Raw genomic sequence first — 48575 nt, forward strand, 5'->3', positions numbered from 1 at the left:
CATCGGCTCGCAGCTTACGTTCCACGCTTCCTTCCCACACTCGGTCGCCCTTGTGCAGTTGCGCTTCACTTCATTCGCTGTGATCAACTTATGGCGGGACTTGCACCCGCAGGAGTGCGCCCATGCTGGGCGCACAAAAAAGGCGCTTCCGATGGGAAGCGCCTGCAGCATTTATGTGCGGGTCGTGGCGATGTCCGCCACCGATGGTGTCCCGCAAATGAACGGATTGGAAACTAGCGGAACAGCGACTCTACGTAGTCGGCACCAATGCCAACCTTTTCGTAGTGCTCCTTACAGAGCTTGATGTAATCGTGAACATCAAAGTAGCCGTCTGCATTGCCGTCTTCGTCCAGCCAGATCAGCGGTCCTTTTACTACAAAGAAAGTACGCATCGGCTCTTCGTGCTCGTAAGCGACCAGAGTGTGGCCTTCGCCCGGCGTTTCGTAAATGAAGTCACCCGCTGTGGCTGTCCAGTCGTGTTCGAGGTAACCCCACTTGCCCGAGATGGTGTAGGCGAACACCTCATGCGGATGATAGTGACGGTTGACCAGACCGGCCGACTTTGCCATGAGGATGTCGGCCCATTTATTCTGCGAGGGTGAAATCCAGAGTGGTCGGGACGAAACCGTTTCACTGAACGGGACGTAGTAGCGTTCGTCGTCTGTCGGCGCGTTGCCGATATAGGTTTCCTTCTTGGCATCCGCCTTGAAGACGTTGGCAATGGGTTTGAGGTCTCTCCAGAATTCGGTAGTGGGCTTTTCGGCCATGTTGCTCTCCTTTGAATGTCAGAGTGGAACTTTGCTAAAGTCTACTTTGGCCTGTGTGCCAGCTTTTGCCTGAATCGGACATTTTTTTTGTCCATGCCGGACTTGTTTGGTGGTGACGGCTTGTTCCACTTTGGCTGCCATGATTACTTATCCCAGCAACGCTTACACCCGATGGTCGACCGACGATGTCGCTGTTGCTGATCGAATCGACTATTGGAACGATAGAAATACCTCGGTACTGGTGGGGCTGCGCAGCTCGTCATTTGCGGACGACGGCTTGCGTGCGGCACAAACCAACTTTGATCTGGGCGGCTTGCGACTGGCCGACATCAGCGGCAACGGACACGTTATCGAACGCAATAGCGAGATGGTCAGGCGACATCCGAAGCCGGCTGTATTCGCCAGCCTGGTGCTCCAAAGCAAGGGGTTCTTCTACCAGGCGGGTGAGTGCCACCAGCTCGAGCCGGGCGATCTGGTTCTTTACGATATTCAGCGCCCGTACGCCATCGGTTTTCACGATTCGATGCGCCAGGTGCTGTTCGATGTGCCAAGCAATGTCTTCGGACACCAGTTCCCATCGGATGCGTTTGCCAAGCCCATCAAGGTGAATGGCCGCAATGGTTCAGCCAGAGTGCTGGCGATGCGCCTGCGCCAGCGTGCCATCGATTTTATTACCCGTCCCAGTTACGACCGTGCGCCCGAACTGCGAGATGAGGCCTGCGCTGTGCTGCAAACCGTGGTGTGCGACCACCTTGCGGGTCAATCCGGTACCGGGTTAAGTGTTTCTTATCTGGCCGCCGCGCGATCCTATGTGGCGCAAAATGTGCATGATCCCGACTTGAATGCCACCCGTCTGGCCGCTGCATTGGGCATATCGCTGCGTCATCTGACGCGCCTGTTCGCGGCCCAGGGCCAGACGCCGGCATACTATATACGCACGTTAAGGCTGCAAAAGGCGCGGGCCGATCTGGCCGATCCATCACAGGCGCATTTAAGTGTGGCCGCTATCGCGTTCAAATGGGGGTTTGTCAGTCAGGCCCATTTTTCGCGGGTGTTTCGCCAGGAGTTCGGGTTGTCACCCAAACAGTCCCGCGACGAATCCAGGCACGGTTCCGCACCGGCGTAAGTACCTGCCAAGATGGCATCAGGCCTGGCTGACGGCGATCACCGGAGTTCGCTGTGCCAGGACAGCCAAACTGCCTGTGAGCAGCCCGATGCAAACGCAAAAGACAAGCAGTGCCTGGGTCAGGCCGATGTGGTCGGCCAGCCACCCCATGCCCAGAACCGGCAGGATGCTGCCCAGATAGGCGATTATCAGGTAGGTTGAAAGCAGGCTGGAGCGCTGATGGGGCGGAGCCACCTTGTTGACCACAGTGATGCCACCCAGATTGCATAAACCGTGGCCCAACGAGGTGGTCAATACACTCGAGGCAAAGAGCAAGGGTGAGGTCGTGGTGGTGTTGAGCATCAGCAAGACATTGGCCAGCATCAACGACAGCAAACCCCAGATAACAACGCGCTTGGTCGCCCAGGGTCTGGCCGCAAACTGAAAAGCGGCCGACAGGAACAATATGACCCCGATCGACAAACCGCTGACAGCGGGACCATGCCAGGGGACCATCTTATCCATGAAGCTGGGCGCCAGCGATGCATACATGCTGAACATGCCGAAAGCACTGAAGGCTGCAAGGCTGCCGATAAGATAAGGGCGGGTCAGCGGGCTGGCCGGTAGGGAAAGGGCCGGCAGCCACTGCCGCCAGCCGGGTGTTGGCGCCAGAGATCGGGGCGTGTTGATCTTCAGGCGAAACAAGGTGTAGATCGCCAAAACCCCCAGTGCAATGGATGGTACATAGGCACTGATCAGGGGGTAAGGAGTCCATTGTGCAATCAGTCCACCGACCAAAGGTCCCAAACCAAAACCGAAGGCCAGCGTAAGGCTGATGGTGGCGGCAACACGTTGACTATTGCTTCCTTTGCTTAGCTGAGCCAGGCCAAGCGAGGACGAGGGCACGATCATTCCCGAGGCCAGGCCGAGCATTACCCGGCTTACTGTAAAGCTGGCCGGGTTCCACGCGACGGCAGACAATGTAATGCCAAGGGTCACGAATATGACGCCGGCACGCAGTACGGGCATGAAGCCGTAGCGATCAGACAGCCGGCCCAGGAACATCAGGGTGGCCAGGGCCGCCACCATATAGGCGATGTACAGCTGTGCAACATTGCTGGGACTAAGTGACCAGACCTCTTGATAAAGCGGATACAGCGGACTTGCCAGGGCGGTGCCCATCACGCCGATGCACATCGAAACGCATACCCAGAAATAAGATCGGTCGTTACTGGGTATGGTGGCTGAATTCATGAAGCGAGCTATGTCCTTGCTGTGTGATTCCGTACTGCAATAAGGCTGGGTCAAGCCAAGAACGCAAGTTTATATGTGCTGAAAGTCTCGCACAAATGTCTTTGATTCTGACAGAACCCTGAATAAAAACCGGCTCGGGCAGAGCCGGGAGCCGGTTTTTGAGCCAGGGCGACGGGTGCCCGGTTTACAAGCTTACATCTTGCACTGCTCGTAATAGGCGTCTTTATGGCCTTCGAATACAACGCCTGTGGCGGCCAGTTGAGCTTTGCCGTCGTCACCCTTCACGACCTCGACGCGATACCAGTCGGTGATCGGGAAATGGTTGGTGTTGAATGAGAAGGCGCCACGCACGGATTCGAAATCGGCCGCTTCAAGCGCCTTGCGCACGGCTTCCTTGTCTTGCATGTTGCCGTCGAGCTTCTTGATTGCCGAAGCGATCAGGTTGGCTGCGTCGTACGACTGTGCGGCATACAGGGAAGGCGGGCGGTTGTATTTCTTTTCGAAGGCTTCAACAAACTGCTTGTTTTGTGCGTTGTCGAGGTTAGGTGCGTAGGGCGCATGGGTAATGACGCCCAGGGCGATATCTTGCAACGCGGGCAGGGTCGAGCCGTCGACAGTACTAGCAGAGATAAGGGGCACTTTGCCCAGCAGACCCGCCTGGCGGTACTGCTTGACGAAGTTGACGCCCATGCCGCCAGGATAGAACACATAAACCGCATCGGGATTGGCCTGCTGCAGTTGCGCTATTTCAACCGAGTAGTCCATTTGACCGATCTGGGTGTAGACCTCGTCGATGACTTCGCCGTTATAGAAGCGCTTGAAACCTTGCAGGGCGTCTTTGCCGGCCTGGTAGTTGGGCGCCATGATGTACATCTTCTTGTAGCCGGCGTTGGTGGCGATCTGTCCGCCCCCTTCGTGCAGCTGGTCGTTGTTCCAGGATGTCGAGAAGAAGTACGGCGAGCATTCGGCGCCCGACATGGGAGACGGACCGGCGTTGGATCCGATGAGGAACGTCTTTGATTCGAGGATGGGGGTACGTGCCGCCATCATTACGTTGGAGAAGATGATGCCGGTGACGAAGTCGACCTTGTCGTTGTTGACCAGCTTGCGGGCCAGTTGCACGCCAAGTTCAGGTTTGAGCTGATCGTCTTCGATAATGACTTCGACGTCTTTACCGCCAAGCTTGCCGCCGTTTTGTTCTACGGCCAGCATGAAGCCGTCGCGTTGGTCCTGGCCCAGAGCTGCGCCGCCGCCCGACAGTGTGGTGATCAGGCCGATCTTGACCTGGGCCTGTGCAACGCCGGCAACGCCCAAGGCGATGGCCGAAGCAAGAACGAGTTTCTTGAGATTTGTCATGTGTCTCTTCCTCTGGATTGTTGGGAGTGTTCGTTAACACCGTTACAAGGTTATACGGAAATTCAGAATTTTTGTATGGGGAAACCTATGCCTTGACGTGAGCGTGTCGTCCGGGGTGCACCGCTTTGCAGTTGGGGCACACTCGTAAGTCGGGATTCTCGTAGAACTGCTCGAACAGCGGAGGAAGATCGTTGACTATGCTTTTGAGCTGGACTTCGACACGATGCACCAGGTGGTTGCACTCGAGGCAATACCACTCGAATCCGTCCAGGAGTGATTCGGGCCGTTGACGTTCGATGACGAGACAGCGACTGTCGGGCTCGGGGCGCTGGGGCGAGTGCCTTACGTGCGGCGACATCAAGAAGATGTCCCCTTCACGCAGGTCGACGCGCTCGAGTTTTCCGTCGTTCATGATGTTCAGATAGGCATTGCCCTTGAACTGATAAAAGAACTCTTCCAGCGGATCGTCGTGAAAATCGGTTCGATGATTGGGCCCGCCTACCACTGTGACCAAAAAATCCGCATCCTGCCATATCTGCTGGTTGCCCACCGGTGGCTTGAGCAAATGATCGTTGTCCTCGAGCCAGCGTTTGAAATTCAGCGGGGGGCCGTACTTGAACATGGAGTCTCCTTTCAGCCTGTTGTTGTTGCGGCAATGCATATCAAAGAGTATAGACATCGCAACGCCCAGAATAAATCGAAACCACAGTATTTGGCTATCGGGGATCCAGCATTTTTAAATGGATAAAAGAGGTTGGCTTGCAATGGCATACGCATTGCGCATAGTCCGGCACGCCTGAGTTCCGATTTGCCGGCGTCCCCGCCTGCAGGTTCGGGCCGCGTCGTTGACGGCATTTGAAAATTTGCCCGCGTGCGTTGGGTTTAACAAAGAAACCTGATAATGATTCTCAACTACCATCGAAGGTAACAATGCGCACAGGTCATAGCTTTTTTTAAATTCGAGCCCTATACTGCGCCTATACCCGAGAATTTATAGGGTTATTCAAGCGATCCAACAAAAATCAGTTGTTTTCATCATCTGGAGAGCGTCATGGTCAACATGAGTCGGCGGCAATTCTTCAAGGTGACAGGGGCAACACTGGCGAGTTCCAGCTTAACCTTGCTGGGGGTCGCCCCCAGTCCGGCAATGGCTGAGGTGCGTCAGTACAAGCTTGCGCGAATGACCGAAACGCGCAACACCTGTCCGTATTGTTCAGTGGCATGTGGAGTTCTGTTGTACAGCCTTGGCGATGGCAGTAAAAACGCCACGGCAAAAGTCATGCACGTAGAGGGCGACTCCGATCACCCCGTCAACCGCGGGACGCTCTGTCCGAAAGGGGCCGGCCTGCTCGACTTCATCAACAGTCCCAACCGCCTGAAGTACCCAGAATACCGGGCCCCCGGCTCAGACAAATGGCAGCGAATTTCCTGGGACGACGCGCTCGACCGCATCGCCAAGCTCCTGAAAGAAGATCGCGACGCCAACTTCATCCAGCGCAATGAAAACGGCCAGGTGGTCAATCGCTGGCTTACCACTGGCATGCTTGCCGCTTCGGCCAGCTCAAACGAAGTCGCTTACGTAACACACAAGGTCGTTCGCGCCCTTGGCGCTCTTGGATTCGATAACCAGGCTCGTGTCTGACATGGTCCGACGGTGGCAGGTCTTGCCCCGACGTTTGGCCGTGGAGCGATGACGAACCATTGGGTCGACATCAAGAACGCCGATGTAGTTTTGATTATGGGCGGAAACGCCGCCGAAGCTCACCCCTGTGGATTCAAGTGGGTAACCGAGGCCAAGGCTCATAACAAAGCCAAACTTATTGTTGTTGATCCGCGCTTTACGCGGTCGGCTTCTGTGGCCGACTATTATGCGCCGATTCGTGTCGGTACCGACATCGTTTTCCTCGGTGGCGTCATTCGTTACCTGCTCGAAAACGACAAGATCCAGCACGAGTACGTTCGCAACTACACCGATCTTCCCTTTATCGTGCGCGAAGACTTCAGCTTCGAAGAAGGCCTGTATTCGGGCTATAACGAAGAAAAACGCGTGTACGACAAGGCATCGTGGGATTACGAGCTCGACGAAAGCGGGTACGCCCGCGTCGACCCCACCCTGCAGCACCCGCGCTGCGTTTACCAGCTGATGAAGCAGCACTACTCGCGATATACGCCCGAGATGGTGTCGCGGGTCTGTGGCACACCCGAAGACAAGTTCCTGAAAGTGTGCGAAATGCTGGCCTCCACTTCAACGCCTGATCGCGTCGGCACCATCATGTACGCATTAGGCTGGACGCAGCACTCCATCGGATCGCAGATAATCCGCACGGGTGCCATGATGCAGCTTCTGCTGGGCAACATCGGTGTTGCGGGCGGCGGCATGAACGCCTTGCGCGGTCACTCGAACATTCAGGGCCTGACCGATCTTGGCCTGATGTCGAATCTGCTGCCGGGCTACCTGACACTGCCCAACGATGCCGAACAGGATTACGAAACGTACATCCGCAACCGTACCCAGCTGCCGCTGCGACCCAACCAGCTCAGCTACTGGCGCAACTACAGCAAGTTCCATGTCAGTCTCATGAAGGCATGGTGGGGCGACGCGGCCCGTCCTGACAACAACTGGGCCTACGATTATTTGCCCAAGATGGACCGCCCGTACGACATGCTCCAGGTGTACGAGCTGATGCACAAGGGCAAGATGAACGGCTACATCTGCCAGGGCTTCAACCCCTTGGCGGCTGCGCCCTACAAGTCCAAGCTCACCGAGGCCTTCTCCAAGCTCAAGTTCCTGGTGGTCATGGATCCGCTCATCACCGAAACGTCCGAGTTCTGGCGCAATGTGGGCGAGTACAACGATGTTGACCCTGCTTCTATCCAGACCGAGGTCATCCGGCTTCCGACCACCTGTTTCGCCGAAGAAGAAGGCGCGCTGGTGAACTCGGGTCGCTGGCTGCAGTGGCACTGGAAAGCGGCCAACCCCCCGGGCGAAGGCAAGAGCGACATCGAGATCATGGCGTCGCTGTATACGCGCATTCGTGCGTTGTACGAGAAGGAAGGCGGCACGTTTCCCGATCCGATCGTCAATCTCTGGTGGCCGTATTCCAACCCCCAGAACCCCACTGCCGAAGAACTCGCCAAAGAGTACAGCGGTCGGGCCCTGGTAGACCTGGTCGACCCGAAAGACTCGACGCGGGTCCTGCGCAAGGCCGGCGAGCAGGTGGCGGGTTTCGGCGAGCTGCGCGACGACGGGTCCACCATCTGCGGATGCTGGCTATACGCGGGATGCTGGTCACCGGCGGGCAACCTGATGGCCCGTCGCGACAACAGCGATCCCACTGGTATCGGCCAGACGCTCAATTGGGCCTGGTCGTGGCCTGCCAACAGGCGCATCATGTACAACCGTGCATCGTGCGACCTCGAAGGCAAGCCATTCAACCCGCGCAAGAGCGTTATTCACTGGAACGGCAAGGCATGGGTAGGTGCCGACGTTCCCGACTTCAAGGTCGACGAGAATCCGCTCGATGGAATGGGGCCCTTCATCATGAACCCCGAGGGGGTCGCCCGGTTCTTCGCGCGCAAGGGGATGGCCGAGGGGCCCTTCCCCACGCACTACGAACCATTCGAGAACCCTCTTGGCTATAACCCGGTCTACCCGGACGAAAAGCGAGCCGTCACCAACCCGGCGGCCCGCGTGTTCGAAGACGACCTGGCTTCCATGGGAGACGCAAGCAGTTTCCCCTATGTCGCTACCACGTATCGACTTACCGAGCACTTCCACTACTGGACCAAGCACGTCGAGCTCAATGCCATCTTGCAGCCCGAGCAGTTCGTCGAAATCGGCGACGCCCTGGCTCAAGAACTGGGTATTGCAAACGGCCAGTGGATAAGGGTCTCGTCCAAACGGGGGTACATCAAGGCGGTTGCGGTAGTGACCAAGCGCATCAAGGCGCTGCAGGTCGAAGGCAAAACCGTACACCAGGTCGGCATCCCGCTTCACTGGGGGTTTGTCGGCCTTGCCAAGCCGGGCTTCCTGGCCAATACATTGACACCATCAGTGGGGGACGGCAACACGCAAACGCCCGAGTTCAAGTCCTTCCTGGTCAACGTCGAGAAAGTTTAGGAGTAAGCCATGGCATTGCAATCATTGGATATCAAGCGGCGCTCCGCTACCACCACCCCCATGCCCAGCGAGCGCGATGTGGTCATGGGCGGTGGTGTAGCCAAGCTTATCGACACCACCAAATGCATAGGCTGCAAGGCATGCCAGGTAGCCTGCATGGAATGGAACGACGTCCGGGACGAAATCGGTACGAACGTGGGTGTGTATGACAACCCCATGGACCTTACCGAGAACTCCTGGACGCTCATGCGTTTTGCCGAGTACGAGAACGACGCGGGCGATCTTGAATGGCTGATCCGCAAGGACGGCTGCATGCACTGCGAAGACCCCGGCTGCCTCAAGGCTTGCCCGGCTCCGGGTGCCATCGTTCAGTACAACAACGGCATTGTCGATTTTCACCAGGAAAACTGCATCGGCTGCGGGTATTGCATTACCGGATGCCCGTTCGACATTCCGCGTATCTCCAAGAAAGACAACAAGGCATACAAATGTACCTTGTGTTCTGATCGCGTTGCGGTGGGCCAAGAGCCTGCGTGCGTCAAGACCTGTCCGACGGGTGCCATTGTGTTCGGCACCAAAGAAGACATGATCAAGCACGCCGACGACCGCATTGTCGATCTGAAGTCTCGCGGATTCGACAACGCCGGCCTGTATGACCCTGCAGGTGTAGGCGGCACACACGTCATGTATGTGTTGCACCATGCTGATCAGCCGGGTCTTTACAGCGATCTTCCCAAAGATCCAACCATCAGTCCGATGGTGTCGTTGTGGAAGGGAATCGCCAAGCCGCTCGGGGTCGCCGCCATGGCACTGACAGCACTGGCGGGCTTCTTCCATTACATCCGCGTAGGCCCCAACGAGGTCACCGACGAGGACGAGCGCCGGGCTGAAGAAGAAAGCCAACGCCAATCGCAGGAGGCTACTCATGAATGACGTCAGAAATTCCCGGCTTATCCAGCGCTATACGCCGGGTGAAAGGGCTAATCACTGGATTGTTGCCATCGCGTTCGTTCTGCTGGCACTTTCGGGGCTCGCGCTGTTTCACCCCTACTTCTACCCCTTGACCGGCCTGTTCGGTGGCGGCACCTGGACACGGATCTTGCATCCGTGGATAGGCGTCTTCATGTTCCTGCTGTTTCTCGTGTTGGCCATACGCATGGCGCGCCACAACGCCATCGACCGAAACGATCGCCAGTGGCTCAGGCAATTTGGTGATGTCATCAACAAGCGCGAAGAGCGCGTACCAGATGTCGGCAAGTACAACGGTGGGCAGAAGGTGCTGTACTTTGCGCTAATTCTGCTGATGATCGGCCTTTTGCTGACTGGCCTGGTAATGTGGCGCGAGTATTTTGCAAGCTTCTTCGGCCTATGGCTGATTCAGCTGGCATCGGTGCTGCATGCCATCTTTGCATTTTTGATTATCTGCGCGATCATTGTGCATATCTATGCCGGCATCTGGGTCAAGGGCTCGGTACGCTCCATGACCCGTGGCACCGTCACGCCGGGTTGGGCCTGGAAGCATCATCGTGCGTGGTTCCGTCAAGTACGGGGTCTGCCTTCACGCAAGTAGGCTTCATCAATGCCCGGTACGGGCAAAGACCGACATGGCTGCCCGGTGTCCGTGCCGGGCAGCCATATTTTTCAGGAGAGTGCATTGCAGCGAATTCTTGAGCGTGGCGAAATTGAATCGCTAGATCACACGCAAATTCCGCGGCTTCGTGCGCCGGTACGCGCGTCAGTGTTTGCCGACAGGGCTGCCCGTTTCAGGCAGCTGGTTGACGATCATCCGGCGGGGGCGTACTTGTCGTTGATGGCGCATCTGGCAGACGGTCAGCATGAAGCCCTGCAGCACTGCTCGGTACCCACTGCCAGCGAGCAGCAGGTTTCGTTGGCGCAGTCGCATGGCATGCCTCCCTTGCAGGCTATCGGCTGGAAGCGCGATGAGCAATGGCGGCAAATACTGGCGGCCTTGCTGGCGCATATGATTTCTTTCGAAAGCCTGCCTGAAGCCGCTCGCGGTGTGATCAGCGCACTGCAGGAACAACTGTCTTCCGACCCCGAGGCCATCGAGGCGCAGGCGGACGCGATCCTTGCCGAGCGTGATGTCGATGTCGATAGTGCAACAGCTCCTTTCATCATGGCCGCCCTGCAGGTGTATTGGACAAGTCTTGCCATAGATTTCGACGCTGACAAGCTTCCGGTGGTGAGCCCGTTTGGGGTGTGTCCGATATGTGGAAGCTTGCCGGTTTCAAGCGTGGTTCGCGTTGGTGCGCAAATCGATGGTTGTCGGTATCTGTGCTGCTCGTTGTGCTCGACCGAATGGCATCTGGTCCGCGTTACGTGCTCACATTGCGAAAGTACGAAGTCGCTCGCGTATCACCACATCGAAGAAGGCTCGGAAGCAATCAAGGCCGAATCCTGCGACAACTGCCAAAGCTACCGCAAGATTTTTTATCAAGAAAAAGATTTCCACGTGGATCCCGTGGCCGACGACCTGGCCAGTTTGACACTGGACATGTTGATGGGCGAGGCTGGGTATTCACGTGCCAGCGGCAATCCCCTGCTGTGGCAGGGAAGCGAGTCCTGAACTATGGCGGTGACGCCCCAAGCTGTGCCTGCAGGTGTGGCCGACCTGCCATCGGTGGACCGGTTGCTGAGGGCAAGCGAAACCTTGGCGCTCATTGCAGACTACGGGCGCAGTCGGGTGCTTGGCACGTTTCGCGACGTGCTTTCCGATCTGCGGCAACAGGCCTTGCAGCAGCAGCTGCCAGCCGACGCCGCTGGCGATGCAGCCATTGTTGACGAAGCCCGGCGCCGCTTGCTCGTTGCCGATCAACCCCGGTTGCGAGCCGTGTTCAACCTTACGGGCACGGTTCTGCATACTAATCTGGGGCGGGCATTGCTTCCCGATGAGGCCGTCGACTCGGTATTGCGAGCTTTACATTCACCCGCCAACCTTGAGTTCGATCTTGCGACCGGCCGCCGCGGCGATCGCGATGACCTGGTCAATGATCTGCTGTGTGAGCTCACGGGGGCGGAAGCTGCCACCGTGGTCAACAATAACGCCGCTGCGGTGTTGCTGATGCTGAACGCCCTAGCCAACCGACGCGAGGTTGTAGTGTCCCGTGGTGAACTGGTTGAAATTGGCGGGGCGTTTCGTATTCCCGATATCATGCAGCGGGCCGGAGCCAAACTTGTCGAGGTGGGAACCACCAATCGCACGCATTTGGCCGACTACGAGCAGGCCGTTGGCGCGCGTACCGCCATGCTCATGAAAGTCCATTGCAGTAACTACGAGGTAACGGGCTTTACAAAAAGCGTCGATGTTGCCGAGGTTGCGGGCGTAGCACGACAGCACGGGCTTCCGACTGCCGTGGATCTGGGTAGTGGCACCTTGCTGGACCTCACGCAATGGGGTCTGCCCAAAGAAGCAACGGTGCGCGAAACGGTCGAGTCCGGAGCTGACATTGTCACCTTCAGTGGCGACAAGTTGCTGGGAGGACCACAGGCGGGGCTGCTGGTAGGCCGTGCCGACCTCATCAAGAAAATCAAGAAGAACCCTTTGAAGCGGGCCTTGCGTGTGGGCAAGCTTACTCTAGCGGCGCTTGAGCCGGTCCTTGCGCTGTATCGTTCGCCCGAGCGGCTGCCCGAACGCCTGACGACCTTGCGGCTGTTGACCCGTCCGATGGCTGACATGCAGAGTCAGGCTCAACGTCTTGAGGCAGCCGTGCAAGTTGCCGTGGGCGACTCATACAGCGTACGTGCCGAGCCAATGTTCAGCCAGATTGGCAGTGGGGCTCTGCCCGTCGACCAATTGCCCAGTTATGGCCTTGCCTTGCGTCACGCGGGCTCGGGACGCCCTGGGCGCGCCCTGGCAGCACTCGAACGATGCTTGCGCGAATTGCCGCGGCCCGTCATCGGTCGGGTCGGAAGCGACACCTTGTGGCTCGATCTGCGTTGCCTCGAATCCTCCGACGAACCCGCGTTCCTCTCGCAGCTTAAGCGTCTGACTCCATGATTGTAGGAACCGCGGGACACATCGATCATGGCAAGACTACCCTGGTGCGTGCCTTGACCGGGGTCGAGACCGACAGGCTGAAGGAAGAAAGGAAGCGAGGCATTTCGATAGAGCTGGGATACGCCTACACTCCTTTGGACAACGGCGATGTACTGGGCTTTATCGACGTGCCCGGGCACGAAAAACTGGTGCACACCATGGCTGCAGGAGCAACCGGCATTGACTTCGGTCTGCTGGTGGTCGCTGCCGACGATGGCGTCATGCCGCAAACTCGCGAGCACCTTGCCATCTTGAGTTTGCTGGGTGTGTCCCAGGGGGCCATCGCGTTGACAAAAATCGATCGTGCCGACGATTTGCGAATACAGGAAGTCCAAGCCGAATTGGCGGCCCTTGTTGACGGTACGTTCCTGGAAGGCATGCCGGTCTTCATGACTAATGCGGCGTCCGCTTTGCCGGCTCCGGACGGCACAACAGACCGGTCCGGTGGTCAGGCGCCCGCAGCGGACGACACCAGGGAAGCGGCTGATGCCGGGGGGCTAAGTGGTACGGGAGCCTTGGTTGACGCCCCCGGGGTTGCAGAATTGCGACGGCATCTCCAAAAGACCGCCCAGACCATGGCTGCCCGCCGATCCGACGGTCTGTTCCGGTTGGCGATTGACCGCGTGTTCACCCTGCCCGGGCACGGAACCGTGGTAACCGGCACGGTCCACGCAGGCACGATTGATCTGGATTCCGATCCGGTTTCCTTGAAATTGATGCCTGCAGGGCGCGCTGTCCGGGTACGAAGCGTTCACGCGCAAAACCAGTCCTCACGTCAGGGTCGGGCCGGGCAGCGCTGTGCCTTGAACCTGGGTGGATTGGAGCGAACAGCTGTTGAACGCGGCCATTGGATCGCCGACGAACGTTGTTTTACGCCGGCTCGCAATATCGATGTGCAACTGACATTGCTCGATTCCGCGGATGCGTCGCTACGAGCCTGGGCCCCCTTGCATGTTCATCTGGGCGCGGCCCGTTACGTCGCTCATGCTGTTCCCCTGGCGCCTGACCCGCTTGCTGCCGGTCAGACAGGTTATGTGCAGTTGGTGTTCGATGAGCCGGTTTGTGCCATGCCCGGAGACCGGTTCATTGTGCGCAATGCCCAGGCGAATCGCACCTTGGGCGGGGGCATGGTATTGGACGCCAACGCACCAGACCGCAAACGCCGAAGCGAGCAAAGACTGGCGTGGCTGCAAGCCGTTGCGAAGCTAAGGCAAGGCGCGGACCTGGGCGCGATCCTTGAGCAAGCCCCGTTCGGACTCGAAGAGTCTCAGTTGATGCGTCTGTTGGGGCGCAGTCCCTCGACAGACGAGCTTCCAGCAGGAGCCCAATGGGTGCAGGCAAAGGGTGAATCCGCAGCCCGTACCTTGATACTGCAGTCTGCCTGGAACGCTCTGAGGCACACGGTAGAAGACGCACTGACGAATTTCCATGAGCGCTGGCCCGATGAGCCCGGGCTGGATGCCGCCCGCTTGCGCCGCGTCGCCTTGCCCACCATCCCTGAAAACGTGTGGCTTGCCTTGCGCGATGATCTGGTTGCGGCCAAGCGTCTGGTTCGTAATGGGCCCTGGCTGCATAAGCCTGGCCATGAAGTGGCGTTGACAGAGTCCGAGAGCAGGCTGGCGGATATCCTGGTGTCGGCCATTGACGAGGGCCGGTTTGATCCGCCCTGGGTACGAGACCTCGCGGCCCGCTTTGAACAACCCGAAGAAGTTGTGCGGCAATTGCTGCGCAAGCTGGTCCGCAGTGGTCGGCTGTATCAGGTGGTGCGTGACCTTTTCTATCACCGCAAGCAGATCACGCGTCTGGCAGAGCTTGTGGGTGAACTGGGGGGTGACGAAGGCGTGACTGCAGCCGTGTTCCGTGATGCGACAGGGCTGGGCCGCAAGCGCGCCATCCAGATCCTTGAGTTTTTTGACCGGGCGGGCTACACCCGGCGCTTGCGCGACAAACACGTGCCGCGAGGCGATAGCGCGTCTTTTTGGCAGCGGCTATCATAGGGTTTTTTTACGGAAGGCATGCGTGTCCGGTGGCACGGCTGGGCTTCAAACCCAGTTGGGGGCGTCAGACGTTCCCAGGTAGGTTCGACTCCTGCTGCTTTCCGCCATTTTCTCGTGCCGCTGGGCCGGCTGATCGCAGGCGCCATTGGGGTTGGCATTATCGGAGATGCTTCATGGCCGTTTCCACCTCTACGCAGTCCCCTCCTCGTCTTACGTCCTTATCGCATGGCGGAGGTTGCGGCTGCAAGATTGCGCCTGGGGTGTTGTCCGAGCTGCTGGCGGGCATGCCCGGCATGCAAGCCTACTCGAATCTGCTGGTTGGAAACGAAAGCTCGGATGATGCGGCTGTCTACCGCCTGAACGACGAGCAGGCCCTTATTGCCACCACTGACTTTTTCATGCCCATTGTCGACGATCCCTACGACTTTGGGCGCATTGCTGCAACGAATGCCCTTTCCGATGTCTATGCGATGGGCGGCACGCCGATCATGGCGCTGGCTATTGTCGGCATGCCCATCAATGTCCTGCCCAAAAGCGATATCGCTGCCATACTGGAAGGCGGGGCGGCTGTCTGCAGCGAAGCCGGGATTCCGGTGGCCGGCGGGCATTCAATAGATTCTGTCGAGCCTATCTATGGGCTGGCGGCAATGGGACTGGTTCATCCAGACCGTATCAAGCGTAACGCCGATGCCAAGCCGGGTGACGTACTAATCTTGGGCAAACCCTTGGGAGTTGGCATATATTCTGCCGCGCTCAAAAAAAACGTTCTTTCAGAAGACGGCTACCGCGCCATGATTCAGGCCACGACGCAATTGAATCGGCCTGGTGTTGCATTGGCTGCATTGGAAGGGGTGCATGCGCTCACCGATGTGACGGGTTTCGGGTTGCTCGGTCATACGCTCGAGCTAGCGCGAGGATCCGGCGCGGCGGCCCATTTACGTGTGGCCGACCTACCCTGGTTGCCAGGAGTTCACGAGCTCGCCCGTCAGGGGGTGGTCACCGGTGCATCAGGGCGGAACTGGCAAGCTTATGGAGCCGGTATTGAGCTGGCGCCGGGCGTCGACGAGGTGTGCCGCGCATTGCTGACAGATCCTCAAACCTCGGGTGGGCTGCTGGTTTCTTGCAGTCCGCAAACTGCGGACCAGGTTCTGGATATTTTCCAGTCAGAAGGTTTTGGCCAGGCCGCGATTATCGGACAGATGCAGGAAGGCCCAGGGCGCGTGTTTGTCGCCTGACTGCTTGCGTGCTTTGGCGCATGAAAGAGGCTGGCCAGGCTGCTCCAGGCAGCCTGTTCTTTTGATGGCGAGCTGATTCAGTCTTTGTCTTTTTCGGATTCGGCCAACGCGTTCGGCATAACGTGCCCGCATTCCTTGCAGGTACGATTTTCAATCGAATCGTAGAAGCGTCGGTAGGCAGCACCTACGGGGTCGACCGAGTAGTCGCTGACCGTGAATTGCTCTTCGTGCAAGAAGGCGTCGCACTCGGGACAGTACCAGTGAAATTTGTCGACCTCACCTTCGCGGCGCTTGCGTTCGAGCACCAGCAAGTGGGCATCGGGCGGGAAGCGCGGTGAATGCGGGATGCCGGCGGGCGTGTAAATGACGGAGCCTTCAGGCAGCACCGCGATTTCTTCTTTGCCTTCTGGCGTACGGTAATGCAGATTCATTTGACCCTTGATCATGTACATGACTTCATCAGTGGGGTTCACATGAAATTCGCTGCGATATGGGCGTCCCCGCGCGACGAACACCAGGGATTCGGGCTCTTGCCACAGGACGCTAACATAGCGGCCTGTTTCATCGAGGGTTTTGCCTTCGGCTGGCAGCGAGACGATGGGCATTTGGTACATGGCGCCTCCGTGGCGAAATGAATAAGGGGCGGTTAGCCCAGATACGCGACACAATCGATTTCAACCAGTACACCTTGTCGGTGGGGTGTACCGCCCGTACAGGTGCGCGTGGTCTTTTCGCCCTTCATGAATTCGCGGAATGCTTCATTGAAGGCGGGGAAATCGGACACATTGCGCAAGCACACCCGCATATTGACGACATTGGCTATTGTTGCGCCGCCGGCTTCGAGGACCGCGCGAAGATTGGTCAGCGTCTGGATAGTCTGCTCGCGAATGTCGTCGGAAACAACCTCGCGAGTTGCCGGGTTCAACGGCCCCTGCCCGGACACGTACAGGAAGTCGCCGGCACGGATGGCCTGGGCCAGTGGTGAAGGAGTGTTCTTGTCAGTAAAACCGGTGACGGGTGCGGCGTCGCTATGGACGATAATTTTTGGCATGGCGTGATCCTCTTGGAACGGGCGGTTCGATATTTTGATGTCGATAGCAAATTTTGTATTTCTATCGATTTTATGCAGAAAATCGATATTTTTACTGTATCGCATAAGGCCGGCTTTTGTCTACGCAACAGGCTTATTTATGTAGAGCCGTCAGTACAATAACTGCACTGTTCCTCCTGTCGCTGCTAGGGCTTATTTTGTCTGCTGACGAAAATCGACACAACACCGCCACGAGATCGTTGGCGCAGCACTTGAGGCGCTTGCGAGCGTTGCTGGCTGTGTGTCGCACAGGAAGCACCTCGCAAGCCGCCAAGCTGCTCCCCCTGTCCCAATCTGCCATTGCGCGGGCGGTACGCCAGTTGGAGCAGGATTTGGGTACGGAGCTGTTCCTGCGCGAAGCCCGTGGCATGGCACCCACCAAAGAAGGCCGGCTCCTGGCGCATCGAACCGCCAGAGCCCTTGTTCAACTCGAGACGGCCGAAGCCGAAGCCGAACGTAGTTCGGGCGGGCGGGAGCCGCGCGCGCGGCTGGTAAAAGGCCGGTTTGCGGGGGCTTGTTCGTACCGGCATCTACTGGCATATGTGATCTTTTGCGAGACTCATAGTGAACACTTGGCTGCCCGACGCCTTGGCATCAGCCAGCCTGCGGTCAACCAGGCTTTGCGTCAGGTCTCGTACATGCTGGGCGCAATACTCTATCAACGGACTTCACGTGGAATGAGGCTGACCGAAAGCGGCGAAGCGGTGCTGCGTCGGATCAAGCTTGCCCTGCACGAATTGCGCCTGGCCGAAGAGGAACTGAACGCCATTGCAGGCCGCCTGCGAGGTCGGATCATCATTGGCTCGCTGCCATTATCGGCAGGCATGCTTGTGCCACGTTCCATTGATCGCTTGCTGGCCAGGCATGCGGATCTGCACGTCACGATTGTCGATGGTACGTACGACGCATTGTTGTCCCAGTTATTGCATGCCGATGTGGACGTGATCGTGGGCGCACTCCGCCCTGCGCCTGTGTCGCCGGAAATTGTGCAGGAAGCGCTGTTTACCGACACTCTGTCTGTCGTGGCCAGGCGTGGTCATCCCTTGCTGCGGCAACCTTTACATGGACTGGGCGACCTGGCCGGCGCGTCATGGATTGCTCCTCTTGCAGGCACGCCGGCGCGCGATGCCTTTGAGCGCGCATTTTTGGCCGATGATGTCGCTCCACCCCCGTCACCTCTTGAAGCCAATAGCGCTGTTGTGGTCCAGGCACTTTTGCTGGATAGTGACCGGCTTGCCCTGTTGTCACCCTGGCAGGTTCAACGTGGCGTCGCCAGCGGCCAGCTTGCGGTTCTACCAGTAAGAGTGCGTGATACGGCGCGCGAAATAGGACTTACTATGAGGCGGGACGCGGATCCCGGGATGGGGCTGCGCCTGTTTCAGGAAGAGATACGAGCCTTGGCAAAAGAAGAATATATAAGCTAAACACATAGCTTCGCAGTGAATGTCACTGGTGCAGTGCCCTCATTTTTGACACACTGGCCTGAAACCGTCCGGTCATGGCCGGCAAATCAACTATCCATCCATAGGGTCACCCATGAACACAAGCACCGCTTCCACTCCGCGCGCGGGTCTGGTCATCAGCGCGCATTCGGCTGATTTTGTCTGGCGCGCTGCCGGCGCCATTGCCACCCATGTTCGTCAAGGCTACCGAATGAAAGTCGTGTGCCTGTCGTTTGGAGAGCGTGGCGAATCTGCCAAGCTGTGGCGCAAAGGCAGCGAAATGACGCTCGAGAAGGTAAAGGAAGCCCGTCGCGAAGAAGCGCAGAAGGCCGCCGATGTGCTGGGCGCCGAGATCGAATTCTTTGATCTGGGCGACTATCCCATGCGCGTCAGTGACGAAGCCCTGTTCCGGCTGGTAGACGTATACCGCGACGTGCAGCCTGCATTCGTCCTGAGTCATTCCACCAAAGATCCCTACAACTTCGATCATCCCCTGGCCATGCATGTGGCCCAGGAGGCGCGCATTATTGCGCAGGCGGAAGGCCATAACCCGGGTCAGAAAGTGGTGGGCGCGCCCCCGGTATATGCGTTTGAACCCCATCAGACGGAACAGTGTGAATGGGTGCCCAACACGTTCCTGGACATTACCGATGTCTGGGATCTCAAACGCAAGGCCATCGAGTGCATGGCGGGCCAGGAGCATCTGTGGGAATACTACACCCGTGTCGCCCAGCAACGGGGCGTGCAGGCCAAGCGCAACATCGGCATTACAGCGGCACGCAATATTGAGTACGCCGAAGGGTATATGCGACTCACCCCAGCCGTTGTGGGAGACCTTTCATGATCCGCGGTGTTGTCGTTCAGAATATTCCCCGTGCAAACCCTGCCGACATCGAAATCCTGCGGGCGGCGGGCGTGGCTACGGTTCACGAGGCCCAAAGCCGTCTGGGGCTTCTTGCCACGTATATGCGTCCCATCTGGGACGGCGCATCGATCGCCGGCTCGGCAGTGACCGTACTCGTTGCACCCTCCGACAACTGGATGATCCACGTCGCGGTCGAGCAATGTCGCGAAGGCGACGTCCTCGTTGTTGCACCTACGTCCGAATGCCTGGACGGCTACTTTGGCGAACTGCTGGCTACTTCGCTGGCCGCGCGGGGTGTTCGTGGCCTTGTCATCGATGCCGGGTGCCGCGATGTCCGAGACCTCAAGAAAATGGGGTTCCCTGTCTGGTCGAAGGCGGTATCCGCGCAAGGCACGGTCAAGGAAACCCTGGGCTCGGTCAACGTTCCGGTAGTCTGCGCGCAGCAGATCGTCAACCCGGGCGATGTGATCGTGGCCGATGACGACGGGGTGGTGGTGGTACCGATTGCCAACGTCGCGCAAGTGGCGCGGGCCTCACAAGCCCGGCTCGAAAAAGAAGCCAAGACGCGTGAGGCGCTTTCTCAAGGCATATTGGGCCTGGACTACTACAAGATGCGCGAACGGCTCGCCGAGAAAGGCTTGCGCTACGTCGAATCGTTGGATGACTTGCGAGGCGAGTGATGCAAACACGCATACCCTGTGTACAAATGCGCGGCGGCACGTCCAAGGGTGCTTATTTTCTGGCGTCCGACCTGCCGTCCGACCCGGCAGTTCGCGACCAGGTGCTGCTTGCGGTCATGGGGTCGCCCGATACACGCCAGATTGACGGCATCGGCGGCGCTGACACTCTGACGAGCAAGGTGGCGATAGTGTCTCCGGCCACTCGCCCTGATGCCGATGTGGATTACCTGTTTGCCCAGGTGCTGATCGACGAAGCCCGTGTCGATTACGGGCAGAACTGCGGAAATCTGCTGGCAGGCGTCGGGCCCTTTGCCATTGAACTTGGCATGGTCCCCGTGCAGGGCGCAACCACCCGGGTTGCCATACATATGGTCAATACCGGGCAGGTGGCTATCGCCAATGTGTCCACGCCCGAGGGTCATGTTCAGTACGAAGGTACCCAGCGCATTGATGGGGTGCCCGGTACGGCGGCGGCCATTCCTCTTGAATTCAAGGATACGGCGGGTTCGTCGTGTGGTGCGTTGCTGCCAACCGGCAATGTTCGCGATGTCATTGACGGCGTCGAGGTCACGCTGATCGACAACGGCATGCCGACCGTCATGTTGCGGGCTGCCGATCTTGGTCGGACGGGCTATGAAACTTGTGCCGAACTGGACGCCGATGACGAACTCAAGGCTCGCATAGAGGCGATACGGTTAAAGGCGGGCCCAATGATGAGTCTGGGCGATGTCGCGCAGCGCACCGTGCCCAAGATGTGTCTGGTATCGGCCCCGCGTCATGGTGGAGCGCTGAATACTCGCAGCTTTATTCCACATCGCTGCCATGCGTCGATCGGGGTGCTGGCTGCGGTCAGTGCGGCTTCGGCCGCCGTGCTCCCAGGCACTGTGTGCGAGGGCGTTGCCCAGCTTCCCGAGGGCAATACGCCAGTTCTCGGTATTGAGCACCCCACGGGCGAACTCAGCACACAGATGAATCTGGTCCGAGAAGGATCGAAGGTCACCATTGCCAGCGCTGCGTTGATACGAACCGCCAGATGGTTGTTCGACGGCAGGGTGCACATTCCAGCCCGCGTGTGGGACAACAGCCGGATCGAGGCATGACGGTCGACCAGATTGTTTTTCTGCCTGGCCTGATGTGTGACGCGGCGGTATGGGAACATCAACAAAAGGGCCTGGCGACTCGTGCCGAGTCCTACGTGGCACAGTATCACGAGGTGGACAGCATATCCGCCATGGCAGAAAAGGTGCTGTCCGAAGCGCCCTATCCCGTTTTCAGTCTGGCCGGACATTCAATGGGCGGGCGTGTGGCGCTGGAAGTGCTGCGGCTGGCACCTGCGCGAGTCCGGCGTCTGGCACTGCTCGATACAGGATTCGAGCCCCTGGCCGCGGGGGAAGCCGGCCGGCAAGAGGCAGCGAAACGTTGGGCCTTGCTGGAATTCGCCCGTGAACACGGGATGCGCGAGATGGGGCGCTTGCATTGGGCGCCCGGCATGGTTCATCCGCAGCAGATCAGTACACAGGTATTCGACGATATTCTTGCCATGATCGGTCGACGCAGTACCCAGGAGTTTCACGCGCAGATCACTGCCCTGCTTGCCCGGCCGGACGCCACAGCAGTGCTGCGCACCATCAGCTGTCCCACGTATCTGATTTGCGGTCGCCAGGATGCCTGGAGTCCATATTCGCGGCACGAGACGATGAAAGACTTGGTTCCATCGCCTTTTGCCACATTGGTGGCAATCGAGAACTGCGGTCACATGTCGACCATGGAGCAGCCCGAAGCCGTGACTGCCGTGCTTGCTGAATGGCTCGATACGTAAAACGCAGCACCGTACCTTACTTTTTAAACGTCATTCGATAACAGAGCTCGATATGAACAAGGAAATTACTGCGCCGCTGTCCCGGATTGCCCTTATCGGATTTGGGGAGGCCGGGTTCTTATTGGGCCAGGGCCTGGTGGAGGCCGGCGTGGCGGTAGCCGCCTACGACATCAAGATTCACGAGGCCGATCAACGGCCCGCTCTCGAGGCCCGCGCCAAACAGGCGGGCGTCACGCTGCATGCCAGTCTGCGAGCGGCAATCCAGGATGCCGAACTTCTGATTTCGGCGGTTACCGCAAGTTCGGCAGCAAAGGCCGCCCTTGACGCTGCCGAGTGCCTCACGCCCCGCCAGTACTTTCTGGATATCAACTCGGTGTCGCCGGCTACGAAAGAGGCTGACCGCGCTGCCATCGAAGGCGCCGGCGGCTTTTATGTTGAATCGGCCGTAATGGCGCCTGTGCCGCCCTACGGGCTGAAGGTGCCCATGTTGCTGGGTGGTGCGCGGGCGGCCGAGGTTTCAGCGCGCCTGAATGCGCTGGGTTTACGCAGTACCGCTGTATCAGAGCGCGTGGGCGTGGCATCGGCCATCAAGATGTGCCGCAGCGTGATGATCAAGGGTCTCGAAGCGCTGACGGTCGAATGCATGACTGCGGCGCGTCGCTACGGAGCAGAAACCGCTGTGCTGGAGTCGTTGAATGAAACGTTCCCCGGCCTGGGCTGGACCGATTCACTGCCACATTATCTGATCAGCCGCGTCGCCGAACATGGTCGCAGGCGCGCGGCGGAAATGCGTGAGGTCATGGAAACTCTGCAAGACGTGGGCGTGACGCCCCTGATGGCGCAGGCTACAGCCGAGACCCAAGACGCATTGGTCGACGCGATGGAGGCGCACGGCATTGTTTACGATGCTGGGCGTGAGTTCATATGGCAAGATCTGATCGACCAGCTGAAAGCCCAATAGCCGACCGCGCATCTTGCCTTCATGCTTAACCTACAATGGTAGAGGCAGCTAACTTTTCTGGAGACGCATATGCCTGGACTGCTCCCCGACGTTGATCCGGATGGACTTCTCGAATATTCCGTCGTTTATACGGATCGCGCCCTGAACCATATGTCGTCCGCCTTTCAGGACGTCATGAAGGATATCTCCCGCACATTGAAGTCCGTCTATGGTGCCGATGCCACCATTGTGGTGCCCGGCAGCGGTACTTTTGGCATGGAGGCGGTGGCCCGGCAGTTTGCTACAGGAAAGCGGTGTGTCGTCATCCGCAATGGCTGGTTCAGCTATCGGTGGACGCAAATCTTTCAGGCCGGATCGATTCCTTCCGAAGAAATAGTTCTCAAGGCACGCCCTATAGAGCCGGGCCCACAAGCCGCGTATGCTCCTCCACCCATAGAAGAAGTGGTCGAGACCATAAGCCGCGAAAAACCTGATCTGGTCTTTGCTGCTCACGTTGAAACTGCTTCGGGCATACTGCTTCCCGATGATTATCTGCGTCGTGTGGCCGATGCAGCGCATGCGGTGGGTGCATTGTTCGTGCTTGACTGCATCGCCTCGGGAACAGTCTGGGTCAATATGCGCGATACAGGCGTTGATATCTTGATCAGCGCTCCGCAGAAAGGTTGGACAGGTTCTGCCTGTTGTGGTCTGGTCATGTTGTCTGCCAGGGCTCTTGAGCAACTCGAGCACACCACCAGCACCAGCTTTGCCAGCGATCTTCGCAAGTGGTTGGGCATTATGCAGGCATACGAGAAAGGTGGACACGCCTACCACGCCACCATGCCCACCGACTCACTGACGATATTGCGCAATGCCATGGCAGAAGCCGAATCGGTGGGCTTCGAGGCCTTGCGAAAGGCTCAGTTCGAGCTGGGTTCGGGAGTGCGTGCGCTGTTGCGCGAGAAAGGCTTCAAGAGTGTCGCTGCGCCGGGCTTTGAGGCTCCGGGCGTGGTCGTCAGCTACACCGACGACGACGGCATTCATTCAACCAGCAAGTTTGCACAAGTTGGCATTCAGGCCGCAGCCGGAGTGCCCCTGCAGTGCGATGAGCCCGAAGGTTTCAAGACATTCCGGCTGGGACTGTTTGGTTTGGACAAATTGCAGAATGTCGATCAGAGCATTGCGCGGCTTAAAAACGCGCTTGATCAGATTCAGCCCGCTTCATGAATTACGCCGGCCCGGGTTGCGCCCGGGCCAGAGCCGGTTCAACGCGATTCGGGTACGCGTCGTGTGGCCATGAATTGTTCGAACGTTTCACCGCGCATCATGGCGTAGACTTCGAGATTGGTTTTGCGCACCACGCGGGCGAACTTTTCGATAACAAAGAAGCAGGCGCCGTACTGCACGAGCCCCAGCCAGTCTTCTTTGCGTACCAGTTCTTTTTCGGTTTCGTTGAGCCCGGCCTCTTGCATCACGCCTTCGGGGTCGGCCTTGTAGCGGTCACGCCATTCGGCCCGGATCATATTCCAGAAAAAGCGATTCAGCTTGAGAGCCTTGTTGCTGGTGCGAATGTCGAAAGCGTAGGTGCCTTCGATCTGTTCGATGCCTTCTAATTGTGGGTTCATGACTAGACCTGGGCAGTAAGGTTTTTGGCGGCGGCGAGTGCGGCGCTCTGATCGGGCTCTTCACCCTCTTCGTAGAGCACGAGGGTCATTGCCGTGGTAGTGGCCAGATAGTAGTTGAGATGCAGCCGGCGAATTTTTTCGGGCATGGCACCGCGCATGGCCAGCCACATGATCTGCTCGACGCTTTCGGCGCCGCCCAGTCGAACGTAATCTGCGTGCTTGAGCTCCAACAGTTTTTCGGGTTCGAACTGCAACAGGCGCAGAAATTCGTGGTCCCAATCTTCGTTGTTGAAGCCGGTCCGCTCACCATGAATCTGGTGAGAAAGCCCGCCCGTTCCGACAATAACTACCTTGAGGTCTTCGGGATAGGACTCGATGGCGCGCCGAACGGCTTGCCCCAGCTTGTAGCAGCGCTTTCCGGTGGGCAAGGGGTACTGCAACACGTTGATGGCGATGGGGACCAGGGCGCCCGGCCAGTCGGGGTCGTGTGGCCACAGCAGTGGAAGCGGCGATGCGCATCCGTGGTCGAGAGGCTTCTCCTGGAAGATCGTCAGGTCGAATTCGTCGTTTACCAATGACTCGGCGATGTGGCACTGCAAATCGACATTTCCCTTGATTGCCGGCAACGGCCGCAACCCGGCACCTTCGTCAGCGACCGGAAACCGTTCGCCGACACCCAGTGCAAATGTGGGATACATGTCGAAGAAAAACGTGGTGGCATGGTCGTTGTAGAAGAAGACCATTGCATCGGGTTGTTTTTCGGCCAGCCATTGGGCCACAGGTTTGTAGCCGTCGAAAAGCGGAGCCCAGGCGGGGTCGGTTTGACGCCCCTTATCGTAAGCCACCCCAATCGTGGGTACGTGCGAAGTGCCGATGGCACCAATGATCTTGGCCATAATGGATATCCTCAAGTATGTGACGCAACGACAGATCGGGCGCGCCTTGTGACCATGGCCTCATTATACTTTTGTAATACTTCGGAGGGCGCCTGATAACGCGTGAATATCAGGGCTATCCATTAAACTGAGGCCCATGTGCGGCGATTGTCGCGCTGATGGTCGAACATGGAAATGCCTCAAGTCAAAATTTCTTCGGCGCGTCGGGTTGCGCATCTGGACATGGATGCGTTTTTTGCGTCAGTCGAATTGCTTCGCTATCCCCAACTTCGCGGGTTCCCGGTAGTCATCGGAGGCCGTGGCGAGCCGCCGCTCAAACGCAGCGACGGAAGCTATGCATTTGCGCGGCTCGGCGATTATGTAGGTCGCGGTGTTGTCACCACCTCGACCTACGAAGCACGCAAATTCGGTGTCTTTTCGGCGATGGGGATGATGAAAGCCGCCCGGTTGGCGCCCGACGCCATTCTGCTGCCGGCCAACTTCGCAGCGTATCGCGACTATTCACGCCGTTTCAAGCAGGCAGTGGCGTCGGTTGCGCCGCAAATCGAAGATCGCGGTATCGATGAGATCTATATCGATCTGACGGAACACGACGAGCCCGACGCACTCCTGGGCAATCGAATCAAGCAGGCCGTGCGCGACGCCACGGGCCTGTCGTGCTCAATTGCCATCGCTCCAAACAAATTGTTGGCCAAGATCGGGTCCGACCTGGACAAGCCTGACGGCTTGACGCTGCTGACCATGGACGACGTGCCGCGACGTATCTGGCCATTACCCGCATCTCGGATCAATGGCATTGGCCCGAAGTCAGCCCGCAAGTTGAGCGACCTTGGTATCGAGACTGTAGGCCAATTGGCGGCCGCCAGCCCTGCCTTGCTCCAGGCGCACTTTGGGCTGCGGTATGCACGGTGGCTATTGCGTGTTGCACACGGGCAGGACGAGCGGCCGGTCGTCACATACTCGGAGCCCAAATCCATCAGCCGCGAAACCACGTTTGAGCGAGACCTTGACGTTGTACAGGATCGCGCGCGCTTGTCCGAGATATTTACGGGCTTGTGCGAACAGCTGGAAGGCGACCTGAAGCGCAAGCAAGTAACAGGACGGACGGTAGGTATCAAGCTGCGCTTCGCCGATTTCCGTACCGTCACACGCGATTTCACGCTTGACCGCGATGTGGCGGATGCCCAGTCAATACGGGCCGCAGCCGGACAGTGCTTGAAGCGCGTAAGCTTTGAAGACCGCATACGCCTCTTGGGTGTGAGGGTCAGCAATCTGCGCACTGGCTCTACTGCTCCGGACGCCCTTCAGTTGAATTTGCTTGATTGATTTTCTGCCGGCCATCACCGCCTGCCTTGCTGCGCGCCAGACAGTGCGATGGATCTGACAGGGCGCCGAACTAGTGGTAAATTAATTAATCAATTGACCTATTTATTTGCGAGGGGGAAGGAAAGTGCCGACTTTTCTATACGGCGCCAATGTCCACGCCAATGGCATCCGGCAACATTATCTGCGTTATGGAGGCCCCGACAATGGTCGTTCTGAGCGCGATTCCATAATCATCATCCCGGGCATTACCAGTCCGGCAATCACCTGGGGCTTCGTGGGCGAACGTTTCGGTACGACTTTCGATACATATGTACTGGACGTCCGGGGGCGCGGCCTGTCCGAGGCTTCCGATGCGCTGGACTACAGCCTGGACGCACAGGCGGCAGATGTCGTGGCCTTTGCAAAAGCCCTGGGTATTGAACGCTATGCGCTGGTCGGTCATTCCATGGGAGCGCGGATCGCAATCAGGGCGGCGCGCAGCCGGCCTGCCGGCCTGACCCGGCTGGTATTGGTGGACCCCCCGGTATCCGGTCCGGGTCGTCGCGCCTACCCGGCACAGCTTCCCTGGTATGTGGACTCGATGGCCCTTGCGCGAAAAGGCTGCGACGCCGAAGCCATGCGGGAGTTTTGTCCCTCGTGGACACAAGAGCAATTGGCACTGCGTGCCGAGTGGCTACATACTTGTAATGAGCGTGCCGTCGTAACCAGCTTTGAGGGCTTTCATACTGACAATATTCATCAGGACATGCCCGAGCTCAATGTGCCGGTCTTGCTGATGACGGCTGAACGCGGTGACGTCGTGCGCGACGAGGATGTCGAAGAAATACGCGGTTTGCTGCCGTCGATGGAGCATACCCGGGTGCCGGATGCCGGACATATGATCCCCTGGGACAATGAAGAGGGTTTCTACCGCGCCTTTGGCAGCTTCCTGGGTGCCGCGCTGTCCGACCACGCCTGACACAACACTTGTTATCAAAAGGAGGTTCCCATGGCCGTCAGTGATTTCCAGCTACTTCAAGCGTGGCAGCAAGTGCTGAAACTGTCGAGGCTTGAGCAGGGTCAGACCGTCACCATCCTGAGCAGTGCATCGACTCATCCCCAGACCCTTGCCATGGCCACAATTGCGGCGCAAAGCCTGGGCGCGATCGTCAATCGGCTTGACCTTCCGCCGGTCAATGCCGAGAAATCACTTAGCCGGGATCCGCTGGCGTATCTAGGCACGACAGCACTTACCGGTAACCCGGCAGCGATTGCCATGCTCAAGGCCAGCGATCTGGTCCTGGATCTCATGACCTTGCTGTTTTCGCCAGAGCAGATAGATATCCTCAAGAGCGGTACGAAGATTCTGCTTGCCGTCGAGCCACCCGAAATACTTGTGCGGACGGTTCCCACCGAGGCCGACAGGGCACGCGTCAAGGCACATAGCGAACTTCTGGGCAAGGCGCGCGAAATGAAGGTGGTGTCCGACGCGGGCACCGACATCCGGTTTTCGCTGGGCGAGTTTCCAGTCATCAGTGAGTATGGGTTCGTGGATGAGCCGGGCCGTTGGGATCATTGGCCAAGCGGCTTTTGCTTTACCTTCCCGAACGAAGGACAAAGCAACGGCGTGATTGTGATCGACAAGGGAGACATACTGCTTCCACAAAAATCCTACACAAGCGATAAGATTGTGCTGACCGTTGAGAACGGGTATGCCGTCAAGATCGAGGGCGGAGTGGATGCTGAAATGCTGCGCGATTACATGGAGTCCTTCAATGACCCCGAGGGTTACGCCATTTCGCACATCGGTTGGGGACTGCAGCCGCGTTGCCACTGGTCAACCCTTGGGCTGTATGATCGTGAACAAACCATTGCAATGGATGCCCGCGCATACGAAGGCAACTTCCTGTTTTCTTTGGGGCCCAATAACGAAGCGGGGGGCAGTCGCACAACCGCCTGCCACATCGATATACCATTGCGAAACTGCTCGGTGCGGGTGGACGACACCGAAGTGGTTCGACACGGCAAAGTAATTGAGGACTGGATTCCATGAGTAACGACATTCAAACGTATTCCCGGCAAGGTTTCGGCGCGCAGCTCGAACTTAAAGCCCCGTTCGGCCTGCTGATCATTGATCTGGTCAACGGCTTCGCCAACCCTGATGTCTTTGGCGGGGGAAACATTCCGCAAGCCATTGCCAATACGGTGCCCTTGCTTGCCGAGGCGCGTAAACGTGGCTGGCCTGTAGCACATACGCGCATCGTATTCGCCGACGATGGTGCGGATGCCAATGTGTTCACTCTGAAAGTGCCCAGCATGCTGGGCCTCAAGGAAGACGATCCCAATAGCGCCATCGTGCCCGAGCTTGCGCCTGTCGACGGAGAGCTGGTCGTGCGCAAGACGGTGCCGTCTGCGTTCTTTGGTACCTCGCTGGCAGCATGGCTGACCCATCGGGGTGTTCAGACTTTGCTTGTGGCCGGAGCCGTGACCAGTGGATGTGTTCGTGCCAGTGTGGTTGACGCCATGCAATATGGTTTCCGTCCTCTGGTTGTGTCAGATTGTGTGGGAGACCGTGCCATTGCACCCCATGACGCCAATCTGTTCGATATGGAACAAAAGTACGCCACCGTCATGACACGCGACGAGGCGCTGGCAGCCTTATCCAAGGCAGAGGCGTAGTTGTCCGGGTTTTCCCCATGGCCTTGGGCTAAAATCTGCTTTTTCTAAAATTGGTCTTTCACCCGTCCGTCGCCGCCGCGCGGCGGAATCCTTCGGAGCAAACATGAGCACAGAACTTTCGGGCATTGAAGCATTAATGGAAATCACAGCTCGCCCGGACCTCGTCTTTGTTCGAGGAGAAGGTTCCTGGCTTGAAGACCACACCGGAAAGCGGTACCTGGATTTTGTTCAGGGTTGGGCCGTAACGTCGCTGGGGCATTGCCCCGCGCCATTGGTCGAAGCGATCACCGCACAGGCCCGGCAGCTTATCAATCCGTCCCCCGCTTTCTACAATCAGCCGTCCATCGACCTGGCCAAGCGTCTGGTCAGCGCTTCGTGCTTTGATCGGGTGTTTTTTGCCAACAGCGGTGCCGAAGCCAACGAAGGTGCCATCAAGCTTGCGCGCAAGTGGGGCCGGGTGCGGCGTGCCGGGGCGTACAAGATCATCACGTTCGAGAACAGCTTTCACGGACGGACCCTGGCCACGATGTCGGCATCGGGCAAACCGGGCTGGGATACTCTGTTTGCGCCTCAGGTCGACGGGTTTCCCAAGGCTCGTCTCAATGACCTGGCTTCGGTTGAAGCGCTTATCGACGATCAGACCGTGGCCATCATGCTTGAGCCGGTTCAGGGCGAAGCCGGTGTCTTGCCGGCTTCCACGGGGTTCTTGCAGGCGCTGCGCGAACTGGCAGACTTGCATGGCCTGTTGCTCATCGTTGACGAAGTCCAGACCGGCATGGGTCGTACGGGCAAGATGTTTGCATATCAGCATGCCGGCATTACGCCGGACATCATGACCTTGGCCAAGGGCATTGGCGGCGGTGTACCGTTGGCCGCACTGTGTGCGCGCGAAGAGGTGTCGGTGTTCGAGCACGGCGACCAGGGTGGCACCTATAACGGCAATCCGCTGATGACAGCAGCCGGAATCGCGGTGTTCGACACCATCAACGCTCCTGGATTTCTCGATAGCGTCAACGAGCGGGCACAACAGTTGTCTGAAGGTCTGCTGCGGCTGGTAGCGAAGTGGGGCATGAAAGGAGAACGCGGCCAGGGCCTGCTGCGCGCCCTGCTGATGGATCGCAGCGATGGCGCGGCCATTGTTGAAGCCGCCCGAAATCGTTCACCGGAAGGCATGTTGCTGAACGCACCGCGTGCGGATGTACTGCGGTTCATGCCGGCGCTGAACGTTACCGCCGACGAAATCGACTTGATGCTTGCGTGGCTGGATGAAACCATCAGCCAGGTGCGCGGCTAAGACACGGCTTTTCGGCTTCAGGCTTCACCATGTAAATCGGCCCTTATCGAACTACGATAAGGGCCGATATGTTTGGACAGTGGCGACTTAGCGCGCCTTGGCCACCTGACGCCAGTGATGCAACAGCGGTTCGGTGTAGCCGTTGGGCTGTTCAAGACCCTTGAAGACGAGGTCGCAGGCTGCCTTGAAGGCCACCGAGTCTTCGAAGTTGGGTGCCATTGGCCGATACAGCGGGTCGCCCTGATTCTGGCGATCGACCACGGCGGCCATACGTTCAAGAGTTTCTTGCACCTGCTCGCGAGTTACGATGCCATGATGCAGCCAGTTGGCCATGTGCTGGCTCGAGATGCGAAGGGTGGCACGGTCTTCCATCAGGCCGACATCATGGATGTCGGGCACCTTCGAGCACCCTACTCCCTGATCGACCCAGCGTACGACATAGCCCAGGATGCCCTGCGCGTTGTTATCGAGTTCTTGCTGGATTTCTTCTGGCGACCAGTTGGTATTGGTGGCCACCGGGATGGTTAGGATTTTTTCGAGCAGCGGCTCTGATTTGCCCTCCATTTCGCGCTGGATTTCCTGAACGTCGACTTGGTGATAGTGCAAGGCGTGCAGGGTGGCCGCGGTTGGTGAGGGCACCCAGGCGGTATTGCCGCCGGCCTTGAGATGGCCGATTTTTTGTTCGAGCATGTCGGCCATGAGGTCGGGCATGGCCCACATACCCTTGCCGATTTGAGCGCGACCGCGCAGGCCGCATTCGAGCCCGGTTTGCACATTGTTCCGTTCGTAGGCGTCAATCCAGGTGCTGCGCTTCATGTCGCCCTTGCGGATCATGGGACCGGCCTGCATGGAGGTGTGCATTTCGTCGCCCGTGCGATCAAGAAAGCCTGTGTTGATGAACGCCACGCGCTCGACGGCCTGGGCAATGCAGGCCTTGAGGTTGACGCTGGTGCGGCGTTCTTCGTCCATGATGCCCATCTTGAGCGTGTTGGGCTGCAGGCCCAACAGTTTTTCTACGCGACCGAACAGCTCGGTAGAAAACGCGACTTCGGCAGGGCCATGCATCTTGGGCTTGACGATGTAGATCGACCCGGCGCGCGAGTTGCCCTTGCGCTGGAGATCGTGCATGGCGATCAGTGAAGTGACGACGGCGTCAAGAATGCCTTCGGGCGTTTCATTGCCGTTTTCGTCGAGCACGGCAGGGTTGGTCATGAGATGGCCGACGTTGCGAATCAGCATGAGCGATCGGGCCGGCAGGGTTTGTTCTTTGCCCTGAAGGTCGGTGTAGGTGCGATCGGGGTTCAGTTTGCGCGTAAAGGTCTTGTCGCCCTTGGAGATTTCTTCGGTCAACGTGCCCTTCATCAGGCCCAGCCAGTTACGGTACGCCAGAACCTTGTCTTCGGCATCTACTGTGGCGACGGAGTCTTCGCAGTCCATGATGGTGGTCAGGGCTGCTTCGAGCAGGACGTCCTTGATGCCCGCGTTGTCTTGCTTCCCGATCGGGTGGTTTCTGTCGAGTTGAATTTCGAAGTGCAGGCCGTGGTGACGGAACACCAGCGCCTCGGGGGCCTGAGGGTCGCCTCGATAGCCCAGCAACAGCGTCGAATCGGCAAGGGTCGTGGCAGTGCCGTTTTCAAGCTGTACCTGGAGTTGCCCGTTGTGCACGCTGTACGATTTGGCATCGCGATGCGAGCCCTGCTGCAAGGGAATGGTGTCGTCCAGGAAGCGGCGCGCGAAGGCGATGACTTTGGCACCGCGAATCGGGTTGTAGGCTCCGCCGCGGGTCGCTCCGTCTTCTTCAGAAATTGCGTCGGTGCCGTACAGGGCATCGTAAAGGCTCCCCCACCGCGCGTTGGCGGCGTTAAGGGCATAGCGCGCGTTGGTGATGGGCACGACAAGCTGGGGACCTGCCTGTTCGCTGAATTCGACGTCGATGCGATCGGTTCGCACGGTGACGTTTGCCGGAGCGTCCTGCAAATAGCCTATTTTGCGCAAGAAGGCCTGGTAGGCTGCCTGATCAGTGACAGGGCCGGGGTGCTGGCGATGCCAATCGTCAATTTCGGCCTGCATGCGGTCACGCTCTTCGAGCAAGGCGCGGTTGCGCGGTGCCAGATCGTACATCAGCTGATCGAAACCGGCCCAGAACGCGTCGGCGTCGACACCCGTGCCAGGCAGAGCCTCATTCTGAATGAAGTCGTGCAGTTGCGTGTCGACCTGGAGCCTGTGGCGGCGGGTTCTCTGTGTCATGGTGATTTCCTGTGAGTATGAAGATTCACGGCGTGGCAATAGTATTGCGCTACGATGTTTAGCGGTAGTATGGACTGTCACCTGTCCGGTGCTCAACATCCGCAGGGTTAAAGGACTTTTAACTTTTTCATACATAATTGCCAACTTTTACCGCACTTAATTGCCAAAATCACTTGAAGGAGCGGTCGTCATGAAACAGGTACAACGTGTTGGCGCGGCCTCGGCGTTATTGCTGCTTGAAGGCTGGGCAGCGGCCAAGGACCGGGACGCATTGCAAAAGAGTTATGTGTTCAAGAATTTCAGCGAGGCGTTCGCGTTCATGACGCGTGTCGCGCTTCAGGCCGAGAAGATCGACCATCATCCCGAGTGGACCAACATCTACAATCGTGTAGACGTAACGTTAACCACCCATGACGTGAAAGGCGTGACCGAACGTGATGTTGCCCTGGCTTCGTTCATGGACCAATTGGCCTGAAGAGTTTTTCAGGCCGCTGAAACTATGGCTGAACCTATGGATTTTTTGGGCCCGACGCTGACACCTCAACTGATGCCTTACAAGGGGTTTCGGGACGCCGATGAAGCGCTGGCACAATTGATTGCGATCTACGAGCGCAATACGGCGTTCTTGCGCCAGGCATTCGACGATTATGCGCATGGCAGGCTCACGCCCGGTCAGCGCGTGCGTGCGTGTTACCCGGCAGTGCGCATCAAGGTGGGCACCTATCAAGAGGTAGATAGCCGTCTGTCCTACGGCCATGTGGTAGAGCCGGGTATGTACATGACCACCGTGACCCAACCTCGTCTGTATGGCAGCTATCTGCGGGAACAAATAGGCCTGTTGCTGAAGAATCATGGGGTGCCGGTGGAAATAGGCGAGTCCGACACGCCCATTCCGCTGCACTTTGCCTTTGAGGAAGGCGAGTACATAGCGGCTGACCACGCCACCGATCTGGGCAATGTATTGCGCGATCATTTTGATGTGCCCGATCTGCGACTGACTGACGACGCTATCGTGAATGGCACATGGCGGGGCCGGCGCGGTGAGCCCGAACCCCTGGCTCCGTTCACGGCGCCACGGGTCGATTACTCCTTGCACCGGCTTCAGCATTACACGGCGACGGCACCCCGCTATTTTCAGAACTTTGTGCTGTTCACCAACTACCAGTTTTACATTGACGAGTTCTGTCAATGGGCCCGCGGAGTTCTTTCTCGTGGCGAAGGCGACTATACGGCGCTTGTCGAACCCGGCAATGTCATCACCACGCGCGAAGACGTGAACCAGCCCGGCGGGCCGGCGTTGAGCCGCATGCCGCAAATGCCCTCCTACCATCTGGTTCGCGAGAATCATTCGGGCATCACGCTGATCAATATTGGTGTCGGGCCGTCCAATGCCAAGACCATCACCGATCACGTAGCCGTGCTGCGCCCTTCGGCGTGGCTGATGTTGGGGCATTGTGCCGGGCTTCGCACTACCCAGCGCCTTGGAGATTATGTACTGGCTCACGGTTATGTGCGCCAGGATCATGTGCTGGATGACGACCTGCCGCTGTGGGTACCGGTGCCACCCCTGGCGGAAATACAGGTTGCGCTCGAAGAGGCGGTGGCCGAGGTTTCAGGCTTGTCGGGCTGGGAGCTCAAGCGCATCATGCGTACCGGAACAGTGGCCAGTATCGACAACCGCAACTGGGAACTGCGCGACCATGAAGAGCCGGTACAGCGACTGTCACAGTCGCGGGCGATTGCTCTGGATATGGAGTCGGCCACTATTGCAGCAAACGGGTTTCGCTTCCGGGTTCCTTACGGCACCTTATTGTGTGTGTCAGACAAACCGCTGCACGGTGAATTGAAGTTACCGGGAATGGCCAGCGAATTTTATCGGCGCCAGGTGTCTCAGCACTTGCATATCGGCATCCGTGCTCTTGAGAAACTTCGCGAAATGCCACCAGCGAGGCTGCACTCGCGCAAGCTGCGAAGCTTTCTGGAAACGGCGTTTCAATAGTCCCTGCAAGGTGTCTTGCCAGCCCGCGGTGCTGGGGAACAACATCAATCTTCGGCCACAAACGTATCATCGCGCTTGTTGCGCACGGACGGTATTGCAACGGCGATCACAAGTACAAGGGCCGTCAGCAACAAGCCCAAAGATATCGGCCGGGTCAGGAAAATGCTGAAGTCTCCGCGAGATACGATAAGCGTGCGACGAAAATTTTCTTCAAGCATTGGCCCCAGGACCAGGCCAAGCAGCAAAGGAGCGGCTTCGCAGTTCAGCCGCGACAATACATAGCCTGCAACAGCAAATAGTGCCAGCAGCACGACATCGAAGGTGTTGAGATTGACCGAGAATACGCCAATGGCGCAGAACACCAGAATCGCTGGAAACAACAGGTAATACGGAATTTTCAGCAGCTTCACCCATAATCCGACCAACGGCAGGTTCAACACAACAAGTATCAGGTTGCCAAGCCACATCGAGGCGATCAGGCCCCAGAAGAGTTCGGGGTGCGAGCTCATGACCTGTGGTCCGGGTTGAATGCTGTGGATCGTCATGGCACCAATCATCAGTGCCATGACGGCATTGCCAGGAATCCCCAAAGTCAGCAGTGGAATAAACGATGTTTGGGATGCGGCATTATTGGCTGATTCGGGTCCTGCCAAGCCTGCCGGAGCGCCGGTGCCAAAGCTTGCCGGTTTGCGAGACATGCGCTTTTCCAGTGTGTACGAGGCGAACGACGACAATACCGTACCGGCTCCTGGCAGTATGCCCAGCAGCGACCCGATGGCGGTACCGCGAAGAACCGCAGGCCCAGCCTGCCGAATCTCTTGTTGATTGGGATATAACGACCCGAGCCGCTCCGTAATCTTGGTGCTGTTGCCCCGTATTTCAAGGTTCTTCATGATCTCGGCGAGACCAAAGACTCCCATGGCCACGATGGCAAAATCCACGCCGTCCTGTAGAGCGGGAAGCCCGAAATCATATCGCGCAATGCCGGAGTTGATGTCAGTGCCGACCATGCCCAGAAGCAGGCCCAGCACTATCATTGCGAGGGCCTTTGTGATTGAACCCGAGGCAAGTACTACGGCTGCGACAAGTCCCAGGACCATCAAGGAAAAGTACTCTGCGGAACTGAACTTAAAGGACAGCTTCACCAAGGGCGTCGCGAAGGCGGCGACAATGAGCGTCGCGACGCAGCCGGCAAAGAATGAACCTAACGCTGCAATGGACAGAGCGGCGCCCGCTCGCCCGTTTCGCGCCATCTGATGCCCGTCCAGCACCGTGACCACCGATGAGGTTTCTCCTGGCAGAGCCACCAGGATGGCCGTGGTGGAGCCCCCGTACTGGGCGCCATAATAGATGCCTGCCAACATGATGAGACCTGCAACCGGCGGCAGAATGTATGTGATGGGCAGCAGCAATGCGATCGTAGGCACGGGGCCAATACCCGGCAGGACTCCGATCAAGGTGCCAAGCAGGCAGCCGACGAATGCGTAGGCCAGGTTCTCCGGTGAGAGGGCAACGGAGAATCCCAGAAAGAGATGCTCAAGCAGTTCCATGTGGCAAGGGTTGGTGTTATCAGGGGGCTATCCAGATTGGCCAGAGCGGAACTGACAGTTGCAGCCCCTTGATAAAGACCAACCAGCTGAACAACAGCAGGAACACTGTATTTCCGGCGACGGCTTTCCAGCGGACGTTGCGGTACGCAAGGCTTCCTGCCGAAATCAATAGTGTCAGCGAAACGATCAGACCCATGGAACGAAGGGTCAGGCCGAAAATGACGACAGAGCCACTGATTGCGACCAGGGCACGCCAGTTGATCGGACTGACAGGGTTGATCGAGCTGTTCGGGCTGAACGCCAGAACAGCAATCAGAGTCCCCAAGCCGCTCAAGCCCAGACCCAGCCAGAATGGCAGGAAGCCAGGTCCCATCTGGGCCGCAGTGCCTAATGGATACGAAGTTGCCTTGAATGCAAAGCCGGCACCTAGGGCGATAAAAAGCAGACCCGACCAGAAGTCTTGACGAGAACGCATGCGAACCATTTGGATACCGTAAAGAAAGTTTAGATGGGTGGAACAAGACCACTTGAGAGCGAGAGTTTAGGTGGCGGATCTGGCCATGAGAACGACTTAAAAGGCATAAGAAAATGCCTCGCCGGCGCATACTCATACGACAAAAAGTTATATTCAATAAGCTGATAACCTATTGATATAAAAGAGATTCTACGTAATTTGCTCATTTCGTAACTGTCTGATCCGAAGCGTATTGCGTTGATAAGATTCCAGGCTCTTTCAACCTCGAATGCTTCAAAAGGACACGTGATGAGCATCCGCATTTTCCGAGTTTTGCTCGGTGTATTTCTGGCCATGCCGGCCTTTGTGTCGGTCGCGCAGGATCACCAGTATCCTGTTCGACCCATCACCCTGATCGTTCCGTTTGCACCGGGCGGATCTTCTGATCTGCTGGCTCGCAAGTATGCGAACTTGCTCGAAAAAAAACTCGGTACGACCGTCGTGGTCGAAAACCGTGGTGGTGGCTCTGGTGTGATCGGAGCGCAGGCAGTGGCAAGGGCCCGACCGGACGGCTACACCTTATTGCTGGCACACACCACGGGCATAGCGGTATTGCCCCTGTTGCGTCAGGACATCCCCTACGATGTGGACCGCGACTTCAACCTGATTACCTTGCTGGGGGCAACGCCTCAGGTCTTGGTAGTGCCCCCGAATGGGCCGCAGGATCTGGATAGCTTTGTCGCATTGGCCAGGTCACAGGGCGGCAAGCTCAATTACTCATCAGGTGGTGTTGCGACGCCCCCGCACCTGGTTGGCGAACTGTTCAAGTTGCGTGCAGGCCTCGACATCGTGCACGTTCCGTTCAACGGCAGTACGGCTTCGATAGCCAGTCTGCTTGGCGGCCACATGGATGCAGCCTTCCAGAACATTGATTCCTTATTGCCGCATATACAGGCGGGTACATTGCGCGCCCTGGCCATTGCCAGCACCACGCGCTCAGACGCCCTGCCCGACGTGCCCACCTTGGAAGAAAAGGGAATACAGGGTGTCGAAAACCAGACGTGGTTTGGCATCGCGGCGCCCGCCGGACTGTCGGCTTCGGTGTACGACACTCTGGTGAAAGCATCGACAGAGGTTGTCACGACGGATGAATTTCAAGCCTATTTGCGCTCGCAGGCGGTAAATGCCACCCCGGCCGGCCCGGAAGCCTTCAAGTCCTTGCTCGATGAAGAGCGCCAGCGCTGGCGCCAGGTCATCGAAGCTGCAGACATACGCCTTAGCTGAGTTCGAGAAGGTGTGAATTCGGTTCCTGGCAAGATTCAGTCAATTCAATGGAGTAGGAAGTGTCATCAAATATCTATCAGAAAGCCCGGTTGGGTGTAATTCATTTCAAGGCTTATCCCGAAGTCGAAACGGGCGAAGGCCCGATCATCGAGACATTGGAAAAACTCGCCGAGGATGAGTTCTGGAGTGCTGTCGAGGTGGGTTGGATCAAGGATTATCGTGTACGGAATACGGTGCGCCATATCCTTGAGCAAAGTCATTTGGCAGTGGCGTTTGCGTCTCAGCCCCGGGTGTTGCAGAACCGGCTCAATCTCAATTCATTGGACAAGCGGGAAAGAGCCCTGGCCGTTGACACGCTCAAGCGTAGTATCGATGAAGCCTACGAGGTGGGTGCCGAGGTGCTGCGACTGATCGCAGGTCGAGACCCCGGCGATTCGGATCGTGAAGAGGCCAAGAAGCTGCTCGTTGATTCGCTGTTTCAACTTCTGGAGTACGCGAAAGAAGAAGGTGGGCTGGACTTTACGCTCAAGCTTTTTGACCGGGATATAGACAAGCGCAATCTGATCGGGCCGACGCACGATGCACTCGACATTGCCGAAGCGGTTCACCCCCATTACTCAAACTTTGGTTTGTTGGTCGATCTGAGTCATTACCCATTGCTGCGCGAAGACCCTCGCGTCAGCATTCCGAAACTGGCCAAATATCTGCGCTCTGTTCACATTGGCAATTGCGTTTACCGGGATCGTCGCCATCCGGCCTACGGCGACATCCAGCCCCGCTTCGGCTTGCAGGGTGGCGAGAATGATACGCAGCAGGTTGTGGAGTTCTTTCAGGTGCTCGATGAAAACGGCTTTTTCTCGTCAAACCAGCGTCCCATCATCAGTGCAGAAGTGCGCCCGGTGCTCGCAGGTGAAAAATCGGGACTGATCCTGGCGAATGCGAAACGGGTTATTCGAGACGCCTGGGCCTTCTCCGGTATCTAAACCTTCTGTTCGTCGGTAAACGGGTGGGACAACTGCAGTAGTTGTTCCACCTTTTTTTCGAGTTTTCGAACACGCTTCTTGAGTTTCCTGTGTTTCTTGCGGAGTTTCTTCAGTTGCTTTGCGGCATCCTTCGCATCGACACCGGGCGCGTTTGCCTCCTCTGGAAGCGCGAGCATGGTGCCGCGGCAATTGTCGCTTCCACACAGGCAGCGATACTGGTTTTTTAATGTGTCGGTGATCTCTTCGTCCAGGATCAGTCCGTAGTCATAGAAAAGCTCTTCGCCTTTGGCGATGTCGCGCAGCGCATTGACAAAGACGCGTGTGCCGTCTTCGTTCTCTTCGGTTTCGCAGTTCGGGTCGCAGGAGTGGTTGATCCAGCGGGCGTCGTTGCCGTTCTGCGCTCCGTCAATGACCTTGCCGCAACTCAGGGAGAAATAGAAGGTGTGGAAAGGATCGTCCGGGTTTGCAGGGTGCTTCTCGTCCGCTTCTTCGGGAGTGATCAGTGTACCGGTGTACTCAATGATGCGGGTGCCCGCGGGGATATCGCGCGCGGCGAATACGCCGTTACCATGCAGGGGCGAACGCTGCACGACATGCCAGGGCCGGGTTCTTCTAGTCATTGATGCTCAGCGGGTTGATGCGTGGAACGTCCACTTTAAAACGGTGGGTCGTCAGTGTCGATGGGCGCTTCGGCCGGCGCGGCCTTTTTCGCGGCCGACTTCTTGGTGGCTGCTTTCTTGGCCGCTTTTTTTGCTGCCTTCTTTGCGGCGGTCTTGGTCGCAGTCTTGCTTGCGGCCTTGCTTGCGGTCTTTGCCGCCTTTTTCGCCGCCGTCTTTGTGGCGGTTTTCTTGCCCGCCTTTTCGGGGCGAGGTTCGAACTCGAAGCTGATTTTCCCGTTGGCCTCCTTCACGAGGTAAGCCTTGAACTTGCGGTTGGTGCGACTCGACACGAAGCCTTGCAGCAGATCAGTCTTGCCTTCTGCCAGTAACTTGCTGACCTGTTCGGGCGAGATTTCTTGCTGCAGGATAATTTTTCCGGTCCGGAAATCGCATGATCTTTCGGGGCCGACCGATTTCTCGCAGACGTAATTCATACCGTGTTCGAAGACTCGGCCACCACATTTGGGGCAATCGCCCAAGGGCTTCCGGGATGAAAAGTCGACAGGCTCGGAATCTTCCTCGTTGTTCTGACCAAAGTCGAACTCAAGCTTGTACTCGTCGGTGATGCGCAGCAAGGCCGAGAAGGGGCGGCCCATTTTGCTGATGAATCCGGTCAGTGGTCCAAGCGTGCGATCCTTGAGCAGGGCTTCGACCTCGGGAATTTCAAAGGTGCGTCCACCAGGGTGTTTGCCAATGGAAAAGTCGCATTGCGTGCAGGCGAACCGCCGGTAGTTTTCTTTGACGACGCCTCCGCATTTGGGGCAGGGGGTCTGCAGGGTGACGTAGTCACCGGGAACGGTATCGCGTTCGTACTCCTTGGCGCGCTTGACGATGACCTGGGTCATTTTCTGGATTTCGCGCATGAAGCTTTCGCGATCCAGTTCGCGCTGTTCGATTTGCTTGAGCTGATGTTCCCATTCGCCGGTAAGCTCTGGCGAAGTGAGTTCATTGACGCCCAGGCCCGAAAGCAGGGTCATGAGCTGGCGCGCCTTGGCACTGGGTACGAGCTCGCGGCCTTCGCGTCGCAGGTAGCCTTCGTTGAGAAGGCCTTCGATGATGGCGGCGCGGGTGGCAGGTGTGCCCAGGCCGCGTTCGGACATGGCTTCGCGCAAAGCCTCGTCGTCGACCAGCTTGCCGGCACCTTCCATGGCCGAGAGCAAAGTGGCTTCGGTAAAGCGTGCGGGTGGTTTGGTGGCCAGGCCCTTGGCTTCGATATCTTCGGTCTGGACGGTTTCTCCGTCAGCTACTGCAACGAGGTTGGTGTCATCTTCCTGCTTGTCGCGGCCGTAAATGGCCAGCCAGCCGGGCGACACCAGTACTTTTCCTTCTGTCTTGAAGTGATGCCCTGAAACTTCGGTAATGCGTGTAGTGACGCGGAATTCGGCAGCCGGAAAAAACACGGCCAGGAAGCGGCGCGCAACCAGTTCGTAGATCTTGCCTTCGGCATCGCTGAGTTCGCGCGGACTCTGCAGCGTGGGAATGATGGCGAAGTGATCCGATACTTTTTTGTCGTCGAAGATGCGCTTGTTGGGCTTGATGCGACCCGCCTTGAGCAACTGTTCGGCAAAGGGCCGCACGCTGGCAGCGGCAGACGAGTCGCCGCCGGCAAGCGCCTGTACTGTGTTCTTGACGGTGGGAATATAGTCTTCGGGCAGATAGCGCGAATCGGTACGCGGATAGGTCAGGGCCTTATGGCGTTCGTACAGGGTCTGGGCCAATGCCAGTGTGGTTTTGGCTGAAAAGCCGAATCGCGAGTTGGCTTCTCGCTGTAGCGAGGTCAGGTCGAACAGGGCCGGCGACATCTGGGTCGACGGTTTGGATTCTTCTGTGACCGTGCCGGGCTTGTCACGGCAGGCTGCAACGATGCTTTGGGCGGCCGCCAGCGACCACAGGCGGGAATCACGATGTTCGCTATCGTCAGTTTTCTTGAACTTCGGATCGAACCACCGGCCAGTGTAGAAGCCGGCAGCCGCCACGAAAGTGGCGTGGACTTCCCAGTAATCACGCGGGACGAACCGGCGGATACGCTCTTCGCGTTCGGCGACAATGGCAAGGGTTGGTGTCTGCACACGACCGACAGGTGTCTTGAAGAAGCCCCCGTCCTTGCTGTTGAAAGCGGTCATTGCGCGCGTGCCGTTGATGCCCACCAGCCAGTCGGCTTCAGCTCGCGCGCGCGCGGCGGCTTCGAGTGGCTTCAGGGCTTCGTCATCGCGCAGCGAATTGAACGCTTCACGGATGGCACTTTGAGTCATCGAGCGCAGCCAGAGGCGTTTGATGGGTTTCTTGACGCCCGAATACTGCACGATATAACGGAAGATCAGCTCACCCTCGCGTCCCGCGTCACAGGCGTTGATGATGCTGTCGACATCCTTGCGTTTAAGGAGCTTCACCAGAAGCTTGAGGCGCTCGGCCGATTTCTTGTCCGCGGGGCCCAGGTCAAACTGGGGCGGAATCACAGGAAGATGCGTAAAGCTCCACTTGCCTCGCACCGGATCATTGGGAGCGACCAGAGTCAGCAAATGGCCGACGCTTGAAGCAAGGACGTACTCGTCGCTTTCAAAATAGTCACCCTCGCGCGTAAACCCCCCAAGGGCGCGGGAAATGTCCAGGGCAACCGAGGGTTTCTCGGCAATGATCAGCGTTTTAGTCATGGTGTTCCAGGGCGCGGCAATAGCGCGGATAATACGGGGGGATAGCAGCCCAGCGCAAGTTGGCCGGCGGAAATTCCGTGGCTCAATATATCAAATGTTAAAACGGGCGGCCCAACGTGGCACGGCTTGAGCCCAAAATTCAGACACACTTTCGATCCGCGGCAAAAGGGGAAACCCCAGATGTTTCCAGGCCTTTTCCAGTGCCGCCACGGCGTTGCCATGGTCCAGCGGCGGTGCATGGTTCTGTTTTGACAGTTTTTGTCCCGCCTCGTCAAGCAATAATGGTACATGCATGGTACGGGGCGCGCGTGCCCCCAACAGTTGCGCGAGCACGCGTTGCCGCGCCGTGGAATTGAGCAGGTCCATGCCTCGCACAATATCTGTGACGCCTTGATCTGCATCATCGATGACGACGACAAACTGGTACGCCCACAGGCCGTCAGCCCTCTTGATGATGAAATCACCCACTTCGGCGGCTACATCCTGGCTTTGTGGGCCCTGCCAGAGGTCGACGAAGCGAACGACGCCGGCTGGAACGCGCAGGCGCCAGGCGCGTGCCTGTTGGCCCGCTGCCAGGCCGCGGCTGCATGTGCCTGGATACGCCCCCCCAGTCAGTTGGCGCCGTGTGCAGGCGCAGCCATACACCAGTTGGCGCGCTTTCAGCTGTTCGAAGACGGTCCGGTAGCGGTCAAGGCGGTGTGATTGCCAGACAGGCGGTGCGTCCCACTGCATGCCCAGACACGATAACTGGGCCATTATGGTTTTATCAGCTCCGGCAATGGTGCGGGGCGCGTCGATGTCTTCGATGCGCAGCAGCCATTGTCCTTTATGGGCACGGGCATCGAGATAGCTGGCCATTGCCGCCACCAGCGATCCGTCGTGCAGGGGACCGCTGGGGCTGGGCGCAAAGCGCCCTATGTAGTGATATGACCGTTTGTCGGACGCCATCGTTTACCCATAGCGGGAGGTGTTGGTGCCCCGCTATGGTTTAGTGTGATCGGCGCGTGCGGTCGTCGGTGAGCAATTCTTCGAGAACGAGGTGGTCGACCTCGGCTTCCTGGCTCCACAACACCATCAGCGCAATGATCTTGATCTTTTCAAGTGGCACCGGCGATTCATCGGCTGCCAAAGCACGATCGATAAGAATTTCGCGCAAGGCAGCGGGCAACACACCGGAGCTTTCGAGAAAGCTGATGAAGCCGACGGCTTCGGTGCCCAAGGTTTGATATTCGGTATCGGTGTATACGCGTTGGCTGTCGCGTTGAGGCGCCTGTGCCAGGTGCACGCATTGTTCGGTGGTTTGCGCCAGGCCATAGAGCCAGCCAAGGGCTTCGTCGATGTCTTCGTGTTCGAAGCCAACCGCTGCCAGCTTATGGGCCAGAGTGTCTGCGTCGGGACAGGACTGGGGCGTGTAATAGTTTTCGAATAGGTAGACGAGAATGTCGAACATAAGCGATTCAGGTTGCCCTTTACAGTTTCAGTCCGGAAAATTAATGACTCGGCCAGTAAAGTCGGATCAACTTTACGCCGATTTGCCGGGGCAGGCAACATTGTTTTATTGGATGGCGGGCGGCTGATTGAACCGCTCGTTATCGCATAAAACAAAGTATTTTACGGCTTATCGGCGTTGCGCGCACAAACGCAGCGTACGTCATGCCTGGTGCGGTTGGTCCGGCTGACATTAGCCGGACCCAGCCAATTTTTTTACAGCATCTCGATGGCCATGGCGACGGCTTCGCCTCCGCCAATGCACAGCGATGCTACGCCTTTCTTTCCACCGGTCTTGCGCAGGCCACCGACCAGAGTGGCGAGCAAGCGGGCGCCGGACGCACCAATGGGGTGGCCCAGGGCGGTAGCGCCGCCGTGGATATTGACCTTGGCGTGATCGAGTTTGAGGTCTTGCATGGCGGCCATGGTGACCACGGCGAAGGCTTCGTTGATTTCGTACAGGTCGACGTCAGAATTTTGCCAGCCTGCTTTGTCGAGCAGCTTCTGGATGGCCCCGACGGGTGCCGTGGTAAACCACTCGGGCTCTTGAGAATGCTGGGCCTGGGCAACGATGCGAGCCAGGGGAGTAACGCCCATTTTCTTGGCAGTGGATTCACGCATCAACACCATGGCGGCGGCACCGTCAGAGATGGACGATGCATTGGCGGCAGTGACAGTGCCGTCTTTCTTGAACGCGGGCCTGAGCGTGGGGATTTTTTCGGGCATGGCCTTGCTGGGCGCCTCGTCAGTGTCAATGACGGTGTCGCCCTTGCGACCGGCTACGGTAACTGGTGCGATTTCCCATTTGAAGCTGCCGTCTTCGGTGGCGGCACGCGCGCGGCGCAACGATTCGAGCGCGAATGCGTCCTGCGCTTCACGGCTGAAGTTGTACTTGTCGGCACAGGTTTCGGCAAACACGCCCATGGCTGTCCCGCGCTGGTAGGCGTCTTCGAGGCCGTCGAGTGCCATGTGGTCGTACACGGTGGAATGGCCATAGCGGTAGCCCTGGCGTCCACGCAGCAGCAGGTAGGGTGCATTGCTCATGCTTTCCTGGCCACCAGCCACGACGACATCGACGCTTTCGGCCTTGAGAAGATCGTGGCCAAACATGGCGGCCTTCATGCCCGAACCGCAGACCTTGTGAATCGTAGTGCAGCCCACGCTCTGGGGAAGGCCGGCACCCAGTGCAGCCTGGCGCGCCGGAGCCTGGCCCTGGCCGGCTTGCAGCACGTTACCCATGATGACTTCGTTGACGGCGTCGGGGGCGATACCCGCGCGCTGGACAGCTGCCTTGATGGCGACGGCGCCCAACTGATGCGCTGCCAGACCGGAAAGACTGCCCATCATGCCGCCCATGGGTGTACGGGCGATGGAAACAAGGACGATGGGATCCGACATGTTGTTGCTCCTGATGCGTTAATGGTTATAAGTAGAGGATTGCGAAGTATTCGAGTGGCGACCAAGACGTCGGGAGGCATCGTAAGGGAAGATATCTTCGATGCGTCCTCGGATGACTTGTTCCCGGCAAGCCTGCCACCACTCTGCGTCCAGCAAACAGGCGTGGTGCTTCAGGAATGCCTCGCGCACCCGGTTGTCTCCCAGGAGAAAATGCGCGAATTCTTCGGGAAAGACATCGTTCGGGCCTACCGGGTACCAAGGCTCTGCAGCCAGCTCGGCTTCTTCATTTGGAGCCGGTGGTATGCGACGAAAGGTCATCTCGGTCATACGCTGTATTTCATCATAATCATAGAATACAACACGACCCAGACGGGTGACGCCGAAGTTCTTGTATAGCATGTCGCCCGGAAAGATGTTGGCGGCAGCCAGTTCGCGGATGGCGTCGCCGTATTGCCGGACTGCGGCTTCCAGGGCGTGGTCGGAGGCGCGGTTGAGGTAAATGTTCAACGGGGTCATGCGGCGCTCTATATATACGTGCCGCAAGATGATTGTGTCGGGCGTTTCGTCAAGCAACGAGGGCACCTCGCGCCGCAGTTCTTCGAGCAGTTGCGGCGAGAACCGGTTGCGCGGCAAGGCAACTTGTGAGTATTCCCAGGTGTCGGCCATGCGTCCTACGCGATCATGCTTCTTGACCATCTGATACTTGCGTTTGACGGTGGCCCGGTCCATGTCGGGCTTGGATATGCGGTCGCGTATCAGCTTGAAGACGTAGGGGTAGGAAGGCAAGGTAAACACGGACATGACAAGACCCCGAATACCGGGGGCCAGATCGAATGCGTCTCGGGAATGTGCAAGATGATGCAGGAAGTCGCGATAAAACAGGGTTTTGCCCTGTTTTTGCAAGCCTATGGTGGTGTAGATCTCGGCCTTGGGTTTTCGGGGCAATAAGGTATTGAGAAAATGCACATAGGCCGAGGGGGTTTCCATGTCGACCAGGAAATACGCGCGCGTAAAGCTGAACAAGGTGCTCAGGTCGTCGACGGTATATAACAGGGCATCCAGTTCGATATGTCCGGAGGGGCGTCGCAACAGGGCGATGGCAAACGGATGAATGGCGCCCTGGTTGATGAGGCGGCCCACGACATAGGCACCCTTGTTGCGAAAGAACAGGGAGTTCAACACATGGATCTGGCAATCGGGAGCAATGCGCGATCCGCCTTCGCGTGGAAGCTGTGCACGTAACTGGGCGATAGCTTTTCGGGTCAGGGCGCGTATGTCGCTGGGCAGGTCGGCAAAGGGGGCAGCCAGTCCAAAGTCGGCCATCATGCGGATCAGGCTTTCCTGGATACCTTCGGTCGCGGGATAGTACACGCGGTAGGACGGCAGTCGACTATCCAGGTATTCGGTGGCCACGGCAGGCCGAACGAACATGAAGTCGTTGTTGTAATAATCTCTGTGAAGGATGCGGCATGAGACCGAGTTGAAGAATGTCTCGGCGCATTCGGGCTGCCGATGGCCTGCCAGCAATCCGATGTAAGCTGTCTTGGCTGCCTGCCAGAAGGCCTGTTGGGCCTGGGTCAGTTCTGTCTCGGCGCCCGAGCCTTCGGGGCTGGCTTCGCTTCCCTTCAGGGCTCTGTTAAGGGTGGCGGTGCATTCGCGAACACGGGTGTCATAGTATTCGATGCGTTCGCGCGAGAGCTGCTGGATGGCTCGCCAGTCGCCTGATTCAAACAGGGATTTTGCACGTTGGGCACCGTAGCGGAACAGGGCGTAATGTCGGTCGAAGCCGGACAATATGGTCTGGGCAACCTGTTGCGGAGAAAGTCGTTGCCGGGAAACGGGCTCGATATGCTGGTGATCACCGCTGCGAATCATATCCGGTCTGTGGGTTTTGCATGGTTCACGTTGGGTCTGCGGCCAGGCGGCGATTAAAGACCGTTTATAGTACGGTAACGGCTGCCGTCGCGTAAACCATCAATAACTGGCGGCCAGAGTATGGAGATTTTGATGAACCCTAATGAACAGAAGCTGACGTACCCATGGGGCGATACGTTGCCTCAGCCCGGCCAGGCGGTTGCGATCGGGGACGGTGTGCGTTGGATTCGGATGCCGTTGCCATTTGCGCTTGATCACATCAATCTTTGGTTGCTTCGCGACGAAATGGATGGGCGGCAAGGCTGGACGATTGTAGACTGCGGTGTGTCGCGCGATGAGGTGAAGGCGCTCTGGGAGGAGGTCTTTGAAAACGCGCTGGACGGGCTGCCGGTATTGCGTGTTCTTGTGACGCATATGCACCCGGACCACCTGGGTCTTGCAGACTGGATCTGTTCGCGGTGGAATGCTCCGCTGTGGATCAGCATGACGGAATACATGACGGGTGCCAATTGGTCGCGGGCACCGGTGGGAAAGGTGGCAGCAGGGGGAATCAGTGGTCAGTCGGCGGTAGATCATTTTGTTCGCCACGGTCTGACTGACCCAGTGGCGAAGGAGAAGATTCTGGAGCGAGGCAAGTACTACCCAAGTCATGTGCCTGGGGTGCCCGCTCGCTTTCGTCGGATCATGGACGGTGATCGGGTTTCGATAGGTGGTCGCGATTGGCAGGTAATCGTGGGCTACGGGCATTCGCCGGAACATGTGTCTCTGTATAGCGATACGCTGCAAATGTTGATTTCGGGCGACATGGTGTTGCCGCGAATTTCTACGAACGTAAGTGTGTTTGATTTTGAGCCGGAGGCAAATCCGCTGCCTTTGTATTTGAAGTCGCTGCGCGGCTACGATGGGCTTCCGGAGGAGACGGTGGTGCTGCCTTCGCATGGTCGGCCGTTTAAAGGGCTGCACGAGCGGATCGCGCAACAGCACTCGCATCACGCTGAGCGTCTGGCCGAGGTGTTGTCGGCTTGTCGGACGTCACCCTGTACGGCGGCGGATATTGTTCCGATCATGTTCAAGCGCGCTCTGGATGCGCATCAGCTGGCGTTTGCGATGGGCGAGGCGTTGGCGCACCTTCATGCTTTGTATTATGAGGGGAAGTTGGTGCGCGAAGTAGGGGATGATGGGGTGATTCGCTTTCGGGCGGTAGATCGCTGAGTCTTTCCTGCGTGATTGACTGTTGGTGGGCGGACTTTGGGTCCGCCTTTTTTGTGTTGGTGTTTTGTTGTTGGTGGTGGGTGTTTTGCTTGGCGTGGGTTTGGGTTCTTGATGGCGTTGGTTTGGGTTCTTGAGGCGGTCCATGGCTGGATGAGGCCTTTCGCTCCGGTCGCTTCGGCCCTTCGGGCTTCCCTCACAACCACCCCTTTTGGGGCGCTCGCCAAACTCGCAACGGCGGACCGGTGGTCC

Annotated in this window: 42 protein-coding genes and 1 tRNA gene; 26 read left to right on the forward strand and 17 right to left on the reverse strand. The window is 58.0% G+C overall.

Features of this window, described 5'->3' with window-relative positions; all coding sequences use genetic code 11:
* Positions 1-233: 233 nt before the first annotated feature.
* A complete protein-coding gene (locus tag Q1J88_RS06245) occupies positions 234-767 on the reverse strand; it encodes a 2,4'-dihydroxyacetophenone dioxygenase family protein (RefSeq protein WP_301116719.1) in 534 nt (177 codons plus the stop codon).
* Positions 768-906: 139 nt separating this feature from the next.
* Here Q1J88_RS06245 and Q1J88_RS06250 point away from each other — a divergent pair, with 139 nt between their 5' ends.
* Positions 907-1893, forward strand: a complete 987-nt coding sequence (locus Q1J88_RS06250; RefSeq protein WP_301116720.1) for a helix-turn-helix domain-containing protein — start codon at positions 907-909, stop codon at positions 1891-1893.
* A gap of 18 nt (positions 1894-1911) precedes the next feature.
* Here the strand turns inward: Q1J88_RS06250 and Q1J88_RS06255 are convergent, their stop codons facing one another.
* From Q1J88_RS06255 to Q1J88_RS06265, 3 genes are all read right to left on the reverse strand, one after another.
* Complete coding sequence (locus tag Q1J88_RS06255) at positions 1912-3126, reverse strand: MFS transporter (RefSeq protein ID WP_301116721.1); 1215 nt, start codon at positions 3124-3126, stop codon at positions 1912-1914.
* A gap of 192 nt (positions 3127-3318) precedes the next feature.
* The gene (locus Q1J88_RS06260) at positions 3319-4482 is read right to left on the reverse strand and encodes an ABC transporter substrate-binding protein (protein WP_301116722.1); all 1164 of its coding nucleotides are present in this window, start codon (positions 4480-4482) and stop codon (positions 3319-3321) included.
* Positions 4483-4567: 85 nt separating this feature from the next.
* The gene (locus Q1J88_RS06265) at positions 4568-5104 is read right to left on the reverse strand and encodes a 3-hydroxyanthranilate 3,4-dioxygenase (protein WP_301116723.1); all 537 of its coding nucleotides are present in this window, start codon (positions 5102-5104) and stop codon (positions 4568-4570) included.
* Between the two features lie 429 nt (positions 5105-5533).
* Between Q1J88_RS06265 and fdnG the strand changes: the two genes are divergently transcribed.
* From fdnG to selD, 8 genes are all read left to right on the forward strand, one after another.
* The gene (gene fdnG, locus Q1J88_RS06270) at positions 5534-8602 is read left to right on the forward strand and encodes a formate dehydrogenase-N subunit alpha (RefSeq protein ID WP_301116724.1); all 3069 of its coding nucleotides are present in this window, start codon (positions 5534-5536) and stop codon (positions 8600-8602) included.
* A gap of 9 nt (positions 8603-8611) precedes the next feature.
* On the forward strand, positions 8612-9535 hold the full coding sequence (gene fdxH / locus Q1J88_RS06275; protein ID WP_301116725.1) for a formate dehydrogenase subunit beta: 924 nt from the start codon (positions 8612-8614) through the stop codon (positions 9533-9535).
* Entirely contained in the window at positions 9528-10172 is a 645-nt protein-coding gene (locus Q1J88_RS06280; protein WP_301116726.1) for a formate dehydrogenase subunit gamma, read from the forward strand. Before fdxH ends, Q1J88_RS06280 begins: the two co-directional genes overlap by 8 nt.
* Positions 10173-10256: 84 nt before the next feature.
* Positions 10257-11189: a formate dehydrogenase accessory protein FdhE gene (gene fdhE, locus Q1J88_RS06285; protein ID WP_301116762.1), complete on the forward strand. Its 933-nt coding sequence runs from the start codon at positions 10257-10259 to the stop codon at positions 11187-11189.
* Positions 11190-11192: 3 nt separating this feature from the next.
* A complete protein-coding gene (selA, locus tag Q1J88_RS06290) occupies positions 11193-12620 on the forward strand; it encodes an L-seryl-tRNA(Sec) selenium transferase (protein ID WP_301116727.1) in 1428 nt (475 codons plus the stop codon).
* Positions 12617-14656: a SelB C-terminal domain-containing protein gene (locus Q1J88_RS06295; protein WP_301116728.1), complete on the forward strand. Its 2040-nt coding sequence runs from the start codon at positions 12617-12619 to the stop codon at positions 14654-14656. The genes selA and Q1J88_RS06295 overlap by 4 nt, the downstream gene beginning before the upstream one ends.
* A gap of 11 nt (positions 14657-14667) precedes the next feature.
* Positions 14668-14763 (forward strand) — tRNA-Sec (locus Q1J88_RS06300).
* A 66-nt stretch (positions 14764-14829) separates the two neighbouring features.
* Complete coding sequence (gene selD, locus Q1J88_RS06305; protein WP_301116729.1) at positions 14830-15891, forward strand: selenide, water dikinase SelD; 1062 nt, start codon at positions 14830-14832, stop codon at positions 15889-15891.
* Positions 15892-15968: 77 nt separating this feature from the next.
* Here selD and Q1J88_RS06310 read toward each other — a convergent pair whose 3' ends face one another.
* Both Q1J88_RS06310 and Q1J88_RS06315 read right to left on the reverse strand, forming a co-directional pair.
* A complete protein-coding gene (locus Q1J88_RS06310; protein ID WP_301116731.1) occupies positions 15969-16505 on the reverse strand; it encodes a cupin domain-containing protein in 537 nt (178 codons plus the stop codon).
* Between the two features lie 32 nt (positions 16506-16537).
* Positions 16538-16942, reverse strand: coding sequence for a RidA family protein (locus tag Q1J88_RS06315; protein ID WP_301116732.1), 405 nt, complete (start codon positions 16940-16942; stop codon positions 16538-16540).
* A 197-nt stretch (positions 16943-17139) separates the two neighbouring features.
* Here Q1J88_RS06315 and Q1J88_RS06320 point away from each other — a divergent pair, with 197 nt between their 5' ends.
* The 7 genes from Q1J88_RS06320 to Q1J88_RS06350 all read left to right on the forward strand — a co-directional run bounded on the left by Q1J88_RS06320 (position 17140) and on the right by Q1J88_RS06350 (position 23954).
* Entirely contained in the window at positions 17140-18405 is a 1266-nt protein-coding gene (locus tag Q1J88_RS06320) for a LysR family transcriptional regulator (protein WP_301116733.1), read from the forward strand.
* Positions 18406-18517: 112 nt separating this feature from the next.
* Entirely contained in the window at positions 18518-19267 is a 750-nt protein-coding gene (locus Q1J88_RS06325; protein WP_301116734.1) for a PIG-L deacetylase family protein, read from the forward strand.
* On the forward strand, positions 19264-19968 hold the full coding sequence (locus Q1J88_RS06330; RefSeq protein WP_301116735.1) for a 4-carboxy-4-hydroxy-2-oxoadipate aldolase/oxaloacetate decarboxylase: 705 nt from the start codon (positions 19264-19266) through the stop codon (positions 19966-19968). The genes Q1J88_RS06325 and Q1J88_RS06330 overlap by 4 nt, the downstream gene beginning before the upstream one ends.
* Complete coding sequence (locus Q1J88_RS06335) at positions 19968-21068, forward strand: 4-oxalomesaconate tautomerase (RefSeq protein ID WP_301116736.1); 1101 nt, start codon at positions 19968-19970, stop codon at positions 21066-21068. The genes Q1J88_RS06330 and Q1J88_RS06335 overlap by 1 nt, the downstream gene beginning before the upstream one ends.
* Positions 21065-21787: an alpha/beta hydrolase gene (locus Q1J88_RS06340; RefSeq protein ID WP_301116737.1), complete on the forward strand. Its 723-nt coding sequence runs from the start codon at positions 21065-21067 to the stop codon at positions 21785-21787. The genes Q1J88_RS06335 and Q1J88_RS06340 overlap by 4 nt, the downstream gene beginning before the upstream one ends.
* Before the next feature lie 52 nt (positions 21788-21839).
* Positions 21840-22748: a DUF1932 domain-containing protein gene (locus Q1J88_RS06345; protein WP_301116738.1), complete on the forward strand. Its 909-nt coding sequence runs from the start codon at positions 21840-21842 to the stop codon at positions 22746-22748.
* A gap of 69 nt (positions 22749-22817) precedes the next feature.
* Positions 22818-23954: an aminotransferase class V-fold PLP-dependent enzyme gene (locus tag Q1J88_RS06350; protein WP_301116739.1), complete on the forward strand. Its 1137-nt coding sequence runs from the start codon at positions 22818-22820 to the stop codon at positions 23952-23954.
* Positions 23955-23992: 38 nt separating this feature from the next.
* Here Q1J88_RS06350 and Q1J88_RS06355 read toward each other — a convergent pair whose 3' ends face one another.
* On the reverse strand, positions 23993-24352 hold the full coding sequence (locus Q1J88_RS06355) for a protocatechuate 3,4-dioxygenase (RefSeq protein WP_301116740.1): 360 nt from the start codon (positions 24350-24352) through the stop codon (positions 23993-23995).
* Between the two features lie 2 nt (positions 24353-24354).
* A complete protein-coding gene (locus tag Q1J88_RS06360) occupies positions 24355-25248 on the reverse strand; it encodes a gallate dioxygenase (protein ID WP_301116741.1) in 894 nt (297 codons plus the stop codon).
* Between the two features lie 174 nt (positions 25249-25422).
* On the opposite strand from Q1J88_RS06360, the gene dinB reads away from it, so the two are divergent.
* The 5 genes from dinB to Q1J88_RS06385 all read left to right on the forward strand — a co-directional run bounded on the left by dinB (position 25423) and on the right by Q1J88_RS06385 (position 30526).
* Positions 25423-26574, forward strand: coding sequence for a DNA polymerase IV (gene dinB, locus Q1J88_RS06365; RefSeq protein WP_301116742.1), 1152 nt, complete (start codon positions 25423-25425; stop codon positions 26572-26574).
* A gap of 124 nt (positions 26575-26698) precedes the next feature.
* The gene (locus Q1J88_RS06370) at positions 26699-27532 is read left to right on the forward strand and encodes an alpha/beta hydrolase (RefSeq protein ID WP_301116743.1); all 834 of its coding nucleotides are present in this window, start codon (positions 26699-26701) and stop codon (positions 27530-27532) included.
* A 30-nt stretch (positions 27533-27562) separates the two neighbouring features.
* The gene (locus Q1J88_RS06375) at positions 27563-28606 is read left to right on the forward strand and encodes a 2,5-dihydroxypyridine 5,6-dioxygenase (RefSeq protein ID WP_301116744.1); all 1044 of its coding nucleotides are present in this window, start codon (positions 27563-27565) and stop codon (positions 28604-28606) included.
* A complete protein-coding gene (locus tag Q1J88_RS06380) occupies positions 28603-29232 on the forward strand; it encodes an N-carbamoylsarcosine amidohydrolase (protein WP_301116745.1) in 630 nt (209 codons plus the stop codon). Before Q1J88_RS06375 ends, Q1J88_RS06380 begins: the two co-directional genes overlap by 4 nt.
* 103 nt (positions 29233-29335) lie before the next feature.
* Positions 29336-30526 carry an acetylornithine transaminase gene (locus tag Q1J88_RS06385; protein WP_301116746.1) on the forward strand — a complete coding sequence of 397 codons (1191 nt, stop codon included), beginning with the start codon at positions 29336-29338 and terminating at the stop codon, positions 30524-30526.
* Positions 30527-30613: 87 nt separating this feature from the next.
* On the opposite strand, the gene Q1J88_RS06390 is transcribed toward Q1J88_RS06385, so the two are convergent.
* Entirely contained in the window at positions 30614-32773 is a 2160-nt protein-coding gene (locus Q1J88_RS06390) for a malate synthase G (RefSeq protein ID WP_301116747.1), read from the reverse strand.
* A 190-nt stretch (positions 32774-32963) separates the two neighbouring features.
* On the opposite strand from Q1J88_RS06390, the gene Q1J88_RS06395 reads away from it, so the two are divergent.
* Both Q1J88_RS06395 and Q1J88_RS06400 read left to right on the forward strand, forming a co-directional pair.
* Positions 32964-33248: a 4a-hydroxytetrahydrobiopterin dehydratase gene (locus tag Q1J88_RS06395; protein ID WP_301116748.1), complete on the forward strand. Its 285-nt coding sequence runs from the start codon at positions 32964-32966 to the stop codon at positions 33246-33248.
* Positions 33249-33284: 36 nt separating this feature from the next.
* Positions 33285-34772 (forward strand): AMP nucleosidase, encoded by a 1488-nt coding sequence (locus Q1J88_RS06400; protein ID WP_301116749.1) that lies wholly within the window; start codon positions 33285-33287, stop codon positions 34770-34772.
* A gap of 44 nt (positions 34773-34816) precedes the next feature.
* Here the strand turns inward: Q1J88_RS06400 and Q1J88_RS06405 are convergent, their stop codons facing one another.
* Positions 34817-36322 carry a tripartite tricarboxylate transporter permease gene (locus Q1J88_RS06405; protein WP_301116750.1) on the reverse strand — a complete coding sequence of 502 codons (1506 nt, stop codon included), beginning with the start codon at positions 36320-36322 and terminating at the stop codon, positions 34817-34819.
* A gap of 19 nt (positions 36323-36341) precedes the next feature.
* Positions 36342-36797: a tripartite tricarboxylate transporter TctB family protein gene (locus Q1J88_RS06410; protein ID WP_301116751.1), complete on the reverse strand. Its 456-nt coding sequence runs from the start codon at positions 36795-36797 to the stop codon at positions 36342-36344.
* Positions 36798-37085: 288 nt separating this feature from the next.
* On the opposite strand from Q1J88_RS06410, the gene Q1J88_RS06415 reads away from it, so the two are divergent.
* Both Q1J88_RS06415 and Q1J88_RS06420 read left to right on the forward strand, forming a co-directional pair.
* The gene (locus tag Q1J88_RS06415; protein WP_301116752.1) at positions 37086-38060 is read left to right on the forward strand and encodes a tripartite tricarboxylate transporter substrate binding protein; all 975 of its coding nucleotides are present in this window, start codon (positions 37086-37088) and stop codon (positions 38058-38060) included.
* 59 nt (positions 38061-38119) lie between these two features.
* Complete coding sequence (locus Q1J88_RS06420; RefSeq protein ID WP_301116754.1) at positions 38120-39043, forward strand: TIM barrel protein; 924 nt, start codon at positions 38120-38122, stop codon at positions 39041-39043.
* Here the strand turns inward: Q1J88_RS06420 and Q1J88_RS06425 are convergent.
* The 6 genes from Q1J88_RS06425 to aceK form a co-directional block, all read right to left on the reverse strand.
* The gene (locus tag Q1J88_RS06425; RefSeq protein ID WP_301116755.1) at positions 39040-39663 is read right to left on the reverse strand and encodes an SET domain-containing protein-lysine N-methyltransferase; all 624 of its coding nucleotides are present in this window, start codon (positions 39661-39663) and stop codon (positions 39040-39042) included. The genes Q1J88_RS06420 and Q1J88_RS06425 overlap by 4 nt on opposite strands.
* Before the next feature lie 35 nt (positions 39664-39698).
* A complete protein-coding gene (locus tag Q1J88_RS06430; protein ID WP_301116756.1) occupies positions 39699-42353 on the reverse strand; it encodes a DNA topoisomerase III in 2655 nt (884 codons plus the stop codon).
* 90 nt (positions 42354-42443) lie between these two features.
* A complete protein-coding gene (gene gluQRS, locus Q1J88_RS06435; protein ID WP_301116757.1) occupies positions 42444-43301 on the reverse strand; it encodes a tRNA glutamyl-Q(34) synthetase GluQRS in 858 nt (285 codons plus the stop codon).
* A gap of 40 nt (positions 43302-43341) precedes the next feature.
* Positions 43342-43803: a DUF494 family protein gene (locus Q1J88_RS06440; protein ID WP_301116758.1), complete on the reverse strand. Its 462-nt coding sequence runs from the start codon at positions 43801-43803 to the stop codon at positions 43342-43344.
* Positions 43804-44057: 254 nt separating this feature from the next.
* Positions 44058-45239, reverse strand: a complete 1182-nt coding sequence (locus Q1J88_RS06445; RefSeq protein ID WP_301116759.1) for an acetyl-CoA C-acyltransferase — start codon at positions 45237-45239, stop codon at positions 44058-44060.
* 18 nt (positions 45240-45257) lie between these two features.
* Complete coding sequence (gene aceK / locus Q1J88_RS06450) at positions 45258-47114, reverse strand: bifunctional isocitrate dehydrogenase kinase/phosphatase (RefSeq protein WP_301116760.1); 1857 nt, start codon at positions 47112-47114, stop codon at positions 45258-45260.
* A 132-nt stretch (positions 47115-47246) separates the two neighbouring features.
* On the opposite strand from aceK, the gene Q1J88_RS06455 reads away from it, so the two are divergent.
* Positions 47247-48326 carry an MBL fold metallo-hydrolase gene (locus Q1J88_RS06455; protein WP_301116761.1) on the forward strand — a complete coding sequence of 360 codons (1080 nt, stop codon included), beginning with the start codon at positions 47247-47249 and terminating at the stop codon, positions 48324-48326.
* Positions 48327-48575 lie beyond the last annotated feature (249 nt).

Source organism: Pusillimonas sp., from assembly GCF_029263785.1.
GTDB lineage: Bacteria > Pseudomonadota > Gammaproteobacteria > Burkholderiales > Burkholderiaceae_B > Pusillimonas.

What these genes read in the sequence shown, in the direction of transcription:
- Q1J88_RS06245 (WP_301116719.1), bottom strand. Translation starts at nt 767, where the DNA reads ATGGCCGAAAAGCCCACTACCGAATTCTGGAGAGACCTCAAACCCATT.
- Q1J88_RS06250 (WP_301116720.1), top strand. Translation starts at nt 907, where the DNA reads ATGATTACTTATCCCAGCAACGCTTACACCCGATGGTCGACCGACGAT.
- Q1J88_RS06255 (WP_301116721.1), bottom strand. Translation starts at nt 3,126, where the DNA reads ATGAATTCAGCCACCATACCCAGTAACGACCGATCTTATTTCTGGGTA.
- Q1J88_RS06260 (WP_301116722.1), bottom strand. Translation starts at nt 4,482, where the DNA reads ATGACAAATCTCAAGAAACTCGTTCTTGCTTCGGCCATCGCCTTGGGC.
- Q1J88_RS06265 (WP_301116723.1), bottom strand. Translation starts at nt 5,104, where the DNA reads ATGTTCAAGTACGGCCCCCCGCTGAATTTCAAACGCTGGCTCGAGGAC.
- fdxH (WP_301116725.1), top strand. Translation starts at nt 8,612, where the DNA reads ATGGCATTGCAATCATTGGATATCAAGCGGCGCTCCGCTACCACCACC.
- Q1J88_RS06280 (WP_301116726.1), top strand. Translation starts at nt 9,528, where the DNA reads ATGAATGACGTCAGAAATTCCCGGCTTATCCAGCGCTATACGCCGGGT.
- selA (WP_301116727.1), top strand. Translation starts at nt 11,193, where the DNA reads ATGGCGGTGACGCCCCAAGCTGTGCCTGCAGGTGTGGCCGACCTGCCA.
- Q1J88_RS06295 (WP_301116728.1), top strand. Translation starts at nt 12,617, where the DNA reads ATGATTGTAGGAACCGCGGGACACATCGATCATGGCAAGACTACCCTG.
- selD (WP_301116729.1), top strand. Translation starts at nt 14,830, where the DNA reads ATGGCCGTTTCCACCTCTACGCAGTCCCCTCCTCGTCTTACGTCCTTA.
- Q1J88_RS06310 (WP_301116731.1), bottom strand. Translation starts at nt 16,505, where the DNA reads ATGTACCAAATGCCCATCGTCTCGCTGCCAGCCGAAGGCAAAACCCTC.
- Q1J88_RS06315 (WP_301116732.1), bottom strand. Translation starts at nt 16,942, where the DNA reads ATGCCAAAAATTATCGTCCATAGCGACGCCGCACCCGTCACCGGTTTT.
- Q1J88_RS06325 (WP_301116734.1), top strand. Translation starts at nt 18,518, where the DNA reads ATGAACACAAGCACCGCTTCCACTCCGCGCGCGGGTCTGGTCATCAGC.
- Q1J88_RS06330 (WP_301116735.1), top strand. Translation starts at nt 19,264, where the DNA reads ATGATCCGCGGTGTTGTCGTTCAGAATATTCCCCGTGCAAACCCTGCC.
- Q1J88_RS06335 (WP_301116736.1), top strand. Translation starts at nt 19,968, where the DNA reads ATGCAAACACGCATACCCTGTGTACAAATGCGCGGCGGCACGTCCAAG.
- Q1J88_RS06340 (WP_301116737.1), top strand. Translation starts at nt 21,065, where the DNA reads ATGACGGTCGACCAGATTGTTTTTCTGCCTGGCCTGATGTGTGACGCG.
- Q1J88_RS06345 (WP_301116738.1), top strand. Translation starts at nt 21,840, where the DNA reads ATGAACAAGGAAATTACTGCGCCGCTGTCCCGGATTGCCCTTATCGGA.
- Q1J88_RS06350 (WP_301116739.1), top strand. Translation starts at nt 22,818, where the DNA reads ATGCCTGGACTGCTCCCCGACGTTGATCCGGATGGACTTCTCGAATAT.
- Q1J88_RS06355 (WP_301116740.1), bottom strand. Translation starts at nt 24,352, where the DNA reads ATGAACCCACAATTAGAAGGCATCGAACAGATCGAAGGCACCTACGCT.
- Q1J88_RS06360 (WP_301116741.1), bottom strand. Translation starts at nt 25,248, where the DNA reads ATGGCCAAGATCATTGGTGCCATCGGCACTTCGCACGTACCCACGATT.
- dinB (WP_301116742.1), top strand. Translation starts at nt 25,423, where the DNA reads ATGCCTCAAGTCAAAATTTCTTCGGCGCGTCGGGTTGCGCATCTGGAC.
- Q1J88_RS06375 (WP_301116744.1), top strand. Translation starts at nt 27,563, where the DNA reads ATGGCCGTCAGTGATTTCCAGCTACTTCAAGCGTGGCAGCAAGTGCTG.
- Q1J88_RS06380 (WP_301116745.1), top strand. Translation starts at nt 28,603, where the DNA reads ATGAGTAACGACATTCAAACGTATTCCCGGCAAGGTTTCGGCGCGCAG.
- Q1J88_RS06385 (WP_301116746.1), top strand. Translation starts at nt 29,336, where the DNA reads ATGAGCACAGAACTTTCGGGCATTGAAGCATTAATGGAAATCACAGCT.
- Q1J88_RS06390 (WP_301116747.1), bottom strand. Translation starts at nt 32,773, where the DNA reads ATGACACAGAGAACCCGCCGCCACAGGCTCCAGGTCGACACGCAACTG.
- Q1J88_RS06395 (WP_301116748.1), top strand. Translation starts at nt 32,964, where the DNA reads ATGAAACAGGTACAACGTGTTGGCGCGGCCTCGGCGTTATTGCTGCTT.
- Q1J88_RS06400 (WP_301116749.1), top strand. Translation starts at nt 33,285, where the DNA reads ATGGATTTTTTGGGCCCGACGCTGACACCTCAACTGATGCCTTACAAG.
- Q1J88_RS06405 (WP_301116750.1), bottom strand. Translation starts at nt 36,322, where the DNA reads ATGGAACTGCTTGAGCATCTCTTTCTGGGATTCTCCGTTGCCCTCTCA.
- Q1J88_RS06410 (WP_301116751.1), bottom strand. Translation starts at nt 36,797, where the DNA reads ATGCGTTCTCGTCAAGACTTCTGGTCGGGTCTGCTTTTTATCGCCCTA.
- Q1J88_RS06415 (WP_301116752.1), top strand. Translation starts at nt 37,086, where the DNA reads ATGAGCATCCGCATTTTCCGAGTTTTGCTCGGTGTATTTCTGGCCATG.
- Q1J88_RS06425 (WP_301116755.1), bottom strand. Translation starts at nt 39,663, where the DNA reads ATGACTAGAAGAACCCGGCCCTGGCATGTCGTGCAGCGTTCGCCCCTG.
- Q1J88_RS06430 (WP_301116756.1), bottom strand. Translation starts at nt 42,353, where the DNA reads ATGACTAAAACGCTGATCATTGCCGAGAAACCCTCGGTTGCCCTGGAC.
- gluQRS (WP_301116757.1), bottom strand. Translation starts at nt 43,301, where the DNA reads ATGGCGTCCGACAAACGGTCATATCACTACATAGGGCGCTTTGCGCCC.
- Q1J88_RS06440 (WP_301116758.1), bottom strand. Translation starts at nt 43,803, where the DNA reads ATGTTCGACATTCTCGTCTACCTATTCGAAAACTATTACACGCCCCAG.
- Q1J88_RS06445 (WP_301116759.1), bottom strand. Translation starts at nt 45,239, where the DNA reads ATGTCGGATCCCATCGTCCTTGTTTCCATCGCCCGTACACCCATGGGC.
- aceK (WP_301116760.1), bottom strand. Translation starts at nt 47,114, where the DNA reads ATGATTCGCAGCGGTGATCACCAGCATATCGAGCCCGTTTCCCGGCAA.
- Q1J88_RS06455 (WP_301116761.1), top strand. Translation starts at nt 47,247, where the DNA reads ATGAACCCTAATGAACAGAAGCTGACGTACCCATGGGGCGATACGTTG.